A 57,671-nucleotide genomic window follows, 5' to 3' on the forward strand; every position below is an offset into this window, starting at 1 on the left:
GAACCGAGAGTCTTAACCTTACAACTCGGAGTTGTTTTGGGTTACGCGAAGAGATGATTAAAATTTAGATAAACAGTTTGTTCCGGATTGAGCGATTGGTGTAGTTGTGAGTAATGCACACCGATTGAGAAAGAGAAGACAGGATATGTCTGGCGGTAATAGCGCGGTGGTCCCACCTGACCCCATGCCGAACTCAGAAGTGAAACGCCGTAGTGCCGATGGTAGTGTGGGTATTACCCATGTGAGAGTAGGGTGCCGCCAGACTTTTAAATAGATGAGCCCAGCAGTGATGCTGGGCTTTTTTGCTTTTGGGATTTTTATTTAGAGAAATAACGAAGCAGTAAGCTATGATGATTAATATTATGATAAATATTGATTAGTGTGAAAAATACACAGAAAAGGCGTATTTATTCTATTAGTACTATTTTTTTATTTATTTATTGCTTTATGTATGAAACAATTTAGCTATATAAAAATAAATTTTTGAGGTAGTCAGTGATTGACAATGATGGCTACCGTCCAAATGTAGGAATAGTTATTTGTAACAGGTATGGTCAGGTACTTTGGGCTCGTCGTTATGGGCAAAATTCTTGGCAATTTCCTCAGGGCGGAATAAAACAAAACGAAACGCCTGAGCAGGCAATGTTTCGCGAATTAAACGAAGAAGTAGGTTTATCATCAAAAGATGTAAAAATTTTATCTGTTACTAATGGTTGGTTACGATACAAATTACCGAAAAGAATGATTCGTTGGGAAAATCAACCTGTTTGTATTGGGCAAAAACAAAAGTGGTTCTTATTAGAATTAATATCTGATGTATCTGTAATTAATCTTAATATGTCGTCAACTCCTGAGTTTGATGATTGGAAGTGGGTTAACTATTGGTATCCTATTCGGCAAGTTATTTCTTTTAAAAGAGATGTATATAGGAAAGCAATGAAGGAGTTCTCTTGTATTGTTTTTTCAATTCAAATTGAAATAGATGTACCTATTACCAATATTCCTAAAAAGAAACGATTTAATTTCTTTGCTCATAAACGTAAAAATAAAAAGCGTATAAAAAAATGAATCAATATTTGCAATTTCCTCAAATCGATCCAATAGCTTTTTCTATTGGCCCTATATCGCTCCATTGGTATGGTGCAATGTATTTATTTGGTGTACTTGGAGCCCTTTATTTGGCTAAATGCCGGGCAAATAAACCAAATAGCAAGTGGACATTACAACAGGTTGAAAATTTGTTATTTTGGGGATTTTTAGGCCTTTTTATTGGAGGTAGGTTAGGTTATGTTTTCTTCTATAATTTTGATTCATTTATAAAAGATCCTGTAATTTTATTTAAAGTTTGGGAAGGTGGCATGTCTTTCCATGGAGGCTTGATTGGCTCTATTTTTGTTATTGCTATTTTTGCCAAAAAGACAAAGAAAACTTTTATGCAAGTAGGTGATTTTGTTGCTCCACTCGTTCCAATTGGCTTAATGTTTGGACGACTTGGTAATTTTATTAATGGAGAACTTTGGGGAAGAGTAACTAATTTGCCTATTGGTATGCTATTTCCAACATCATCACATGCCGATTTTATGTTTGTTCAATCTCATCCTGAATGGTTTTCACTTTACTCTCAGCTTAATGGTATTTTGCCACGACATCCTTCACAGCTTTATGAAATGATGTTTGAAGGAATTGTACTATTCATTATTTTGAATATTTTTATCCGAAAACCAAGACCTACTGGCTCAGTATCTGGATTATTTTTGCTTTGTTATGGTTTATTTAGATTTGTTATAGAGTTTTTTAGACAACCAGATGAACAGTTAGGTTTATTTTTAAATGTTATTAGTATGGGGCAAATATTATGTCTGCCAATGATTATTGGTGGTATTTTAATTATTTTGTTTGCGTATAGATTTAATAATAAGGCGAAAATACGATGAAACAATATTTAGCGTTAATGCAAAAAATTTTAGATGAAGGCGTGCCTAAGTCAGATAGAACGGGTACTGGAACGCTATCTATTTTTGGGCATCAAATGAGATTTAATTTACAAGAAGGTTTTCCTCTTGTCACAACTAAAAAATGTCATTTACGTTCAATTATCCATGAGTTACTTTGGTTTCTAAAAGGCGATACTAATATCCAGTATTTAAAAGATAACAAAGTAACAATTTGGGATGAATGGGCTGATGCCAACGGTGACTTAGGGCCTATTTATGGGAAACAATGGCGTACATGGGGGACTACCGATGGTCGTCAAATAGATCAAATTTCACAATTAATTGATCAAATTAAAAATGATCCTGATTCTAGACGTATGATTGTTTCTGCTTGGAATGTTGGAGAATTAGAACAAATGGCATTAGCACCATGTCATGCTTTTTTCCAATTTTATGTTGCAAACGGTAAACTTTCTTGTCAGCTTTATCAGCGTTCTTGTGACGTGTTTTTAGGGCTACCATTTAATATCGCCAGCTATTCATTGTTAGTTCATATGGTTGCACAACAATGTGAACTGGATGTAGGTGATTTTGTGTGGACTGGTGGTGATACACACCTTTATTCTAATCATATAGAACAAGCCCATTTGCAATTAAGTCGTGCACCAAGAGTTTTACCAAAATTAACTATTAAACGTAAACCTCTAACAATTTTTGATTATAGGTTTGAGGATTTTGAAATTGTTGGTTATGATCCCCATCCCGCAATCAAGGCGCCTGTTGCTGTTTGATTTTTTGTCAAAAAGTTTCAGAAAAATATTTGTCTCAGCATAAAAATAGGTAATTTTGAAAATTGAACATAGCTAATAGTTTTAATTATTAACGATGACTTAACTTAATATAATTTGATAACAAATATTACAACTGAATAATGATATGACGCCTTAAGCTTTGTTTATTTTTATGCTCCCGAAAAACAAGATATAGTATATAATAAATAACTGTATTATTAATAATATTTGATCTTAATATGAGTCAAAATCAAGAAATTCGCCCTATTTTTACTAAAAATTTATTATATCCCCGTTATTGGTTAACGTGGCTTGGTATTGGTGTTTTATATTTAATTGTTTTATTGCCATACCCAATTATTTATCAATTGGGAAGAGGGTTAGGATTACTCTCGATGAAGTTAATTGGTAAACGTAAAGAGACAGCGAGACAAAATCTTAAACTCTGTTTCCCTGAAAAAACACAACAAGAACGTGATCAGATGTTACGTGAGAATTTTATTTCTACTGGGTTAGCTATTTTTGAAACTGGTATGGCTTGGTTTTGGTCCGATAAACGTTTAGCGCGTCATACATCTATTATTGGTGATAATTACATAACAAAGGCGCAACAGTCAGGTCAAGGTGTTTTACTTATCGGTATCCATTTTTTAACATTAGAATTAGGCGCACGTATTTTGGGAATGAGTCATCCTGGTGTGGGGGTGTATAGACCGAATGATAATCCTGTTATGGATTATATTCAACTTAAAGGTCGTTTAAAATCAAACAAATATATGTTGGAACGTCATAACACAAAAGGTATGATTCGAGCATTAAAAAATGGTGAATTGCTTTGGTATGCCCCCGATCATGATTATGGTCCTAAAAATAGTGTTTTTGCTCCACTATTTTCAGTCGAAAAAGCTGCGACAACAGTAGGTACGCGTATATTAGTTAAGTTAGGTCATCCTGCTATTATCCCATTTACACCTAAACGGGAAAAAAGTGGCCGCTATATTGTTTATATTTCTCCTAGAGTTGAAGGGTTTCCTGTAGAAGATGATGTTTTAGCGGCAACGTTCATGAATAAAATCATTGAACAAGAAATTTTAAAAGCACCTGAACAATATATGTGGTTACATCGTCGATTCAAAACTCGCCCGAAAGGAGATGCCCCTTTATATTCTGATAGTGTGCAATCTGATTAATACGGTTTTTTATAATATCAGTTAAAAGAGCAAAAAATTACAATATGCAAAAACTAAATAAAATTATTTTATATTGTCGTCCTGGATTTGAAAAAGAGTGTGCGGCGGAAATTACAGATAGAGCTGCGAAAAAAGAAATATATGGTTTTGCTAAAGTAAAAGAACACAGCAGTTATGTTATTTTTGAATGTTATCAAGATGATGATGCTCAATTACTAATAAAGGATTTGTCTTTTCGGACACTTATTTTTGCACGACAAATGTTTGTTTCTGGTGACTTATTAGTTAATTTACCAACAAATGATCGTATATCTCCTATTACTAATGCATTATCTGGATGTATAGATAAAGCGGGTGATTTACGAGTTGAAGTTGCTGATACTAATGAAGGTAAAGCACTTTCAGGTTTCTGTCGTAAATTTACGGTTCCTCTTCGTCAGGCATTACGAAATAAACGTATTTTATTGAAAATTGAAAATCCTTCTCGTCCTGTTATTCATTTATTTTTTATCAATAATAATAGTTGTTATGTTGGTTATTCATTTAGCCAAAATAATTCCCCTTTTTATATGGGAATTCCACGACTAAAATTCCCTTCTGATGCTCCGAGTCGCTCTACGTTAAAATTAGAAGAAGCTTTTCATATCTTTATCCCTTATGAAGAGTGGGATGAGCGATTAAAAGGCGGGTTGAATGCTGTTGATTTAGGAGCTTGTCCAGGGGGATGGACTTATCAACTTGTAAAAAGAAGTATGATGGTTTATGCCATTGATAATGGATCGATGAATGAAAAATTAATGGAAACCGGTCAAGTCAAACATTATAGAGAAGATGGTTTTAAATTTATTCCTAAAAAGCATAATATTTATTGGTTAGTTTGTGATATGGTTGAAAAACCAACTAAAGTTACCGAATTAATAGCTAAATGGCTAATTAATGGTTGGTGTAGAGAGACTATTTTTAATCTTAAATTACCAATGAAAAAGCGTTATGAAGAAGTAAAACAAAGTTTACAATTACTAAGCAACGAATTAAATAATAAGAAAATTAATGTACAAATTCAGGCTAAACAGCTTTATCATGATCGAGAAGAAGTCACCGTTCATGTACAACGAATTTGGGGATAAAAACTTATAAGGGAATAGGTATGAATCTGAAACGCTCCTTTTGTGTTGTGTTAATAATGTCATTATTTGTATTTTTAGTGGGATGTAGTCTTAAATCAAACAAGTCCTTTGTCTTTGATGATCATCAAAACTCTAACTATTATTTGTCACAAGCGGATAATAGCACTGGTTCCATTAAAGTTAATTGGCAACTATTAGCTATTCGCGCTTTAATAAAAGAAAATAAATTTTCGCAAGCAAACGTATTATTATCAAATTTGCCTCTTAATCTTGATGCTGAACAACAGATAGAGAAGTTATTATCAGAGGGAGAAATTGCTGTAAAAAAGAGAAAAAAGTTTGACCTTAATCAATTTGCTCTCGAAAAATTTACTAATTCACAGTTATACCGTTATTACACTATAAAATTAAGGCTAGATATAAATAGTAAAGATATTAATGCCCAAGCTCATGATTATCTTCAATTAGAAAAATATGTATCAGAAGCTCAAAAAAGACAATTATTAAACAATATATGGGATTTTTTCCATAAATTGAAATCTGATAAACTTGGTAAAGTTTTTGTTGATGAAAATGACATAGTATTACGAGGTTGGGTTGAATTAGCTTATATTTATCAAAATAATACTAAAACACTAGCTTCACAAGATGAAGATACTCCAGAAACAATTGCTGCAAAATCTGAAAATCAAAAAAAATTATTGAATCAAGCTATCAACAGTTGGGCTACGCAATATCCAGATCACCCAGCTAACGATATTATTTCCATATTAACTGGTGGAAAAACACTTTCTGTTGATGCTAATGCAAAAAATGTTGCTTTATTATTACCATTAAACGGTTCTTCTCGTATATTTGGTGAAACTATTCGCCAAGGTTACATCAATGCTATAAATTTTTTCCCACAAGAACCCCAACAAAATGTGATTGTATTGGATACAACCAGTGCGCCTATAGATACTTTAATTCAACAAGCACAGGAACAGAATGTTGACTTAATTGTAGGACCTTTATTAAAAAATGAAGTTGCAAAAATAAAAGAACTAGCGCCACCTATTCCTGTTTTAGCCTTAAATAAGATTGATAACACGGCTGCTTCTGCTAATAAAATGTGTTTTTTTGCTTTATCTCCTGAGGATGAAGCAAAAGATGCTGCAGACCATATTTATTCTCAAAATAAAGTAAAACCACTACTATTAGTCCCCCAAACAGATTTGGGAAGACGAGTTGCACAAAGTTTTGCTGCACAGTGGTCACAATTATCGGCAAATAATTCACAAGCTTATGTACAATATTTTGGCAATACTACAACGTTAAGCGCCAATATGAATCGGAATGTAGGTATTAGCCTTACAGGAAATCCTATTTTGAATAATGAAGGCTTATCAGAGGGAATGTTATCTACTGGGTTTGATGCTATTTATGTTTACTCTTCATATGATGAATTGACATTGATAAAACCAATGCTTGATATGGGCGCAAATAAAACTATTGGCAATTCATCAACTATCATTCTTTATTCAAGTTCAAAAAGTCATGTTGCTAATGCTTCTAAAGATTTTAACTATGATATGAATAAAACTGAATATGCAGAAATTCCTATGATTGTGAATCAAAAGGATAATGTAAATACAAATATACCGAGTAATGTTCAAAAAGATTATTCATTAATGCGTCTATATGCAATGGGAATTGACGCATGGAGACTTGCTAATCGGTTTAACCAGCTTAATTCATATCAACCTAATTTTTTAGATGGAATGACTGGTAAACTATCCTCAACAGAACAATGTGAAGTGACTCGCTCACTCTCTTGGCAACAATATATCTATGGTGATGCTAAATCAGATTCTAAGAGCGAATAAAAAACAAATTGGTGAGCATTATGAAAATATTGCTTGCCAATATCTACTAAAGCAAGGTCTCAAACTTCTTGCTCATAATAGCCAATTTCGCTTTGGTGAGCTTGATTTAATTATGTTAGATAATGATTGTATTGTTTTTATTGAAGTACGTTATCGAAAAAATGCGAATTTTGGTGATGCCGAAATGACCGTAACATTAAATAAACAAAATAAGATAAAACAGGCTGCTCAGCTATGGATGATAGAGCAAAATTTAAACATTGAAGATACAGAGTTTAGATTTGATGTTTTTGCTATTACAGGTAAAAGGCAAAAGTGGATTATCAATGCATTTTAATTTTTAGGTGAAAACGTGCAAGATTTAATTAAAAACTATTTTACTGAAAGTATTCAGACTCAAATCGTGATGGCAGAATCACTTGGTTATTCTATCGAAAAGGCCGCAAATATCATTGTCGAGAGTTTGCTTAATGGCAATAAGATTGTGAGTTGTGGTAATGGCTCATCGGCGGCCAATGTACAAAGCTTTACTTCACGTTTAATCACTAGTATTAACATCGAAAGACCAAGTATTCCAGCAATAGCTTTAGTATCGGACAATGTTTTATTAAGTGCGATAGCCAATCATGAAGAAGTTTATGCTCGTCAAATTCAAGCATTAGGACAACAAAGCGATGTTTTAATTATAGCTACGTGTCAAGGAAATAGTCGCTCGATCATTCGAGCCGTCCAAGAAGCAGTAATTAAAGATATGAAAATTGTTGCATTAACAGCTTTTGATGGTGGTGAAGTAATTGGTTTATTAGGTCAAAATGATATTGAAATTAGAATCCCATCTTATAAAAAAGTGATGGCTTATGAAATGCATGCCATGATTTTAAATTGTCTATGCCAATTAATTGAAAATACATTGTTTATCCATAATGAATAAGTTGAAATAAAAGTAGTTTAGTTCTGCATTAATAGCTATTTTATGCTACAATTATGAACTGTTTGATGATTTAAATTAATAAGAGAACATGGTGTTATGACCGAACTAGCCAAAGAAATAACTCCCGTTAATATTGAAGATGAACTAAAGTCTTCATATCTTGATTATGCAATGTCAGTCATTGTAGGTCGAGCATTACCTGATGTGCGAGATGGTTTAAAGCCTGTGCATAGGCGTGTTTTATTTGCAATGCATGAAGCAGGGTATGATTGGAATAAACCTTATCGAAAATCGGCACGTGTTGTTGGGGATGTAATTGGTAAATACCATCCGCATGGTGATTCTGCTGTTTATGACACAATTGTGCGTATGGCTCAACCATTTTCATTGCGTTATATGCTAGTTGATGGGCAAGGTAATTTTGGCTCTGTTGATGGTGACTCGGCAGCCGCAATGCGGTATACCGAAATTCGGATGCAAAAATTTGCAGGAGCATTGCTTACAGATCTTGATAAACAAACTGTTGACTTTTCGCCAAACTATGATGGATCTGAAATGATTCCTGATGTGTTACCAACGCGAATTCCTAACTTATTGATCAATGGTTCATCTGGAATTGCTGTTGGTATGGCAACTAACATTCCTCCTCATAATCTATCTGAAGTTATTAATGGTTGTTTGGCCTTCATTGCAGATGAAAATATCTCGATTGATGGTTTAATGGAATATATTCACGGTCCAGATTTTCCAACAGCAGCATTAATCAATGGTAGAAAGGGCATCGAAAATGCTTATCGCACTGGTCGTGGTATTATCTATATTCGATCTAGAGCAACAATTGAAGTTGACGATCATAGTGGTCGTGAAACGATTATCGTTAACGAAATTCCATATCAAGTTAATAAGAAAAAATTAATCGAAAAAATTGCTGAATTAGTTAAAGATAAAAAAGTGGAAGGTATTTCAGCATTACGTGATGAATCTGATAAAGATGGTATGCGTATTGTTATTGAAATAAAACGCGATGCGGTTGGTGAAGTTGTTTTAAATAACCTTTTTTCTTTAACTCAATTACAAGTTTCATTTGGCATTAATATGGTGGCTTTGCATAAAGGTCAACCTAAACTGTTAAATTTGCGTGAGATGATTGAAGCATTTGTTCTTCATCGCCGTGAAGTAGTAACTCGTCGAACTATTTATGAACTACGCAAAGCACGCGAACGTGCTCATGTATTAGAAGGTTTGGCAATTGCACTAGCTAATATCGATCCTATCATTGAACTAATTCGTGCTGCAGCAACGCCTAGTGAAGCAAAAACTAAATTATTGAGTCAAGCTTGGCAACTTGGGAATGTTGCAGCTATGTTAGAAAAAGCAGGTAATGATGCAGCTAGACCAGAAGATTTAGCGCCAGAGTTTGGTATTCATGATGGACATTATTATTTATCAGAAGCACAAGCTCAAGCGATTTTAGATCTTCGCTTACACCGCTTAACGGGCCTTGAACATGAAAAAATTCTTGATGAATACAAAGAGTTGTTAGTTCAAATTGGTGAGTTATTGCATATTTTGGCAAGTTCAGAGCGTTTAATGGAAGTGATTCGTGAAGAGCTTGAGGCTGTTCGAGACCAATTCCAAGATGCTAGACGAACAGAAATTACCGCAAGCAGTGCAGATATTAATATTGAAGACCTTATTGCTCAAGAAGATGTGGTGGTTACTCTTTCTCATCAAGGTTATGTAAAATATCAGCCTCTTTCTGATTACGAAGCTCAACGTCGTGGTGGCAAAGGTAAATCTGCAACTAAAATTAAAGAAGAAGATTTTGTTGAAAAATTATTAGTGGCTAATACTCACGATACGATTCTTTGTTTTTCAAGCCGGGGTCGATTATATTGGATGAAAGTTTATCAATTACCTGAAGCTAGTCGTGGCTCTCGTGGTCGTCCAATAATAAATTTATTACCACTAGAAGAAAACGAACGTATTACTGCAATTTTACCAGTTCGAGAATTTGATGATGAACATTGTGTATTTATGGCAACAGCACAAGGTACAGTTAAGAAAACATCTTTAATTGAATTTAGTCGTCCACGAAGTGGTGGCATTATTGCGATTAATTTGCGTGATGATGATGAATTAATTGGCGTTGACTTAACCAGTAATGATCCTTCCGCTATGACTGATGATGAAGAAATGAATGATGATATCGTCATCGAAGACATTGATGTTGAAGATGCTGAAGTTGCGCAATGTTCAACGACTGAAGATATTATGTTATTCTCAGCAAATGGTAAAGTTGTTCGATTCCCAGCTAATAAAGTTCGTTGCATGGGACGAACTGCTGCGGGTGTTCGAGGTATAAGGCTTGATAGTGATGACAAAGTGGTATCTCTGATAGTACCTCGTGGAAACGGTGCAATATTAACAGCAACCCAAAATGGTTATGGTAAACGTACACAGCAAGAATTATATCCAACAAAATCACGAGCAACTAAAGGTGTTATTTCTATTAAAGTAAGTGAGCGTAATGGTGCTGTGGTTGGTGCGGTTCAGGTTGATGAAACGGATCAAATCATGTTAATTACAGATGCAGGAACGCTTGTTCGCACTCGAGTTTCAGAAGTAAGTATTGTCGGTCGTAATACTCAAGGCGTTATGCTTATTCGTACAGCAGAAACAGAAAAGGTTGTGGGATTACAGCGAATAGCTGAAACAGAGGATGATAGTGAATCCGATTTATTACCTCATAGTGAAGAGCGGAGTGATTTAGAACAAGGATCCGAAGAATAATTTTTAATTATAAAAAAGGATTAGTGATATTAACTAATCCTTTTTTATTTAGAATAACCTCGAAAAGGAATAGTATTAGATGGCATTTTTTACAAAAAAAATTTTAACAAATCTTGCATGGCAGATTTTAATTGCTTTGGTTTTAGGTGTTGCGATGGGAGCTTATTTATTTGAGCTTTCTGTTCCATCTCATCCATTACATTCTTATTATCAATTTTCGATAGTTAATATTTTTCAGCCTGCAGGCGATATTTTTATTCGTTTAATTAAAATGATTGTATTACCTATCATACTCAGTACATTAACGTTAGGTATTGCAGGTATTGGCGGTTCGAAAAGATTGGGAACTTTAGGTTTTAAAACAATACTTTATTTTGAGATTATTACCACTATTGCTATTTTATTAGGCCTTTGCTGGGGAAATATTTTTTCACCAGGATCGGGTATTGATTCATCTACACTTGCAACAACTGATGTGAGTAAATATGCAAAAGCAGCAGAAGAATTAAGCGGAAAACCACATGGTTTGATTGTTATGATTCTCGATATGATTCCTGCAAATATTTTTAAAGCTATGACGGATGGTGCTGTTTTACCAGTTATCTTTTTCTGTGTCTTTTTTGGTTTAGGATTAATGTCTTTACCTGACAAACAGCGTGAACCGTTTCTTTTCTTTTTAAAAGTAATTTCAGATACCATGTTTAAAGTAACCAATATGATAATGCGTTATGCACCAATTGGTGTATTTGCACTTATCACTGTAACTGTTGCTAAATATGGTTTTGAATCTTTATTGCCTTTATTTAAATTAATTTTGACTGTATATTCGGCAATGATCATTTTCACGTTAGTGGTACTTGGTCTGGTTTGCAAACTTTGTCGCTTCAATATTTTTACATTGCTAAGAATCTTAAAAGAGGAGCTAGTCATTGCATTTTCAACGGCAAGTTCAGAAACAGCGCTACCGAAGATTATTGAAAAGATGGAAGCTTATGGTGCTCCAAAATCAATAACTAGCTTTGTGATTCCAACGGGATATTCATTTAATCTTGATGGTTCGACACTTTATCAAAGTATAACTGTTATCTTTTTAGCTCAACTTTTTAAAATTGATCTCACAATTTTGGATCAAATTATTATTGTTATTACATTGATGATTGCTTCTAAAGGTATCGCAGGTGTTCCTGGTGCATCGATTTTAGTTCTATCGGCAACACTTGGTAGTGTTGGCATTCCTCTTGAAGGTATTGGTTATATTATGGGGGTTGAACGAATTTTAGATATGGGAAGAACTGTAGTTAATGTAGTAGGTAATGCATTAGCTGCAATAGTTATTGCTCGTTGGGAACATGTTTTTGATGATAATAAAGCAAGAGCTTATGAACAGCAATATTTAAAATAAAATCATTATTTGTTTACTAAAGCTTCAGCTAAAAACTGAAGCTTTTTTATTGCTTAAATAGTTATTGTGGCAAGCAATTAATAATATTCATATTAAAAAAACATAAAAAAACCCAGCATAGCTGGGCTTTTTTATTTATTTAAAACTATTTGATTTTAGCTTCTTTATAAACTACATGCTGACGAACTACAGGATCGTATTTTTTGATCTCCATTTTTTCAGGCATAGTTCTTTTGTTTTTGCTAGTGGTATAAAAATGACCTGTACCAGCAGAAGAAACTAATCTAATTTTTTCGCGTACACCTTTTGCCATGATATGGTTTCCTTATTAGTACTTTTCACCACGGGCACGAAGTTCAGCTAAAACTGCATCAATACCCTTTTTATCGATAGTACGCATACCTTTAGCAGATACACGTAGTTTTACAAAACGCTTTTCACTCTCAATCCAGAAACGGTGAGTTTGAAGGTTTGGTAGAAAACGACGTTTAGTAGCATTCATCGCATGAGAACGATTATTTCCTACTAAAGGACCTTTTCCTGTTACTTGGCATACTCGTGACATGTCAATAATTCTCCGAAATTTCTATGCTTAAGCCCTGGGCGTAATATGTTAATGGAATTAACCTCGTCAGGCTTTTAGTTTACTGCAGTTCTATCTGAGAAGCAGTTTACCTCTCACATTACACCCACAATAATGAGGTAGCGAAGTATACGCTGTTATACGAAAATTCTCAAGCATTATCTTATTTAAGCATAAAATAATTTTATTGCTCAAATGAATATTAACAAATAGATAACATTTATTTTATTTTGTTATTATTAAAACAATTACTTTCTAATTTAAATTATTTTGATTAAATACAAAAACGGTTTAATTTTATAATAAATATGTTTTAATACTAAATTATAGATTTTACCTATTAAATTTCATTTTTTAATTTTCATGGAGGTTATATGAGCCAATTTACGCCATACAGTATATACGGCATTATCGGTTATCCTTTAGGACATAGTATGAGCCCTCTCATTCATACTACTTCATTCCAAGACTATGGCATTCCTGCTGTTTTAGTTCCTTTTGCTACACCTCCACAAGAGATTGCAACTCTATTTAAATCGGTAAGATTATTAAATATTCGAGGTTTATGTGTCACTATTCCGCATAAGCAAACGATTATTCCTTATTTAGATGAAGTGACAGAGCATGTAAAAAAAGCGGGAGCTGCTAATTTAGTGTATTGGCGTGGTGATAAGCTCTGTGGTGACAATACAGATATTGTTGGATTTATGGAACCACTTAAAAACAAAAAACTACCTGCAGAATATAACAAAGTGTTATTACTTGGTGCAGGCGGTGCTGCACGTGCAGCCGTTGTTGGCTTACAGGATCTTGGTTATACCAATATTACAGTAACTGATATTGTGGATGAGTCAGCTCAAATACTAGCTAATGAATTCAACTTAAAAATAATTAAATGGGAAGACCGCAGTGAGGTTGAAGCTCAAATCATAATTAACTCAACACCACTAGGCATGACGGGGAAATTTGAAGATCAAACTCCTTACGACCAAGCTTGGTTTAAAGGAAAAGGAGTAGCTTATGATATCGTTTATACTCCATACAATACACGTTTTAGACAAGAAGCAGAGCAAGCAGGTTGGGAATCTATTTCTGGACGTGAAATGTTTATAGGTCAAGCCAATGCTCAATTTAAAATTTGGACTGGAAAGGATCTTTCTGAGCGTGCAAAACAGGCTGTAATTGATGCTTTAACTAAAAAATAATTACCACAATGGCAACAACTGTGGCTAGTTAAATTAGAATTAGTTATTTTCGGTTATTTGGATAATTTATTTTGTGATTATTAAATTTGAGTTTTATTCAATTGAACTAAAAAACTAACAATATTAACTGAATAACCAATGAGAATTACAATAAGGAATATTTATGACTAACTTAGAATTACAAGCGTACCGTCGTTTTTTCATGTTAAAAGTATCAGAAGCCAGTAAATATATTGGAAAAACAGATATTGATACTTGGCATGATTGGGAAAACGGTACTAAATCTATTCCGGAGTTTGTTGCAACAGCAATGCAAGAGCTAAAAAAGCTTCGAATCGAAAAGATAAATATTATCATCAATAGTATCAATGATCGTGTTGGTAGCAATACTATTCGTTATTTTATGACATACGAAGAATTCAAAAAGGTAAATACTGATCTTGATATTATTCAGTGGCGATTACATCAATCGATTGCGACAGAGCTTTATTTTCGTGGTTTAGAAAAGCTCTGCTAATTGACATTACCAACAAAGTTTTAATTTTACTGTTATTTAGGATTTTCTATAATTTAATGTAAATAAATATTTACGATAATATTTTTATATGTTTTATTACATTTTTATAAAAAATTTTATTTTTCAACAAATTAAATAATGTATGAAAAATATATTGCAAAAAAAAGAACAAATCACTAGCATGGTTAACATATTCTGTAAATCAGAAAGGACACCTCTAATATGAATAAAACAATTTTTTTGGTTGGTGCAAGGGCTGCAGGTAAAACAACGATGGGAAAAATGTTAGCTAATAAGTTATCGTTTTCTTTTATTGATACTGACAAGCACTTACTTGAAACAACTCAAAAAACAGTAGCCGAAATTGTTGAAAAAGAAGGTTGGGAAGGATTTAGGGCAAGAGAAAGCCAAGTGCTTGTTGACACAACTAAACCCAATTGTGTTATTGCAACTGGTGGCGGAATGGTATTAGCTGAGCATAACCGTAAATTTATGAAACAAAATGGTACAGTTATCTTTTTATCGGCACCTGTTGCGACCTTAGCGGCACGTTTAATGAAAGACCCTAATGTTGCTCAACGACCCTCACTAACAGGCTTGTCAATTATTGATGAGATGGAAAAAGTATTGGCTGAAAGACTACCTTTGTATCATGATGCTGCTCACCATGTAGTCAATGTTGACCAAGATGAAAGTCTGATTCTTTCTCAAATTCTTGAAATAATTTAAGTTTAATTTAATTTTTTTATAAAACGCCACTGAAAAAGTGGTATTTTTTGACACTAGAAAACAATTTAATATTGTTACTTATATTTTTAATAAAACAAAGTATTATGTTTTACATATGGAGTAAGACAAATGGATAATCGAAAGGTCAATCGTTATAGGATTGTTGGTTCTATTTATGCAAACTATATTATTCAAAGTATTGCGTTAATTGTAATTATGCAATTTTCTTTGGCACTTACAAAGCAATTAAATACCGATATAATAGGGCTTGGTTATGTAGCATCGGGTATCGGAATAGGTAAAATATGTTTAATGTTTTTTGGCGGAGTTTTATCGGATAAATTCGGGAGAAAGTTATTTATTTATCTAGGTATGACCTGTTATGCAATTTTCTTTGTGGGTATGACCTTTTGTACTGATATTAATATTGCCTTCTGTCTAGCAATTGCTGTTGGGGCTGGTAACTCTTTTTTAGATACAGGGTCAATGCCAGCTTTGACTGAGTGCTTTCCTAGCTCTGCAAGTTCAGCAAGCGTGCTTATCAAAGCTTCTATCTCTATCGGTACACTAATACTTCCTTTTATTGTTGCTTTCTTTTATACAAACGAGATATGGTATGGTTGGGCATTTCTTGGCTTCACTGCTTATTTAGCCATTAATGGTTTACTATTATTACCACAAAAATTCCCTTATAAAGATACGGTAATTAGAGGTAATAAAAGTTTTGGTAACTATTTCAAAGATAAACCTCGATTTGAATTAGAAGGAATTTTACTGATTATTATGGGGTTTACCACAACAGCAACATTTGTCATTATTTTACAGTGGCTCCCTATGATAGCGATGACAGGCGCTAGTATGAGTATGAGTTACGCTGGAAAATTGATTAGTTACTATAGTGCCGCATCGATCATATCGGTATTTATTACAGCCTTTGTTGTTAAACATCTCTTAAAGCCAATAATTTGTATCATCATATTTCCTGCTTTTTCTGCACTAGTGTTAATTATTTTTTATTTCAATATATCGCCCATAATGTGTTTTGTTGCGGCAGTTGGAATGGGGTTTTTTGCAGCAGGTGGAGTATTACAATTAACATTAGTTGTCATGCAACAAATGTTTCCAACTCGCAAAGGACTTGCAGTTGGTTGCATGTATACATTAAGTGGATTATCCTTTTTTGTGATTCCACAGATTGTACCTAAACTAGCAATCATAGATGTTAGTTACGCTATTTTATTTGATTTTTTTATTGCTTTATCAAGTGTCATTTTAGGTTCAATTGTTTTTTACCGTTTTAAAAAGGTAATTGATTTAACAAAAATATAATAACGCTTTAATATTAAAGAGTATGTTAAAAAACATGCTCTTTTTTTATTATGTTTTCTAACTTTTTTAAACCAATTATTTTAATTAAATTGTTATCACTATTAAGTTTTTGCTATTAACAAATATTGGATATTAAGATTATTGATATTTTAAAAAAAGCTTGCCATAAAGCTTAAAATGAATAAAAATACGAAATTAATGAATTAATATTCAACTCAAGGTGTTTGTGAAAATGAAAGAGCGTACAACTGAGTTAGTTGATGGTTTAAGACATTCTGTTCCTTATATTAATGCACATCACGGTAAAATATTTGTAATTTTACTTACGGGTGCTGTTTTAAAAAGTAATAATTATTCAAATATTATTAGTGATATCGGTTTACTGTATAGTCTTGGCATTAAACTTGTTATTGTCAATGGCGCTCGTAATCAAATCGACGAGTCTTTAAAAAATCATAATATTACTCCTAGGTACCATAAAAGCACTCGTATTACTGATGCAACAACACTTGATATAATTAAACAAGTGACAGGATCATTACAGCTTAATATTACTGCAAGTTTATCAATGTGCTTAAATAACACCCCATTACAAGGTGCTCATATTAGTGTAGTCAGCGGTAATTTTGTTATAGCACAACCTTTAGGGGTTGATGATGGTATTGATTACTGTCATACAGGAAAAATCCGCCGTATAAACAATGAAGCAATAGCAGAGCAGCTAGATCGTGGTTCGATTGTATTATTAGGCCCTGTTGGTGTTTCTGTAACTGGTGAAAGTTTTAATTTAATATCAGAAGATGTTGCCGCTGAAGTTGCTATTCGCTTAAAAGCCGATAAATTAATTGGCTTTTGTGCTGAACAGGGGGTTTTAGATGAACATGGTTGTGTTATTACCGATCTTTATCCGGTAGATGCTGATAATTATGTAAAACAAAAAGAGCAACAAGGTAAACATTTATCTAGTGAAGTACGTTTTTTACGTGCAGCATCAAAAGTATGCCGCTACGGTGTAAGGCGAAGTCATTTAGTAAGTTATTTAGTTGATGGTTCGTTATTACAAGAACTCTTTTCACGAGATGGTATTGGTACGCAAGTAGCAATGGAACATTCTGAACAAATTCGTTCTGCGACGATTAACGACATCGGGGGAATTTTAGAACTTATTCGCCCACTTGAAGAACAAGGTATTTTAGTAAAACGCTCGCGCGAACAATTAGAAATAGAAATTGATAAATTTACCATTATTGAACGTGATAACATGACAATCGGTTGTGCCGCTCTTTACCCTTATTCAGAAGAACAAATGGGTGAAATAGCCTGCGTAGCTATTCATCCTGAATATCGCAACTCATCTCGAGGTGATGTGCTTATTGACAAATTAACTGAAAGAGCAAAAGCACTCGGGCTTAAAAAAATATTTGTTTTAACAACACGAAGTATTCATTGGTTTAGAGAAAAAGGCTTTAATCCCGCTGAAGTCAAAGACTTACCAATTAAAAAAAAGCAACTTTACAATTATCAACGGAATTCAAAAATTTTAATGCTTGATAGTCTTTGATTTAAATTTAAGTCAGGCTAGTTAATATTAAATTTCTAAAAAAATAGTAATTAATATTTTACCGCAGAGCTTAAAATTTGCATTGTAAATGCTTTTTTTAAATAAAACCCTCGAGGACGAGTTAAAATAATCTGACCGTTTTCACCAATTGCCTCAGTAAGCGCTTTCCCATTTGCCGCTTTAGGCCTAATTTGTAAATAAGTACCGTAGCGTGCAGTAATTTTCTCAACTTGTCCAAGAGTTATCATATCCATCAATTCTTGCCAATCTTGCTTAAGTTGTTGCTCTTGTTCTGGGGTTGGTGTCCATAATATAGGATTTCCCACCTTTCTTTCTATTAAAGGAATCGTCCTTTGTCCTTCAATGGGTATCCAAAGGACTTTTGATAGTTTATATTTAACGTGGCTTGTTTCCCAAATAACGCCATGATTAGCCATTAATGGTGTAACACTCACAAAAGTAGTTTCTAATGGCTTACCTTGCTTATCAACAGGAATGGTTTTTAATTCAATTCCCAAACTAGCAAAATCACGTTCCGCCTTACTACCCGCATTCGCACCTAAAAAAGTTTCGATAAGATTACCTACCCAACCTTTTTGTTTGCTTAAATCAGCGGGAATAGGAATATTCAAATATTGTGCTATTTCACCAAAAGTATAGCCTGCCACTAATTGGGCACGATGTAATAATTCTTGTTCACTATTAGGTAAAAATAGATGCATGAGAAAACGAATTAACTTACTTGTTAAAAAAACAGCCAATTATATTGACTGTAAATCGTAAAATAAAGCGTTATTAACTTAACTTTTCAACCCAGCTTGCATAGTTATTAATAATAGCGGCTAAAAACGCTTTACTTTTGGCTGTAATATTACCGCTCTCATCAAAAGAAGCATTTACATTACCAATATAAGCTTCAGGTTGTTGTAGTGTTGGCATATCTAAGAAGACTAAAGACTGTCGTAATTGATGATTAGCACCAAAGCCACCAATTGCACCTTGTGAAACAGAAACAACTGCTGCTGGTTTTTTTGACCAAATACTCTTACCGTAAGGTCGAGAACCGACATCTAATGCATTTTTTATGACTGCAGGTAACCCTCGATTATATTCTGGTGTAACAAAAATAACACCCTGACAATCAGCTATTTCTTTGCGAAAACGAGTATAAGAAAGTGGAGGGGAATCGGTATCAATATCTTCATTATATAAAGGTAAATCCCCAATTTGAATTATTTGTAATGAAAGTGATGGTGGTGCGATTTTTTGAAAAACTTTTGCTACTTTTAAGTTAAAAGAATCTTTACGTAAACTTCCAACCAATACTGCAATTTTTTTACTCATCTTCAATCCTCACTTATATTTAAACTATAAGAGGCACTTATGTGCCCCTTATGGGTAATTATTAATATTTTATTAGAAAATATTAATGACCAGATGAGTCCATTCTGCGTCCAGTTTCAAATAAGAACCAAGCACGTCTTTCTGTTTGATCAATCCATTCTTCGATTAAACTTGCAGTTGCTGTATCGTTATATTTATCACAAATATCATGTGCAACACGCATACGTTCTGTTAATTTCACATTATCTTGACAGAGTTCTGCAAGCATATCTGATGGTTCGACAAAATCTGCATCATTATCAGAAATACTTTGTAATTTAGCAATATGACCAATTGAACGTAATGTTGTACCGCCTAATTTACGCACACGTTCAGCAATTGGATCTGTCATAGCAAATAGCTCTTCACCATGATCATCTAGCATTAAATGGTAATCACGGAAGTGAGGACCACTTACATGCCAATGAAAGTTTTTAGTTTTTAAATATAAAGCAAATACATCAGCCAACACAGAATTCATTGCGCCAGAAATGTCTTTTGATGCTTTTTGACCTAAGTCAGTAGGGAATAAAATTGCTGCTTGTTGTAGTCTTTTAGTAGAGGTAGTACTTTTAGCCATAATATATTCTCCTTAAATAGAATAACGATGTAATTATGTATACAAATTACGCCAACTAAATAGTAAAGTCCAATAAAAATAGATGATTATTGACTATTGTTGCTATTTTAGTAACCTATGGATTTAAGTTTCTGTTTTTATTGTTAATTTGTTATTTTTTTATTTGTTATATAATTAAAAAATTATCTCAAAAAATGGATTAATGCAAAAAAGGATTGAATTAAAAATAGCCAATAAATAATATAAAAATATTGCTGCTGAAACGCAACTTAGGAAAAACCAAAAAATTATTTTGATGTTAAAACATAATAGCTCTTGTTTGGATATGGGTTAAATATTATAAAAATAATATTAACCCATCTAACTAGCTTAAATTTTCGACTAAAAATAGCTGAATTTTTCGAAATTTATTTAAAATAACAATCTTGCTCGGATTGTTCCTTGTACATTTTTCAGCTTAACTAATAACTCTTCAGCTTTACTTTGCTCAACTCTATCAATATCAATCACAACATAACCAATTTTGGCATCGGTTTGCAAATACTGTGCTGAAATATTCAATCCTTGCTCGGCAAATAGCGTATTAATTGCTGTTAACACACCGGGTTGATTATGGTGAATATTAATAAAACGGCTTGAGCCTTTAGCTGGAATAGGTAAAGAAGCCTCAGGAAAGTTAACGGCTGAAAGCGTTGCGCCAGTATCCGAATATTTAGCGAGTTTGGTGGCAACTTCAATACCGATATTTTCTTGTGCTTCACTAGTAGAACCACCAATGTGTGGTGTAATAATGACGTTATCAAATTGACATAATGGCGATTCAAATGGATCGTTATTACTAGCAGGTTCAGTTGGAAAAACATCAATAGCAGCCCCGCTAAGTTTATTTGCGTTTAGTGCATTGGTTAATGCATCGAGATCAATGACTTTACCACGCGAAGCATTAATCAAAATTGCGCCTGACTTCATAGCCTCGATTTCGTTATTACTGATCATTTTGATGGTAGTTGCGTTTTCTGGCACATGCATAGAAACAATATCACTTATCGCTAGTAATTCTTTCATTGTTGAAATTTGTTTAGCATTACCTAAAGGTAGTTTTGTTTCAATATCGTAAAAATAAACATTCATCCCTAATGATTCAGCTAAAATACTCAATTGACTACCAATATGTCCATAACCAATGATACCTAAATTTTTACCACGAGCCTCGTGCGAACCGGTGGCAATCTTATTCCATTTACCTTGGTGTGCTTTAGCGTTTGCTTCGGGAACTCGGCGCAATAGCAAAATAGCTTCAGCTAAAACAAGTTCAGCAACGGATCGTGTATTTGAAAATGGTGCATTAAATACAGGAATACCTTTTACAGTGGCAGCATCAAGATCGACTTGATTCGTACCAATACAAAAACAACCGATACCGGCAAGTTTGGGCGCTGAGTCAATAATATCTTTAGTTAATTGAGTTCTTGAGCGGATACCAATAAAACGGACATCTTTTAAGGCTTGTTTTAGTTCTTCGGACGATAGGGCACTTTTTTGATATTCAATATTAGTAAAACCGGCTGATTTTAATATATCTATTGCGCTAGGATGAACGCCCTCAAGTAACAAAAACTTGTTTTCATCTTTGGTTAAAGTCTGAATAACCATTATTTCCTCTCTTTCCTTTTTCCTTCAAAATGCAAATGGATAATTACTTGTTATACAACATGACAAGTTGATTCTAATGATCTATTTTTAGCTCTTTTACACCAGTGCTACAGCCAACTAGTGCAATATCAGCCCCTTTATTAGCAAATAAGCCAACAGTGACCACACCAGCAATACTATTAATTCGATTTTCTAATTCCATTGGCTTTGAAATAACCAGATCATGAACATCCAAAATCACATTACCATTATCAGTAACGACGCCTTGACGATATATTGGTTTACCTCCCAATTTAAATAATTCGCGAGCAACATAAGATCGCGCCATTGGGATTACTTCAACAGGCAATGGAAATGAGCCTAAAACATCAACCACTTTTGATTCATCGACAATACAAATAAATTGCTTAGCAATAGCAGAAACAATTTTTTCACGCGTTAAAGCTGCACCACCACCTTTAATCATTTGTAAATGATGATTTATCTCATCTGCACCATCGACATAAACATCTAAACAATCGACCTCATTACAATCTAATACATTAATACCATAGCTTTTTAACTTTTGAGTTGATGCTTCTGAGCTTGAAACAGTACCTTTGATTTGATCTTTAATTGTTGCTAACGCATCAATAAAATGAGATGCCGTTGAACCTGTTCCCACACCGACATAAGAATCGGGTTTGATAAATTTTAATGCTGACCAACCTACGGCCTTTTTCAATTCGTCTTGAGTCATAGTATCACCCTAATTTAAGGATAATTTTCTAAAAAAATAAAATTTTGAAAGAAAAATTATTGAAGATATGGCATAGTACCCAATTAAAAAGTAAAAATCATCAGGATTTTAAGAAAATATATCAACTTTTTGATATGTGTGAAACTTATTGCGATATCAAACTAGCTTGAATATTCAAGCAATGATCAAATCATTAGTAAAGAGATTATGAAGCGTCCAGATTATAGAGCATTACAAGCGTTAGATGCAGTGATAAAAGAGCGAGGATTTGAGCGAGCAGCAGATAAACTGTGTATTACACAGCCTGCGGTATCGCAACGCATTAAGCAATTAGAAAGCTTTTTTGGTCAGCAATTGTTGGTAAGAACCATACCACCGAAAGCAACTAAGCAAGGCGAACATCTGCTAGGGTTATTGCATCAAGTTGAGTTATTAGAACAACAATGGCTGGGTGATAACGACCAAAACACCACACCATTATCATTATCTATTGCGATAAACGCTGATTCTTTAGCAACTTGGCTTTTACCTGCATTAAAACCAGTTTTAGATAAAAATATCTTACGATTTGATATACAAGTCAAAGATGAAGAACATACATTAGAACTATTGCGCTTAGGTACTGTCGTTGCGGCAATTAGCATTCAGGCCAATCCTTTACCGGGGTGTTTATCTGATTTATTAGGTGCATTAGACTACATTTTTGTTGCTTCGCCTGATTTTGCTAAAAAATACTTTCCAAATGGTGTTACTCGATCCTCATTATTAAAAGCCCCAGCGGTTGCATTTGATCATTTAGATGACATGCATCAGGCCTTTTTGCAAGAAAACTTCAACCTCACTCCTGGTAGTGTCATTTGCCATATTACCAGTTCGTCAGAAGCCTTTGTACAACTAGCTAAACAAGGTTCCGCTTGCTGTATGTTACCTAAATTACAGGTTGAACAAGAATTAAAAAGTGGCGAACTCATTAATTTAACCGAAGGGCTATATCAAAGGCGAATGCTATATTGGCACCGTTTTGCGCCAGAAAGTAGTGTGATGCAAAATATCTCTGAGACTTTGATTCAGTATGCTAAAAATACATTATCACAACCTCAAGATTAAGATCACAAGTAATAGATAAATTAGGTGATTTGTTTACTTAAACGCATACTTTTCTAAACTTTTTGACAAACCAACATCTTTATTTAAAGAGCTGAAGATATGAGCCAATTAAAAAATGATCGCTATTTACGCGCTTTGCAATGTCTACCTGTTGACTACACTCCGATCTGGATGATGCGCCAAGCTGGCCGTTATTTACCTGAATATCGTCAATTAAGAGCAAAAGCGGGCGATTTTATGACATTATGTCAAACCCCAGAACTTGCTTGTGAAGCAACTTTACAACCTATAGCGCGATATGAACTTGATGCGGCTATTATTTTTTCGGATATTTTAACTATTCCTGATGCTATGGGGCTTGGTTTACATTTTGAAGCAGGTGAAGGCCCTAAGTTTACACAATCGATCACTTGCATGTCCGATATTGAGCAATTACCGACACCTGATCCTGAGCAATCACTTCGCTATGTGATGGACGCAATTCGTTTAACCCGAAAAGAACTCAATGGCAAAGTACCATTAATTGGATTTTCAGGTAGCCCATGGACATTAGCCACCTATATGATCGAAGGGGGAAGCAGTAAAGCATTTACTAAAATAAAAAAAATGCTTTACAGTCATCCTAAAGCGTTACATCGATTACTGGAAAAGCTCGCAGACAGCGTAGCATTGTACTTAAATGCTCAAATCGAAGCTGGAGCACAATCCATTATGATTTTTGATACTTGGGGCGGCGTATTAAGCCATCAAAGTTATCAAACATTTTCACTGCATTATATGCAATTAATCTTATCAAAATTAAAACGTGGTCAAAAAACTCAAGATATCACTTCATATGTACCTGTTACGTTTTTTACAAAAGGCGGGGGATTATGGTTAGATAGCATTGTCAATACGGGTTGTGATGCAATCGGTGTTGATTGGACAGTTAATTTAAGTACCATCACACAAAAAGGGCACATTGCCGTACAAGGCAACTTAGATCCATCGGTTTTATATGCAGACAAACTAACAATAGAATCTAATGTAGAGGGCGTTCTTAATGAATTTGGTGCTTATAATGGACATATCTTTAATCTAGGTCACGGTATCCATCAAGACATTCCTGTCGAACATGTACAATATTTAATTGAAGCAGTGCATCAACAGTCAAAAAGGTTTCATCATGATTAAAAATCCCGTTCAATTAAGAATAGAAAAACTACCGCAATGGCAACAACGTTTATTTATGGCTTGTTTATGTGAACGAATGTACCCTAATTTTGTTTTTTATTACCAGCAACAACAAAATGACGAAGCGCCAAAAAGTTACAAAAAAATACTAGATTTAGTTTGGGAATCACTACTGGTTGAAGATGCCAAAATCAATTTTGATTTACAGCTTGAAAAATTAGAAGCGATTATTCCTACAGTAACTGACGACAGCCCTTACATGGTCTACCCAGCTATTGATGCCTGTCATGCGCTTAGCGAGGTTTTACACTCTTATTTAAGTGGTGAAATTGCTGAACATAGTGCCAAAGTAAGCAGCCTATCTGCCACCACAGTTGCCGAATTTGAAATGACCAAAACTAATGTTGCGCTAACGGAAGATGAACAACAAACCTTACCTAGTGTAATTGATGAATTTGATTTACAGTGGGAACTGTTTCGATTATTGCGTGATGAAAACAACGAACAGAGTGAATTAATAAAAGGTTTAAAAGATGAAATCAGGTCTGTTAGAACAAGCAATATTGGTGTTTTTTTAAGCGATTAAGTCATTTCAAGTGTAATTTTTTTAGTTTTTATTAAATTTTTCTTTAACATTAAGCAAATATAGACTACATTTAACAGCAATGTAATCTAAACATTGTTTACAGTAGCGAAGTTAGAATTTTAGATTCTTACTTCGTGTATAATGTTAACTTTAACAATAAAATAATATGTAAGGATATACCCATGAATAAAACAGAACTTGTTGACGCTATTGCTAGCAAAGCTGATATTACTAAAGTTGCCGCTAAAACAGCGTTAGAAGCTACCTTAGCTGCTATTACTGAATCATTAAAAGCTGGTGAACCAGTTCAATTAGTTGGTTTTGGTACATTCAAAGTTAATGATCGTAAAGCACGTACTGGTCGTAACCCAAAAACAGGTAAAGAAATCAAAATTGCAGCAAGCAAAGTACCTGCATTCGTATCAGGTAAAAGCTTAAAAGAAGCAATTAAATAAGTCGATTATTTTTTATCGATAATTTTATCGATAAAACATTTTAAGGGCATAAGACAACGTCTTATGCCTTTTTCATTGTACATAAATTATGTGCGCTGTAAAAATAAACATCTACCTAGTTATCATATTGATTTACTAACCCATTGGCTATATTCAAGTTTGATTACCATTAACTATTTTTAAGTTGTTATTTGAATTAATGTAGCTTGTAATATATTGGCTAAATCTTGAGGGGAAATTTCGATTTCTAAGCCTCTTTTACCGCCAGACACAAACATAGTGTTGTACTGAGTGGCACTTAAATCAATAAGTGTTGGAAGCGTTTGTTTTTGACCTAAAGGACTGATGCCTCCAACTAAATATCCCGTTACTTTTTGTGCTAAATTCGGATCTGCCAGATCGATTTTTTTACAGTTTAAGGCTTTTGCTGCTTTTTTAAGGTCTAAATGGCTATCAACGGGCAACACGCAAACACCTAGGGTTTTAGGGTTACCATTCAAACTTACAACCAACGTTTTAAAAACCTGAGCGGCAGTCACATTTAAGCTAGGATCAAGCTTATCGACAGCTTCTTGCCCATAGCGGGTTTGGTTTGGATCGTGCTTATACTGATGGATATTAAATTTGATTTTTAACTTTTTAAGTAAATTAATTGCGGGTGTCATAATTGTTATCCTAGTAGTTTTTATTGGAACAAATATAATACACAGCGAATAGATATAGCAAGTTAGTTCCCCTCACCAATCAAAATTGGTGAGGATAATAATAACTAAACGATCAAACTATTAGTTTCTTGCTGATCATCTTTTGTTGGAAGGTTTGAATTAGCAGGGTTAGTTGCTAGCGAATAAAGACGATAGAAAAAGCCTGTCAGGAAGATATCAAAAAAGAAAGAACAGAACGAAAGAATAGCTTCAAATACTATATTTTTTTCATCGCTTATTAAAGACAATTTAGCAATAATTATAAAAAATACGATATGAATTAACATGATAAAAAAAGAAGGAACCCATTGAGTTTTTGTTAACTGAAAACTTAACGAAAACGACTCAAAGAAACTTTTTTGTTTAGACTCAGCCAATGATCCCAAAAAGAAGTTAGTAAAAATGAATAAAAGTATGGAAGGAAAAATTAGCGCTAAAATAATTAATACAATAATCAAACTTTGGGGGAATATAAAACTTAAACTAATAAAGATTAACAATAAAAACAATATGATAAAAGTTAATGACAAAGTCATAATAAGATAAAAAGCGATGATTTTTAATATAACTCCTAATGCTTTAGATAGTAATAGTTTGGGGTTAAGTTTATCACTCACATAAAGATTATGAATTGTTGCAATACTAATTGACTTTAGAACGATAGATAGTGCAAGCGTCATAATTATAAGTAACACATAGCTATTGATAATTTCTGATAAATCTAATTGCTTGTATACCTCTGGTTGGTAAAGGTCGTAAGTTATAGCTGTGCTAATTAGTGTTACTAATAAACTTACAAACGTAATTGATTTAATACGATTACGAACAAAATTAAGTGTTTGCCTAAAAACTAAAGAAAAAGGGATTTTTTTTTGCATTTCTATATAAGTTCCTTATGAGTGGTAACAAATTTAGTTACCACGGTTTATAATATAAATAACAAGACTTCTAAACTAGGCTTGTAATAATGAAATATCTGCTACTTTTAAAAATAGATTTTGTAGTTTTTCTAAAAGTGCTAATCGATTCACCTTAATTTGTTCATCATCGACCATCACCATTACCGACTCAAAAAAAGCATCGACAGGAGCTTTAAGTGCAGACAGCTCAATTAACGCATCTTGATAACGTCCATGACTAAAATAAGGCGCTAGCTTATCGGCTAATACCGCGACTTGCTTAGCTAATTCACCTTCTGCACCTTCTTCTAATAAAGCGACATTGATTTTTTCAGGAATTGCGATATTTGCTTTAGATAGAATATTTGACACTCGCTTATTGGCTTCAGCCAAAGAAGCGGCTTCAGGCAGTGTTCTAAAGTGAGTAACCGCCTTAACACGTGCATCAAAATCAGCAGGCTTGGTTGGATTCAACGCTAAAACAGCCTGAATGGTATCAATGGCAAAACCTTGCTCTTGGTACCAAGCACGGAAACGACCTTGCATAAAATTAACAATATCATCAACCACATTCTTATTGGTCAACTTATCGCCATATAATGACGCCGCATAACTTGCCAGTTCAACAAGATCTAACGGTAGTGCCTTTTCAACAATAATACGCAAAACACCAATTGCGGCACGACGCAAAGCAAAAGGATCTTTATCGCCTTTAGGATGTTGACCAATACCAAAAATACCCGCTAAAGTATCGAGTTTTTCAGCGATAGACACCGCACATGATACTGCGGTACTAGGTAACTCATCACCAGCAAAACGCGGCTTATATTGTTCTTCAATTGCGATGGCAACTTCACTGCTTTCACCATCTTTTAAAGCCAAATAACGCCCCATAATACCTTGAGTTTCAGGGAACTCAAAAACGGTATTGGTTACTAAATCACATTTAGTCAACTTACCTGCTCGTTTTGCTTGCTCAACATTGGCTGCTATTTTTTCAGCAATAAAACCAGACAACGCCTCAATACGAAGAGACTTATCTTTAACCGTACCTAATTGTTGTTGGAATAAAACCGTATCAAGGCGAGGCAAACGATCTTCTAAACGTTGTTTCAAATCGGTCTTATAGAAAAACTCAGCATCAGCAAGACGAGGGCGAACCACCTTTTCATTACCTGAAATCACCACTTGCGGATCTTTCGACTCAATATTGGCAACAAAAATAAAATTAGGTAACAATTTGCCTTGATGATCATAAACAGGAAAATACTTCTGATCGCCTTTCATTGTATACACCAACGACTCAGCAGGCACAGCCAAAAAGCGTTCTTCAAATTTAGCGGTTAACACCACTGGCCACTCAACCAATGAAGATACTTCCTCAAGCAGGCTATCGGTCAAGTCGGCTTTACCATTTAATTTTGCCGCAGCATCTTCGGCTTGCTGTTTAATGATTGTCTTACGCTTATCATAATCAGCCACCACCTTACCACGTTGCTCTAAAATTTCAGGATATTGATCAGCATTATCAATCGTAAATTCTTGCTCACCCATAAAACGATGGCCACGAATAATACGGTTTGACTCAATATCTAAAATCGTACCAGCAACAAGCGCATCGCCATAAAGCATCGTTACCGTATGACAAGGACGAATAAACTCAACCTGACGTGCCGCCCAGCGCATAGGTTTTGGAATTGGCAACTTACTCAATGCAGTTTTAACCATATCACACAACAAATTAACCACAGGCTGACCTTTTTGATTTTGAGTATAAGACAGCCACTCGCCTTTATCGGTTTGTATACGCTCGGCTTGATCAACAGTAATACCACAACCCCTCGCCCAACCTTCAGCGGCTTTAGTGGCATTACCATTGGCATCGAAAGCGGCACTAACCGCAGGACCACGTTTTACAATTTGACTATCGGGCTGGGTATCGCTCAAATTTAACACCTTCAACGCTAAACGACGTGGCGAAGCATACCAAAGCACCTCGCCGTGTTCTAAATTAGCATTATCAAGCTGATCAATAAAATTAGCCGCAAAGCTTTCAGCTAAAGTGCGGAGTGATTTTGGTGGTAACTCTTCGGTACCGATTTCCACTAAAAATGTTTTTTGCATAATCTTCTCATTCCTACTTTGATGCACTGTCGTTAGCGCGTGAATTTTGACACATAGGGAACCCAAGTGCTTCACGAGATGCATAATATGCCTCGGCCACCATTTTTGTTAACGTCCTAATACGCAAAATATAACGTTGACGCTCCGTAACCGAAATCGCCTTACGAGCATCAAGCAAATTAAAACAGTGGGCGGCTTTCAAAATACGTTCATAAGCAGGTAACGGAAGTGGTTTTTCTAACTCAAGTAAAAACTTAGCTTCTTTTTCGTGTTGCTCAAAACAATAAAATAAAAACTCAACATTAGCATATTCAAAATTATACGTTGACTGCTCAACCTCGTTTTGATGGAACACATCACCATAGGTTGTCTTACCGAATGCACCATCGCTCCAGACTAAATCATAAACACTATCCACGCCTTGAATATACATAGCTAAACGCTCAAGCCCGTAAGTGATTTCGCCGGTGACAGGCTTACATTCAAGCCCACCAACTTGTTGAAAGTAAGTAAACTGGGTCACTTCCATCCCATTTAACCAAACTTCCCAACCAAGCCCCCATGCACCAAGGGTTGGGTTTTCCCAATTGTCCTCAACAAAACGGATATCGTTAACGGTAGGATCAAGCCCTAATTCTTTTAACGAACCTAAATAGAGTTCTTGGATATTATCAGGCGAAGGTTTTAAGATAACTTGAAATTGATAATAATGTTGTAACCTGTTTGGGTTTTCGCCATAACGACCATCGGTAGGGCGGCGTGATGGTTGAACATAAGCGGCATTAATCGGCTCAGGCCCTAGCGCTCGTAAACATGTCATAGGATGTGAAGTCCCCGCACCGACTTCCATATCTAAAGGCTGAATCACACTGCAACCCTGATTAGCCCAATAATCTTGTAACGTAAGAATTAACCCCTGAAAGGTTTTGACATTAAACTTTTGCATGATGTTATCTTTATGGTTGAATTGGTTTTTCGATAATTTAAACAGTGCTATATATTATACTTTTTATCAATACTTGTGAAATGTCTAATTGTTTTGAGTCTAAATATGTTGGTTGAGTTTATAGATGGATGTGTTTTTGCAAAAAAACATCAAGAAAAAACTTTAATAAAATCAATGCCTTTCCTGACCGATTTTTTAACGGAAAATCAAGCCTTTTTTGTTTTTGTGAATAGAATAAATTGGGGGCGGTGGTTTCGGACGCTTTGACCTTTGGGTGAACAAAACAGCTATCGTGCTTACGTCCGAGTCAGAGAATTAAAGTGAATTCCTTTAGCAATCCCACGCTTTGGCTACAGAATGTGGCCTACGGCTACGCTACTCGTATCATCCTGATACTCGCCTCTACGAGGCCATCTTCGCTGTGCTCAGATGTTCAAATTTGTTCCAGACAAATTTGTTCTCCGCCGTCGCTCGGTCTTAACGCACCGTTTGTGGAAGCGTTCCCGACGCACCACAAACTCGCCAAACATCCCTGTTTGGCGTGCTAACCTCGCTCTGTTGTCGGTACATTCTGACGCCGTAACAAGACAACAACATAACCTTAGGTGTTTTTTGTGCGTTGTTTTTGTGTTAAAAAGCAACGCAAAAACCCCAAAAAATCGGTCAGGAAAGGTATTGATTTTATTGAAGTTTTTTTGAGGTGGTTTTTATTAAAAAAGTGATTAAAAACCGCTACCTAAAACAGCGACTAAAAACGACCACTCAAGCACCCATAAAAAATGCCACTTTCCCCAAAAAAACAAAGCAACCCCTCCTTACGCCCTAACAAATCTTTACAATAAATTAACAAAAAAAGTGGCAGATTATTCGCCATCAAGCTATAATTTTTAGGCTTATTCAAGCAGGGAATCGCTCAAAAATAAAGCGAATGGATAGAAAAATCGAGAAAAAACAAGAAATTACTTGACAAGGAATAAAAAATGCATTACCATGGTTGGCATCTGGCATCTGGCATCTGGCCTGCCAAACCTATGCCCTAAATCTTATTGATTCGCACAGTGGTCAAAATAGAGCGCCACAGTTATTTTCATCACCGAAGTCATTTCGCGTAGCGAAATCGACGCCGTCATCGATGCCGTCATCGGCAAAATCTTCGGCAAAATTATCGCCGATATCCAAGTGGTTATTCAAACCGCCGTTACTATTTAAATCACCATTGTTATCAAAATCGGCATTATTCTTTGCGCCATTGTTGTTATTGTCATATACGCAGGATGTACAGGCGTTATCGGCACAGACATCAAGGGTAATAGAGGGTAGCGCGCCATATTTAACGTTTGATGGTGGACAGACAAAGGCAATGGATACAGATACCCTTTTGGCAATCGAGTTGCCAGATGGAAGGGTTATCACGCCATCGACCAACACATCGAGTCGGACAAATCCGATAATGTTACCGGATGGTGATTTTACTTTTGGTGATATACACACAGTGGTACCATTGTCCGTTCCATGGTCATATGAAAGGTATACAATAGGTATAAATGATTTGGTTAACCAAGGGAAGTGGGGTGATGATGATGGTGATGGACAGGGAGTTAATGGAGTAACAGCATCGGGGAGTGTATCGGTAGAGTTTGCAGAGATAACTGGTGAAAGATGGGGTTATGGATTTAGATTAACTAGATGTCGTGATGTTCCTTATACGGTAACCTTAAGTAGTACAGGGGGGAGTTTAACTACACGATATGGTTTACCGAATAGGAGTACGTTCAGTGGAGGCAGAGTGACGTATTATCTCATGCCGCCACGGCCTGAAATTTGTTCGGTCAGGCCGAATTTGTACATGGGAGGCACTGGAGCTACTAATGTTAATGGATTCAGCGACGAACCCCGCTATGCAGGTCCTGCTAGCATATGGTCTCCTACTAAGGGCTTTTTAACCGTGTTTACAAGTCCATCATCTTACGACAGGAACTTTCCAACGACTGGAGCAGATGGTTTGTATTTTGATTTGGATATAGTTGGATTAGATGCAAGTCAGTTAAGTTGGACAGTTAACACAAGTGGTAGTCTAAGCGCAACGGTGAGTTGGACAAGGCCGCGTACAGATTCACAGACAGACCAATGGGGAGCTACTGTCCAAAATGATGCTTGGATTAGGGATAAATCCAAATATGTAACACGGGTAACGTTGCATGGTCCAAGGGCAAGTAGTAGTCAAATAAGCTCTGGTAATCCAAGTCGACTTACACGTCCATCTTTGCCACAGACTTTCGAGTTGGTGGGTAGGGATAGAAGTGGTAATGAGGTTCGTTATGGATTTGTGTTAAAGCAGTGGTTCGTCAATCGGGGTAATGAAGAGGAACGTTATAATGACCAGTTAGCATGGTGTAATAGTTTGGGTTATCGGATGCCACGGGTAAGGGATTTAACCAATTCAAACTATAACAATTTAGGCGCAGCCCCTAGCTCATCTGGTAGCTATTACCAGCGTAACATAGGTGCAGGCTTTTTCACGGAGTGGGGCTTCATGTTCGGCTACGTTGATGCGGGCTTCCTCTCCAACGGCTCCTACTGGACGAGTGACGCAACAGGTAGCAAACAGTTATATGTCTACTCGAGCAACGGCACTGCCAGCAGCATCCCTGGTACCTACAGGCGTTTTGCTGTTTGCCCTACTCCTTAGCTTTTAGCGTTTAGTTCTTAATCCTTAGGGCGCGGAAGGGGGTTACGGTGCCTGAGAGGACAATATAAAAAAGAATAAAGCCCCCGCGTAAGTTGGGGCGTTTCCCTTAGGGTTGCGCCGTTGTGGCAAAGCCACAATAGCGCTGCCCCCCGCCGACGCTGAAAGCGTCGATGGCAGTTTTAGTGGATTACGATGTGGCGGTTTAAAGCGGTGGTCTATTTTAGTTTGGCAAGGTTTCGGGCGTTTAGGTTTTTGCTAAAAAAATACCAATAAAAACTTCAATAAAATCAATGCTTTTTCTGACCGATTTTTTAACGGAAAATCAAGCCTTTTTTGTTTTTGTGAATAGAATAAATTGGGGGCGGTGGTTTCGGACGTTTTGACTTTTTGCGAATAAAATAGCTATCGTGCTCACGTCCGAGCAAAGGGAATTTAAAGCGAATTCCCTTTGCAATCCCACGCTTTGGCTACAGAATGTGGCCTTCGGCTACGCTACTCGTATCATCCTGATACTCGCCTCTACGAGGCCACCTTCGCTATGCTCAGGTGTTCAAATTTGTTCCAGACAAATTTGTCCGACGCCGAAACAAGACAACAACATAACCTTAGGTCTTTTTTGTGAGTTGTTTTTGTATTAAAAAGCAATGCAAAAATCCCAAAAAAGTGGTCAGGAAAGGTATTGATTTTATTAAAGTTTTTATTTAACTCTTTTCAAGCAAAATCAACCACTTGCATAATTAGCATTAAACACCCACAACTAACAAACCCGCAAAACCAATAAAAGCACACTCAGGATAACAGCATTTAACGGCAAAAAATCAGTCAGGAAAGGTACTGATTTTATTAAAGTTTTTATAAGGCATTTTTATCAAACAAAAACAACCTCAAAAAACAGTTAAGGTTATGTTGTTGTCTTATTCCGGCGTCAGAATGTGCCGACAACAGAGCGAGGTTAGCACGCCAAACAGGACGTTTGGCGAGTTTGTGGCGCGCTTGGAGCGCTTCCACAAACGGTGCGTTAAGACCGAGCGACGGCGTCGGGTAGCCGAAGGCCACATTCTGCAGCCAAAGCGTGGGTTGTCAGGGAATTCGCTTTAATTCCCTGACTCGGACGTGGTCACTGTAGCCATTTTGTTCACCAAAGGTCAAAACGTCCGAAACCACCACACCCAATTTATTCTATTCACCAAAACAAAAAAAACTATTTTCCCACTAAAAAATCAGTCAGAAAAGGTATTGATTTTATTCAAGTTTTTTGTACGATTTTTTTGCCAAAAAATCCCTAATGTCTTGTTGTGATTTGAGTGTTCTTATATTTTGTAAGAGTTCCGACGCCTCGGCATAGTGCTGTTTTAAGTAAGCCAGCCACTGCTTAATGCGTGCGGAGTGATACAAAGGTTTAACATCATCAATCGATGAAGCTGCATAGCGGATTAATATCGCCATTACTTGTTGCCAATTTAATGCGGGTTGTTTAGTTCGAATCATGTTGGCTAAATTGGGAATGGTTAAAATGCCTCGCCCTAGCATAATGTCGTTAGTTTGGCTTTGGTTTATGCAATTTTTTGCATCTTCAATAGTAAAAATTTCGCCATTGGCAATAACGGGAATGTTTAATTGCTGTTTGATTTGGCCAATTGTTTGCCAGTCTATTTTTTCGGCTTTGTAGCCGTCTTCTTTGGTTCTGCCGTGAATCACGATTTCATTGGCGCCTGCATGTTCAATTGCGCTTGCAATGTCGTGACAATGCGCTTTGTTATTCCAGCCTAAGCGAATTTTGACCGATAATTGGTGTGATTTTCCGATTGCTTGCCTGACTTGGCTGACAATATTAAATATCTGTTCGGGATACTGTAATAAATAAGCACCACCGTGATTGCCGACCACCGTTTTGGCTGGGCAACCAAAATTGATGTCGATACCGTAAGAGCCTAATTCAATGGCTTTAATGGCGTTTTCTGCCATCCATTCGGGTGATTGTCCTAAAATTTGGACACGAACAGGTGTGCCTGATTGGGTTTTCCCATTATGGTAAAGTTCAGGGCATAGGCGGTAAAAAGTTCGATTAGATAATTTGTGATGTGTCACTCTAACAAATTCAGTCACACAATAATCAAATGAGTTAATTTCGGTTAATAGTTGCCTTACTTGATAATCAAGTACGCCTTCCATGGGCGCTAAAATAATTCGATTAATTTTCATTGAGAAACCTGATTGGTATTACCATTGCTACAAACACGGCAGTTAGGTTGTTTGGTTATTTTGATTTGGTTAAATTCCATTGTCATTGTGTCAATCATTAATAGACGTCCAATTAGGGGCTTTCCATATTGAGTGAGCACTTTTATGGCTTCTAAGGCTTGCATTGAGCCAAACATGCCAACCAGTGGCGCCATGACACCTGTTTCAACGCAAGTAAGCTGATCTTTGCCAAATAAGTGGCTTAGACAATGATAACAAGGCTCATTAGGTTGGTAAGTAAATACGCTTAGTAACCCTTCCATTCGAATAGCCGCTCCAGAAACTAGCGGTTTTTTTACTTGAAAACAGCAACGGTTAATTTGTTCTCGGGTTGCTAAGTTATCGGTACAGTCGATGATAATGTCATGCTGTTTGATAAGCGATATCAGGGCGTTGTCGTCAAGTTGTTTATTTATTGTGTCAATCACTAGGTTGGCATTGATATTGATTAAGGCTTGTTTTGCAACGTCGACTTTGTATTGGTTAATGGCATTTTCAGTATATAAAATTTGTCGATTTAAGTTAGATTTTGATATCGTGTCAAAATCTACTAACGTTAATTTGCCTACCCCCGAAGCGGCTAAATAAAGCGATGCCCCACAGCCAAGTCCACCTAAACCAATGATCAGTGCTGAACTGTTTTTTAATATTTGTTGTTTATCAATATCGAAATTACGCAATGTAATTTGTCTATCATAACGAAACAATTCTTGATCAGTGAGCTGTTGCATATGGTGTGATGAGTGTTGTGAATATAAGTCGCATTATAACAGCTTGGCACGACAATATGCCAAGCTGTTAAGATTATTTGTCAAAACCTGATAAGAATTTTAAATATTCTTCTTTGGTCATGAGTGGAGTGTAGTTTGACATCAGTGTTTGTGCTGATTGTGCGTCATCATAAAGTAAGTCGATAATTGTGCAGGCCATCATTTGTGCTGGGCGGATGTAAGCCATTTCTTCATCAAATACGGTGTAGTCTTTACCATGTAAAACACCACGAACCGAACCAATCCATGGGTGGCTAACGGGCATAATGTGCGATAAATCGCCCGTATCGGTACTGCCTGTCATGTGGGGCGCAACCCAAACATTATCAGCACCAATAAGATCTTGTGCATTGCTTTGTAAAAAGTCATTCAGTGTTGGGTTGTTTTGTAAAGGTAAATAACCCGGTAGGTCTTTAATTTCACACGTTGCCCCAACCGCCATTGCGCCTGCTTTTAGTGCTTGGTTTATTCGTTCGTTCGCGTCGATCATGGCAGGTACATTGCCTGCGCGCACATAGCTTTCCATTCTGACATCGCTTGGAATTACATTAACTAAATCACCGCCTTGGGTTATAATTGGGTGGAATCTAATGTAGTCTTTTTCTTGAAATGTTTCGCGAATGGCGTGTACGCCCATCATTCCCATCATTGCAGCATTTAAGGCGTTGACACCTGCGTGTGGTGCAGCCGCCGCGTGTGATGCTTCGCCTTTGTATTTAATTAATTTACCGATAAAACCATTGCTGGTTGTTGATATTTCAATAAAGCCATTTTGGCGGTCATTAGGAACACTGGTTAAATGTATTTGTAGTGCCATATCAACATCATCAAATTCACCGCGCGAAATCAATTCTGGCTTGCCACCAATATAGTTGATTTTGCCTTCTTCGATTAGGCGATTACGATAAGTGATTTCAACATATTCTTCTGCAGGTACCGCAAATGGCACAACATCGCCCGCTAAAAATTGCATCGCTCCTGAGTCAATTAGCCCCATTGTTACTGCCATCATGTTGGCAATTTGTGCGTTGTGACCACAACAGTGCGCAGCGCCCGATGTTTCGTCAGCAGCAGGGTGATCGGCACAAATAATGGCATCAAGTTCGCCGATAACAGCAATACTGTATTTACTGCCTTTTCCCCCTTTTAAGCGACCTTTAACCCCTGTTAATGCTAATTTGTTTTTAAAGGGAACACCCAGTTTTTCAAACGTTTCTTCGACTTTTTTGGCTGTTTTGTGTTCTTTATAACCCAGTTCAGGTTCTGCCCAAATTGATTCGGCAATTGCTTTGATATCGGCTTTGCGGTTTGCAATGGCGTTACAAACCTTTTTTTTAAGTTCTTCTTTTGTCATGATAAATCCTAATCTGAATTAGATCACACCTTCCCAATGCAAGGTGATTTGTGCAATGATTGCGGCAAAAATAAAAGTGCCTGAAAATACGGCTAATGATACAGGAATGATTCGCCATGAGATGTTTTTAAATAGTGCTAAATCTTTACCAATAGCTAGTCCTGCATAAGCTAGCACTGGAGTACAAACCGCCAATAAAGACACTTGATCAGTAATTGAAACAACTTGTTCATGATAAGGAAATATTGGCGATGAAGCCACTGCGGCTACGACTGATACCCATAAAATAACTGGAAATTTGTTTAATAATGGAACTTTGCCAACAAAATATCCGACTATTGATATCGCAACTAAGATTGATAATGCTTGTAATGACAGCATAAAATCAACTTTGTAACCTACAGTATTGCCAGCAGCCATAATAATGGCAACTAAGATCAGTAAAAATATTGTTTCTAACGTTTTCATTATAACGCTCCTTTTTTGTTACGTCGTAAGCGGGCAAATAGGTTATATAAGAAAGAGGCGAAAGGTAACGAAAATAGTGTATAAATATAAATGCCAACAATACTTGACATTAAGTTTGCGGTTGTTGCATAGGCTTTGATTTCACTAGCTATTTCTGGATAAAGGTCACTGATTGGTGCGAGTGATGCGGCCATCATACTGCCACTTCCAACTCCTGCACCCATAGCCAACGCATAAGGATGGAGGATATCTAATTTTGCCATTACACTAGCAAGTATGCTCATCCAAATAGCACCATAAAGTGTGCCACAAACATACATCGCCATAACGCCTCGGCCTTCTGCTGAATCTAATCCATATTTGTCGGCAACAATGGCGATATTGGGTTCACGCGCGACAGAATAAGTTGCACCCACTGCTTCGCGTTTCATGCCTAGTAGCATGGCTAGTGGTAAACCTAATAAAATCGTACCCGCAAAATGACCTAGTTCTTGAAAAATTAGTGCTAATTTTGCGTCTTTTAAAATCATGTCAATTTTAGGACCAACAGCAACCCCAAGTTTTGCGATAAGTAACATTAATGTCACTATCATGATGGCGCTGGCATTATTCATATTTTTTAGTTTTAATATTTTTAGTTTGGGAAGGCTAATTATTCCGCCAATAATCATGGCATATAACATTGGGTACACGGCAATAGTCCAGATAGATTGCCTACCGATGAACTCACATATTAAAACAACGACTAATGCTAGTAAATGTACTTTATAGTCTCGTAAAACATCCATTCTTACTCCTTAATTTATTTTTAAAATTTTTAAATTATTGTTGCCCCTAAGGTATTTTTAAAATGATTTAATGCCCATTGATGGCCGATTGGATCAAAACTAGCAACAGCATTTTGATGAATGAATATTTTATATCCTAAATTATAGGCATCTACCGCTGTATGCAATATGCAAATATCAGTACACACACCCGTTAAATGGACGTGTTTGATGTCTCTTTCACGTAGCCGCAAATCAAGGTCTGTTCCACAAAATGCTGAGTAGTGGCGTTTATTGATCCAATAAACATGATCAGTATCTTTATATTGTTGATAAAGTTTATTTAAACGACCAAATAGTTGTTGTCCTAAAGTGCCGATAATATTATGAGGAGGAAAGAGCGAATCTTCAGGATGAAATTTATCAGAAGGATCATGGGCATCGATAGCAAAAACGACAAAATCATCATTTTTTATAAATGATTCTGTTATGTTTAACATTTCTGTTTCAATTTTTTGACCAACCAGACCTGTTGTTAACGTTCCGTTATCAGCAACAAAATCATTCGTATAATCAATTGAAATTAAAGCCTTCATATCAAATATGATTAATTTATTAAATAATGTTAAAGCTTATTAATAAATACTTGATATGACAAGTTATTTTCAATGAGTAATTTGATTCTATGTTTTTATATAATTGAGGTGTAATTAGTATCTTTTTGAATTTAATCTATTTTATAAAAACTTTCATAAAGTAAATTTATTTTCAAAAACTAACTATAAATAAATTAAATGATAATTATTTTAAATCATGGTCTTTATACCCTGATAAATTGCTCTATAATAATTATCATTTTGTTAATAGTTTACAGGATATTTTAATGAGAACAATTTATTGCGGACAACTCAATGCAAGTCATATTAATCAAGAAGTTAATCTATGTGGCTGGGTTAATAAACGTCGAGACTTAGGTGGTATGATTTTTATTGATATGCGTGATCGTGAAGGTATTGTACAAGTTTTTTTCGATCCTGATTATCAACAAGCATATCAACTTGCTGGTGAACTTCGTAATGAATTTTGTATCCAAATTAAAGGTAAAGTAAGAGCCCGTCCCGAAGGTCAAATCAATAAAGATATGGCCACAGGCGAGGTTGAAGTGTTGGCGACAGAATTAACGATATTTAATCGTAGCGATGTTTTACCACTTGATTTCAATCAAAACAATAGCGAAGAACAGCGTCTAAAATATCGTTATATCGATTTACGTCGCCCTGAGATGTCAGCTATTTTTAAAACTCGAGCTAAAATTACTGCATTTGTGCGTTCGTTTATGAACGAACATGGCTTTTTAGATATTGAAACCCCTATGTTAACCAAAGCAACGCCTGAAGGCGCTCGAGATTACTTAGTTCCAAGCCGAATTCACAAGGGCGAGTTTTATGCCCTTCCACAATCACCACAGTTATTTAAGCAATTGTTAATGATGTCAGGTTTTGACCGTTATTATCAAATTGTGAAATGTTTTCGTGATGAAGATTTGCGAGCCGATCGTCAACCTGAATTTACTCAAATTGATGTCGAAACGTCATTTATGACAGCCGAGCAAGTGCGCGAGGTTATGGAACAGATGATTCGTGAACTTTGGTTACATGTTAAAAATGTGGATTTAGGTAAGTTTCCTATTATGACTTTTGCCGAAGCGATGCGTCGTTATGGTAGTGATAAACCAGATTTGCGTAATCCGCTCGAAATTATTGATGTAGCTGATTTAGTTAAAGATGTTGATTTTAAAGTGTTTTCAACACCAGCAAATGATCCGAAAGGACGTGTAGCATTACTTTGCGTTCCAAATGGTGCTCAATTAACGCGTAAACAGTTGGATGAATATACGCAGTTTATTTCCGTGTATGGTGCTAAAGGTATGGCATGGATTAAAGTAAACGAACGTAGTAAAGGGTTAGAGGGTGTTCAAAGTCCTGTTGCAAAATTCTTTAATGAGTCGCAAATGGAAGCGTTGCTTGATCGTGCTAATGCAAAAGATGGCGATATTTTATTATTTGGCGCAGATAGCTATAAAGTTGTTAGTGATGCGTTAGGTGCATTACGTTTAAAAGTTGGTAAAGATTTAGGCTTAACTGACGAAAGTAAATGGGCAGTACTTTGGGTTGTCGATTTCCCTATGTTTGAAGAAACTGACGAAGGGCTAAGTGCTATGCACCATCCATTTACTTCGCCAAAAGACTTTACGCCAGAAGAGCTTATCAATAATCCTGAAAATGCAGTTGCAAATGCCTATGATATGGTGATTAATGGTTATGAAGTTGGTGGTGGTTCTGTCCGTATTCACCGTAGCGAAATGCAACAAGCTGTCTTTTCTATTTTAGGGATTAATGAACACGAACAACGTGAAAAGTTTGGTTTTTTACTTGATGCATTAAAATATGGTACGCCACCACATGCAGGACTGGCATTCGGTTTAGATAGATTAACAATGCTGTTAACCGGTACTGATAATATTCGTGATGTGATTGCATTTCCGAAAACAACAGCCGCAACGTGTTTACTTACTGATGCACCAAGTCCAGCCAATGTCGCTGCATTAACTGAACTTGGTATTGAAGTGAGTAAAAAGCAGTAATATTTAATGAAAAAATTCAAAAATCCTGAATCTGTTCTGGTAGTAATCTACTGCCAGACAACAAAGCGTTGTCTTATGTTACAGCGGCAAGATGACCCTAATTTTTGGCAATCAGTGACAGGTAGTATGGAAGCTGACGAGTTACCAAAAGAAACAGCGATTCGTGAAGTTTTTGAAGAAACGGGTATTAATATTATTGAACAAAACCTTGAGTTAATTGATGCAAAACGTACCATTGAGTTTGACATTTTTCCACAATTTAGACATAAATATGCGCCAGAAGTTAAGGTAAATAAAGAACATTGGTTTTATCTGCCACTTATTAATGAGATAACGCCTATACTTACTGAACATTTAGCTTATCAGTGGCTAACGATTGATGATGCTGCCAAGCTTACTTTATCACCCAATAATAGTGAGGCTATTGGTAAAATCTATAATTTGATTAAATCTAATTAAGAGGCTGAAAATGAAATTGAGTCTATCTGCGGTTGTGTTGTCTTGTTTATGTTGTTTTGTTTTAACCAGTCATGCTGAAATAAATATAAAAAAATGCCAACCTAATCAAAATGACTATATTATTTTTGATGAATACGATTCAAATATAGCTGAAAAAATAATTGATTTTAAATTACATAATCAACCAGAAAAGCGGGAAAGCAGTATCATTAAGATATTTGCTAATGAAAATAACGATGATCGAAACGATTGGATAGCTTCTTTTTTATTTGATGATCAATCTGAGCAATATCTCTTTTATCAAGTTGATCAGGATAACTTTGTTGAGGTTGACAAAAAACAATTTGAGGCTTTATTACCGAAAATCGTTGAGTGTAATTTAAATAAGCAAGTACCTATATATAGCGAAAATTTTGATGAAGATTAGTTAAATTCAAAGATATGTTAATAGTAAAGTAAAAAATATTTTTGGATAGGTTAACTGAGAATGAGTCAGTAACAGGGAGTAATGTTAGATGAATTTTTCAAATTTTAGAGATTTTTTAGATTATCTTGAGCAGCAAGGTGAATTAAAAAGAATTTCTTTCCCTGTTAATCCTTATCTTGAAATGACAGAAATTGCGGATCGTGTTTTACGTAATGAAGGTCCGGCTTTATTATTTGAGAATCCAATTGGTTATGATATGCCTGTTTTATGCAATTTGTTTGGTACAGCTAAACGTGTTGCGATGGGAATGGGACGTGAGGATACTTCTGCTTTACGTGAAATTGGTGAGTTATTGGCATTTTTGCGTGAACCTGAACCCCCAAAAGGTATAAAACAATTTTTTAATGTATTACCTAAATATAAACAAGTCTTAAATATGCCGGTTAAACATCGTTCATCAGCACCCTGCCAAGAGATGATTTTTAAAGATGATGAAGTGGATTTGACTCGTTTACCTATTATGCATTGCTGGCCCGATGATGTAGCACCACTGTTATCTTGGGGGCTAACAATAACCAAAGGTCCTTATAAAGAACGGCAAAATTTAGGTATTTATCGTTTGCAGTGTTTAGGGAAAAATAAATTAATCATGCGTTGGCTTTCTCATCGTGGTGGTGCACTTGATTTTGCCGAATGGCAACAGGTTCATCCTAATGAAAGATTTCCTGTTAGTGTTGCTATTGGCGCTGATCCCGCAACTATTTTAGGTGCAGTGACACCAGTGCCTGATACGTTACCTGAATATGCTTTTTCTGGGTTATTAAGAGGTAGCCGAACAGAAGTGGTTAAATCGTTATCCAATGATTTAGAGGTTCCAGCTAGTGCAGAAATAGTTCTTGAGGGTTACATTGATCCTAATGAATTGGCATCAGAAGGTCCATATGGTGATCACACGGGTTATTATAATGAAATTGAACAATTTCCTGTATTTACTGTGACGCACTTAACTCGTCGTAAAGATGCGATTTATCATTCTACTTATACCGGTAGGCCACCAGATGAGCCTGCAGTTATGGGGCTTGCTTTAAATGAAGTGTTTATCCCCATTTTACAAAAACAATTTCCTGAAATTGTGGATTTTTATTTGCCACCTGAAGGGTGTTCATATCGTATTGCGATTGTTACAATTAAAAAACAGTACCCTGGTCATGCTAAACGAGTCATGATGGGGGTTTGGTCTTATTTACGGCAATTTATGTATACCAAATTTGTCATTGTTTGTGATGATGATATTAATGCGCGTGATTGGAAGGATGTGATGTGGGCTATTTCAACTCGTATGGATCCTCATCGAGACACTACATTTATTGATAATACTCCAATAGATTATTTGGATTTTGCTTCACCTATTTCGGGATTAGGATCTAAAATGGGGCTAGATGCTACCAATAAATGGGCTGGTGAAACTAATCGAGAATGGGGAAAATTAATTAAAAAAGATCCAAAAATCGTTGCTCGTATTGATGAGATTTGGGATAGGTTAGGTCTGTAGTGTATTTTTTATTTAAGTAAAATAACAAAATTTGATATAAAAATGTAATTTCAAAAGGATAAGCATTAAACAAAGCTATTCCCTTTTGTTGCATTTATGTATAATTATTATTAATGTCATTATAATTAAACAAATATGAAAAAAATCCAAATTCTATTAGTATTATTGTTATCCATTTCTTATAGCGCAATGGGAGCAGATTATAAGACGCAATCAAATGATACTCAATTAAAGTTGCAAGAGACAGAGTCATTGCTCCCTTCTTTACGTTTGTCTGCAGAAAAAGGAAACGCGGAAGCACAGTATTCATTAGGAAGTATCTATAAACAAGGTGTAGGTGTTGAAGCGAGTGATATTCGTGCCTTTTTTTGGTACAAAAAGGCCGCTGAGCAAGGGTTAGCTAAAGCACAAAATAACTTAGCATTTATGTATCAAAGTGGTCTAGGGACTAAACGTGATTTAGATGCGGCATTTAAATATTTTAAATTAGCCGCAGATCAAAATTATGCATTGGCTAAATATAATCTGGCTTTAATGTATAAAGAAGGGGAAGGTGTCGAAAAAAACACATCAACTGCAGTTGATTACTTTTCACAAGCTGGTGATGCTGGTATTTATGACGCTTATCTAAACCTTGGTATTATGTATTTTTTTGGTGATGGCGTAACGAAAGATCGTATGACTGCCGCTGATTGGTTTAGTAAAGCCGCTAAGGATAATATTTCCGAAGCACAATACTATTTAGGGCTAATGTCTGAAAATGGCGACGGCTTAACCCAAGATTATGTGGCTGCTAACTATTTTTATACACAGGCGGCCGAACATGGACATGTGCTAGCTATGTATAATTTAGCTATTATGTATGCAACAGGCACGGGTTCTAAACCCGACAATACGCAAGCGGCATATTGGTTTACCAAGGCTGCCGAAGCAGGCAATGCTGATGCCCAATACAACATTGGCGTAATGTATGATGTAGGTGGCGGTGTTGATAAAGACGAGAAAAAAGCCGTTGAATGGTATTTAAAAGCAGCAGATCAAGGCAGTGTTGATGCTCAGTATAATTTAGGTATTAAATATCTAGAAGGCGAGGGAGTTGATAAAGATCAGGAACGCGCCATCTATTGGTTTACTAAAGCTAGTGAGCAAGGTGACCAAGACGCTAAAGCTTATTTAGATAATTTATTACCTAAAAAATAAAAAAGGCTAGCGCCTTTTTTATTTTTTAACCCGAGTTTCGCATACCTGCCGCAATCCCTGAAATAGTAATCATAAGCCCTTGCTCTACTATAACATTTTGATGTTCACAGTGTGTGCGTGAACGACTCAATAACTCTGCTTGTAGCAGATTTAATGGTTCAATATAAGTATTACGCAAAGCCACTGATTCTGCAATCCAAGGTAGATCAGCCATTAAACTGATATCATCTGTAATGGTTAGTACTGTATTGATATCCTGAGTCAATAAATTCCTTAATTCTTCTCCTAATGGCCATAAGGCTTGATCGACTAAACGCTGTTCGTAATATTCGTGTATATTTGGTGCCGCTTTGGCGTAAACCATTTCAAGCATACCTAAACGAGCATTAAAGAAAGGCCAATTATGATACATTTCTTTAAGAAGATCTTTTTTACCTTTTTCAATAACTGCTCTAAGAGCGTTACCCGCACCAAGCCAAGATGGCACCATTAAACGGTTTTGTGTCCAAGCAAAAATCCATGGAATAGCACGTAAACTTTCTATCCCTCCACCTGTTCGACGTTTTTGCGGTCTTGAACCTAGTGGTAACCTACCTAATTCAGCCTCAGGAGTTACTGCTCTAAAATAATCAACAAATTCAGTTCGTTCACGTACATAACTACGATAACAGTTGCATGAAATTTCAGACATTTCGTCCATGATATCGCGCCATGCTTGCTTAGGTGCAGGTGGTGGCAATAAATTAGCTTGTAAAATTGCTGATGTATAAAGCATTAAACTACTGAGAGCAACTTCAGGTAGACCAAGTTTAAAACGAATCATTTCGCCTTGCTCGGTAACTCTAAGTCCACCTTTTAATGAACCTGGTGGTTGTGAAAGTAGCGCAGCATGAGCAGGTGCTCCTCCGCGACCAATTGAGCCTCCTCGTCCATGGAATAGCACCAAATTAGTATTATATTTTTCAAATAAGTTAACTAGTTCTTCTTGTGAGCGATACTGTGCCCAAGATGCCGCAAGTGTACCGGCATCTTTAGCCGAATCAGAATAGCCTATCATCACCATCTGTTTGCCGCGAATTTTATCGCGATACCAAGGAATCTCCAGTAACTTTTGCATAACCAATTTAGCATTGTTTAAGTCTTCTAATGTTTCAAATAATGGTGCAACTGGAATATTTTTTTGGCAATCAACGATTTTCAATAATAAGTAAACGGCTAAAACATCAGAAGGCGCTTTAGCCATTGATATTACATAAGAAGCGATTGATTCTTCTCCTGCTTTTTTGATAACGCGACAAGTATCTAAAACTTCTTGAACCATTTCAGTTGGTTGCCAGTTATATGGGAGTAATGGCCGATTAGACTGTAATTCAGTTAATAAAAAGGTTTGTTTTTCTTCTTCTGACCATTGGGCATAGCTACCTAAATTAAGTTCTTTGGTTAATGCGTCTAAGGCTTCTGTGTGGACTGAACTGTCTTGACGGATATCTAATCTAACCAATTGTAAGCCGAAACTTTTTATACGTCGTAATGTGTCAAGTAATGGTCCATGGGCTATGGTTGACATGCCATTATCAATTAATGATTCATAACAGATATAAAGTGGTGTCCATAGTTGTTGATTTTTAATTAAAATATCACTAGGCGGTAATACTCGTTCATTATTTAGCAATGCTTCAATATAATTGTGAGTTTTAATTAAGCGTGCTCGTAATTGTTTCATTACTGCGCGATAAGGTTCAGAAACGGTCTTATTACTTTCATCTAATAGTTCAATAACCGATTCGTTGCATTCTGTCATCGAAAGTTCACGAACAAGTATTTGAATATCAGCTAAAAATAATTCAATAGCTTTTAATCTAGCTTGTAGCATTACTTTTTCTGTGACTTTTGCTGTTACATTAGGGTTTCCATCACGATCTCCGCCCATCCATGAGGTGAATTTGACTGGCACATGATCAACCGATAATTGTTCATCAAAAGCATCAACTAACTGGTCATTGAGTTCTCGCAAAAATAGGGGCACACCTTCCCATAAGCTATCTTCAATGACTGAAAATCCCCATTTTGCTTCATCAATTGGCGTTGGGCGTTTTTTTCGGATTTCATCGGTATACCATGCCTGACAAACTAGCTGTTTTAAGCGACGCATGATCCGTTCTATTTCATAGTCGGCTAAATCATTATGATCGAGTTGGGATAAACAACTGTTAATAGCCGTATAAGTATTGATCATTGTTCGGCGATTGATTTCTGTTGGATGAGCTGTCAATACTAATTCAATGGATAGTTCGTTAATTGCGTTTGTAATCGTTTCTTTGGAAAAGTTAAGGTTTTTTAGTGTACTGAATAATTCAGTCATTTTTTTAGGACTACTAGATGCTTCACCATGGGGCGAAATACCATAATACTCAGCAGCCGTATTAACTAAATTCAAAAACTGATTAAATGCGCGTGCAACATGCAATAAATCATCATCATTGAGATTTTCAATTAAATTGAGTAGTTCATGATGTGCTTGTGTATTTCCTTTTTGAGCCAACTTCGATAATTTTCTTATTTTTTCAACTAAATCAAAGGTCTCATTACCAGTGGCACGTTTGATTGCATTGCCTAATAAAGTACCTAGCATATTGACATTACTTCGCATTGAGGAGTATTGGTTATTCATGATTTTCTCATCTTAGATTTTATTATCCCTAAGTACTTAAGCTGTATGGCTCAAATGACAACTTAACAAAATAGGTATAATCATTAGTTAATTTGATTAGGTTATATACTTTATAACAATGTTGCTTTGAATTTAAATAATAAAATTTTATGGTTTTTATTTTTTTTAGTTGTTTTAATTATATTGACCACGAAAGATCGACAAATAAAAAGCGCTATTTAATTTTGTTGTGGTCATCGGAATCCCACTTAAAAAGTCTATTTTCAATGAATACGGTGTGGCAAACTGTATCTTGATATGATTTGGGTATATACTAACGCCATATATCAATACATATTGGATTATTTAATGATCGCTGTTTTTTATATCGCATCGATTATTGCTGTCGTTGCCAGTGTAAAAGTGATTAGTAGCTTACGGATAGATAAAGCAATTTTATATCTTGTTATTTCACTTTTTGCTTCATCCTTCATATTTATTCAACTTGGCGCCTATTTTTCTGCCATTTTGTATATCCTGTTATTTATTGGAGGATCGGTAACGCTTTTTTTACTTGTTGCCTCAGTTTTGAAAATTAGCGTTGATAATGTAGAAAATAATAAACACGGTATTAGTCCTAAAATTTGGTTAGGACCATTAATCTTAGCTTTCATTTTACTCGTTGTGCTTATTTATGGTGTAGTAAATACTAATTATTCAGAACTAAAAGAATCCCATGACTTAATACATGAAATGTCTATATTTGCATATATTTTGATGGCTGAATTAGCCGTATTTTTATTATTTGGTGCAGCCGTCATTGCTTATCATTTTATGCATCGGCTTATGTCGGAGAAATAATATGATTCCACTTGCGTATTGCCTTATTTTTGCTTCTGTTTTATTTGTTATCGGACTATTAGGCGTCATGATTCGGCGTGACTTTTATTTTTTATTGCTAAGCCTTATTATTATGAATAATGGGGCAATAGTTGCATTGTTTGCAGCAAGTTGTTATTGGCAACAATCTGATGGACAAATTCTTGCTATATTTGCGGTAATTACAACCTTAGCTGAAGTTTGTGTCGGGCTTGCGTTAATGATGAAACTATTTTACCGTCGAAAAATTTTTAATATTGATTCATTGAGCGAAATGAAAGGATGAATTTACTTTATTTAACTATTATTGTTCCCTTGCTCTCTTTTCTAATATTAGTTTGCCTTGGGAGGCACATACGAACTCTTGATGTAATGATTATAAGTATTAGCACCGTATTAATCATTGCATTAATTACTTTATTTTCATGTATTGATTTTACTTCAAATACAGTACCTGATATGACGTTAGTTTATACCAGAACGTTGTGGAATTGGTTTTCTGTAGGTGATTTTACGGTACCTATTTCTTTAACGTTGGATGGGTTATCGCTAACTTTTTTAGTTTTAATCTCATTTTTTGGTCTTTTGATTTACTCCTTTGCGGCTTGTTATTTGACATCAAGCAAAGATATTTATAATTTTTATGCTTACAGTAATTTATTAATTGCCAGTATATTAACTATCGTATTAGTTGATAATCTGTTTGTTATGTTAATTGGTTGGGAAGGCGTGAGTATAAGTACTTACTTACTTATTGGTATCTATTATAAACAAGCTCGAAATGGTTATGCAGCAGTAAAGGCATTTATCCTTATGCATTTAACTGATATCTTTTTAATTATTGGCATATTTTTACTGTATCAAACTGTTGAAACATTAAGTATCCATGATGTTTTGAATCAGGCGCATGAAAACTTAGCTGTGGATTCAGATATTATATTTTGGATAACTTTAATGCTATTCCTTGGTGCCATGAGTAAGTCAGCACTATTTCCTATGCATTCATGGTTTGTTCAAACAACGTTAGCTCCAATGCCTGCAGTAGCTTTATTACAATCTTCAACGGTGATTTTAGCTGGAGTGTATTTAGTTTTAAGGCTAAGTAACTTATTTATGATGTCGAGTGATGTACTTGCTATTATATCGATAATTTCATCGTTGACTATCTTATTTGCTAGTACTATTGCCTTAGTGCAATATGATATTAAAAGAATTATTACCTATATCAATTTATCGCAAATTAGCTATCTATTTTATGCCTTTTCAACGCAGAGTTGGAATTTGTCTCTTAGTTGCTTAATTAATTATGCTGTAACAAGTACATTATTAATTTTATCTTCATCAATTTTAATTAAAAAATGTCAAGGTGAACGTGATATAAGTAAACTTGGTGGATTAATTAAATCGTTTCCAATGCTGTATGCGGTGTTTTTGTTTATTATGTTATCTCTTAGTGCTATGCCTTGGATTTCATCGTCATTTTATATCAAGGGAGACATTATATTGGGCTTAATGGCTCAAGATAAATTAATATCTGGAACCATTGGTTTATTAGGTATTTTACTTTCTAGTTTGAATATTTGGCGTTTAATTTCAATGGTCTTTTATCACAAACAAAAACAGCATCATTTTGCAGTAACTAAATGGATAAGCTACTGTCCAATTTTTATACTATTGGTATTCCCTACTGCTTTATTTATTTATTTTCCATTACCCGTTCAAGGCATAGTGCCAATAGCTGAGTTAAACACAGATGGACAATTGTCTTTCCAGATACTGTTAGCTGCGGTAACAGGGTTAAGTGTTTTGATTGCTTATGTTTTATATGTGCGTCCAAATAACGAAGTAAAAGAAGTGTTAAATACACCAATGATTAAATTCTTTTTGCGATTATGTAATAGCGATTGGCGCTATGATTATGCATTGCATACGCTATTTGTTAAACCTTATATCTATTTAGCTAACTTGTTAAAAAAAGATCCGTTAGCTTTATGGGATGGTTGGGTTATGTGGAGCATTAGGAAAGTAAACGCATTTATCGTTGACCTAGAAAATGGACAAATTCGGTGGTATATGCTGTCAATGGTTATAGGTAGTATTATCATATTAATGTTACTGATTTTTATTTAAAAAGGTGTAATCATTCATGTTGTTATGGCTTGTTTTTTTACCTGTAATAGGCGGATTCATTGGTTGGTTATGCCATGTATGTTTTCAAAGAGGCGTTGTTTCCGCCAATGTACAAATGCGTTGGTCAAAATTACCAATAATTATAGCGCTTATTACAATTTGCGTTACATTATTGATGGTAACTGTATTTTGGATAGATGCGGTGAAAGTGTCGAATCAAGGTACAAACTGGGTACAGGAAGTAAACCTAGAATGGATACCTTTACTCGGTATTCATTTTCATCTTGTTTTAGATGGACTATCTATAGTTGTTATCACTTCGACCCTATTTATTGTACTATTGACGATTGTCTATTCTAGTAAAGAAAGTCTAAATAATCTTGGCTTATTTTATTTATGTTTATTGTTTATGACATCAGCTATTATGATGCTGTTTGTTGTCACTGACTTATTTCTTATGTTTTTATTTTGGGAAGCTGTGGCAATTCCTATCTATTTTTTAATTTCTTTATGGGGACGACGAGATTCAAGCTCACAATTACGTTTTAATGGTACTAGCAAATTTTTGATCTATACCCAACTAAGCAGTCTAATCATGCTAATCTCAATTGTTTCATTAGCCTTGATCAACTGGAACTTAACCGGGCATTGGACGTTTGATTATCAGGTATTAATCAAAACTCCAATTTCAAGTTATACTGAATTTTTACTTATGTTAGGATTTTTGACCGCTTTTATTGTGCGTATTCCTTTTGTTCCTTTTCATAGCTGGTTTATTGAAACTCATATTGAATCTTCAACCACAGGCTCAATGATGGTTAGTGGATTATTACTAAATACAGCTTCGTTTGGTTTATTGCGATTTGTTATACCATTATTTCCTAATGCTTCGGTCACGATTATGCCGCTGATGTTAGTTTTTGCTTTAATTACAGTTGTTTATGCGGCCTTACTTGCATTTAATCAAACCGATATTAAAAAACTTATTGCTTATATTCATATCGCATTGATGGGGTTTGTTACGGCAATTATTTATAGTGGTTCTGTGATTGCTTATCAAGGGGTGGTTATACAAATGATAGCCGTCAATTTAGCCATCGTTGGTATGTTTATAATTAGTGGATTATTAGTTGAAAGTTATTCCACCAGAAATATAAACCAATTTGTTGGGCTTAAAGAGCGAGTACCTTACCTATCTTCGTTTACTTTATATTTTATTTTGGCTGTATTAGGTATTCCAGGTACGGCGAATTTTGTCGGTAATTATATGATGCTACTTGGTAGCTATAACACCTTCTCTTTTTATACAATTTTGTTAGTAATTGGCTTATTATTGGTATCTATTTCATTTATTGTTCGCATGCAGCCAATTTTTTATGGTTCTGTTGATAAAGTACCTACAGCAAAGCATCTACTTAGTAAAAAGGATGTTTTATTATTATCAAGCGTTTTAATTGTCCTTATATTTATAGGCTTGTATCCTCAAGTGGTCTTAGACATGTCTTATTCTGTTGTGAATCAAACACAACAATATATAGCCACAGAGCGAGTGGGAGAATAATTACTTATGATAGCTTTGTCACCGATTTTTGTATTAAGTTTTGCCATCATTGCTTTATTATTCTCATTATTTATTTTTAAAATAAATACCAAATGTTGCACCATTTTAACCGTATGCGGATTATCCTGTGCTTTGATGTGTTCTGTAATAGTTGGTTATAAAATTTCGTTTAGTACTCAAGTTATTACTGATATCAGCAGTGATAATATGCAAATATCGGTACCTGCTTCAGAGCCTATTAAGGAACCTAATTCATCAAGTGAAGAAACAATTGCAATTGATACAGTACCAAATGAAGAGAGTGGATCAGCGAATGGAAATGAGAACATAAATATTAACGACAATATCGATAATAACAATAATTCTAATAATAGCAATACGGATATTAATACTGACACAGCTACAAATGTTGAAACTAATGCTAATTCTCGCATTGATGATAATTCAACAAATGAGTGGAAAGCACATCATATCACTGCGCTTTTTACCTGTGATGGCTATGGGTTACTTTATACCAGTTTGATTTTAATGATATCTATTGCGGTTGCATGTTTTGCTTATCGTTGGTTTAAGCAAGAGCAAAAACATCATGGGTTATTTTATTTAATTTTACTTTTTATGACATTAGGTGGTGTAACACTCGTATACTCAAGCCATTTAATTGCATTTTTTATTGGTATTGAACTGTTATCGATCCCATTTGTAGGATTAATTGGTTACCAATATACGCAAACACATTCATTAGAGGCGGCTGTTAAATACATGATATTATCGGCTGTTGCGAGTGTGTTTTTATTGATGGGGATAGCCTTTTATTATGCAACAACTGGGGAACTAACTTTTAGTGGATTAAGTTATCAGCTTTCAACGATGTCTTACCCAAGCACATTATTACTGATAGGTGTTTGCTTAATGCTAGTGGGTATTGGTTTTAAATTGTCACTCGTCCCATTTCAACTTTGGTTACCGGATGTTTATCAAGGTGCGCCAACAGTTGTTGCTTTGTTATTATCAACAGTCGGAAAAGTTGCCGTTTTTTGTGCTATAGCAAGACTGTTTTTATTGGCACCTATTGTTAACAATGAAACCATCCGAATTATTTTAGTAATGATGGCTTTTTGTTCTATTTTATGGGGTAATTTGTTGGCACTAATGCAAAGTAACTTAAAGCGATTACTTGCTTATTCATCAATAGCGCATTTTGGTTATTTATTAACAGCACTTATTGCAGTGCAATATCAAGTACTTGCATTAGAAACTATTGGTGTTTACCTAATTGGATATATTTTAGCTAATATCTGTATTTTAGGCGCGATCAGTTTAGATTCTCATTCTGATGAGCTTCAAGATCATGAAAATGAAATCGACCTATCAGGGCTATTTTGGCGAAGACCAATTCTGGCATTATCAATGGGAGTAGGTTTTTTATCTTTAGCTGGTGTCCCATTAACTGCGGGATTCATTGGGCGATTTTTACTGGTGTTATTAGGCGTAACGGCTGAATTATGGTGGTTAGTAGCTGCTATTGTTATTGGTAGCTCATTGGGGCTTTACTTTTATGCCCGCCTAATTATCAATCTTTATATCAGACCAATCAGCCGTGATGATCAAGCGACCAGTGGATCTTCAATTAAATTAAAATGGGCTAATATTAGAATTAGTGAATTGATTATTGTGCTATGTGCTTTATTAACATTGCTTTGTGGAGTTTATCCTAAATGGTTGTTTAACTTAGTTAGTGTTGCGCAATATTTAACTACATAATTAATATTTATTCACCATTATTATGCCGTTAACGAATAGATATTAATCAAAATACTAAAACACTTTACTTTATGTTAAACACGATTTTTTATGAAACTTTTTGATAAGAAATAGTTAATAATAGATTTATTTATTGTGTTATAATTCCGAACTTTAATATTTTATTTAAATCAAGAGGACCTATATGGACTTTTTAATTTCTAATGCTTATGCCGCAGATGGTAGCCAACCTGGTGGTGATTATTTTCTTCCGATTATGTTAGTTGTGTTTGGTCTATTTTTCTATTTTATGATTATGCGCCCACAACAAAAACGCGCCAAAGCACATCGTGATTTAATGGCGTCAATCTCAAAAGGTGATGAAGTATTGACCAGTGGTGGAATTATTGGTCGCGTGTCAAAAGTTAACGACAACGGTTACATCGCATTAGAATTAAATGATACAACTGAAATTGTGATCAAACGTGACTTTATCACATCAGTTTTACCAAAAGGAACAATGAAATCACTATAATAGAGATTTATCTATTATGTTCATTGTGTTAATTACCTAATCCTACAAGAGAATATGTCGTGTTAAATCGCTATCCTTTGTGGAAATACATTATGTTGGTCGTTGTCATTTGCCTCGGCCTTCTGTATGCACTTCCAAATATTTATGGTGAAGATCCCGCTATACAAATTTCAGGCTCAAATACTGCTGAAATCAATGTTGCTACACAAGATAAAGTCAAAAAAGCTTTGATAGATAATGATATCAAAATTAAATCAATGGTTTATGAAAATAAATCGATTTTAATCCGTGTTAGTGATAACGATACACAGCTTAAAGCTAAAGAGCTTATATCTGAAGCGTTAGGTGAAGAGTATATTGTTGCATTAAATTTAGCGCCAGCAACACCCAAATGGCTTACAATGCTAGGTGCTGAACCGATGAAACTAGGGCTTGATTTGCGTGGTGGTGTTCATTTCTTAATGGAAGTTGATATGGCAACTGCATTAAGTAAACTTACAGAACAATCTATTGAAAACATAAAAGCTGAATTTACGACTAGCAAATTAAATTACAAAACAATCAATAAAGACCGTGATGAGAAAATTGTAATACAATTTGATAATACCGAAGATCGTAATAAAGCTATCACCAAGATCAATAGTTTACAAGATTTCAAAGTTATTTCTCAAAGTGACAACAGTATCATCATCAATATCAGCGAAAGACGTTTACAACAAGCTAAAAATGATGCTGTACAACAAAACACCACCATTTTACGCAATCGTGTTAACCAACTAGGTGTTGCCGAACCGATTGTACAACGCCAAGGCGCGGATCGGATAGTGGTAGAATTACCGGGCATACAAGACACCGCGTTAGCCAAGCGTATTTTGGGTGCGACAGCGACACTTGAGTTTAGACAAGTTAACGAAGATAGCACTCCTGATCTACCTGCTATCCTAAAAGGTGATATGCGCATTCCGTATGGTTCCGAAATCAAATATATGGAAAGCGGTCGCCCAGTGTTACTTTATAAACGAATTGTACTAACAGGGGATCATATTACTGATTCATCATTTCGCACAAGCCAATATGGTCAACCTGAAGTTGCTATTACACTTGATGGTTCAGGCGGTAAAAAAATGTTGAATTTTACCCAAAAGAATCTTAATAAAGCGATGGCAACCTTATTTGTTGAATACAAAGACACAGGGAAACGTGATGAAAATGGCAAACCAATTCTTGAAAAACAAGAGCGTGTTATCAACGTAGCAACAATTCAAGGTATTTTTAGTGACCGTTTCCAAGTAACGGGTATTGGCAGTATTGATGAAGCCAAAAATTTATCGTTATTATTACGAGCAGGAGCTCTAATTGCGCCAATTCAAATTATTGAAGAGCGCACTGTTGGACCATCAATGGGGCAAGAAAACATAACCCAAGGTCTCGAATCTTGTGTATGGGGCTTGGCGGTTTCAGTGATCTTTATGTTAGTGATGTATCGCCTATTTGGTCTATTTGCAAGCCTTGCATTGGTTGCTAATTTAATTTTAATTGTTGGTGCCATGTCCTTACTTCCTGGCGCAACGCTCAGTATGCCGGGTATTGCGGGTATTGTATTAACCGTTGGTATGGCTGTTGATGCCAATGTGCTAATCAATGAACGGATAAAAGAAGAGCTCAGTAATGGACGAGGAGTACAGCATGCGATTAATGAAGGGTATTCAGGAGCGTGGAGTAGTATTTTTGACGCCAACCTAACCACATTAATTACAGCAGTTATTCTTTATGCTGTTGGTACAGGCTCAATTAAAGGCTTTGCCATTACATTAGGTATCGGTATCGTAACATCAATGTTTACATCGATTGTTGGTACTCGTGCATTAGCCAATCTTATTTATGGCGGACGCCGTGTTAATAAGTTATCAATTTAGAGGTTTATTGTGAGTATTAATAAAAAAGAAAATCATGATGTTAGAGAATTAAATCATGGTCGCAGAGTCCTCGACTTTTTAAAATTTGGCTTTATTGCTTTTGTCATTTCAATGCTATTAGTGGTAGCTTCTTTTGTGATTATTTTTGTTAAAGGATTTAATCTAGGACAAGATTTCACGGGTGGCACCACAGTAGAGCTTACCGTAACAAAAGTGGTTAATCTTGATGATCTTCGTAATAGCTTACGCAATGCTGGTTATCATGAACCGATAGTACAATATTACGGTAGCAGTAAGGATATCATTATTAGGTTACCTTCGGCCAAGCAAGAAGATGGTAGTACCTCATCGGTGATTGATAATGCATTAGGTGCGAAAATTTCTAACTTAATACATAAAGATATTGATACGGATGCTCAAATTAAGCGTATTGAGTTTGTCGGTCCAACAGTGGGTGCAGAACTTGCGCAAGATGGTATATTGGCAATTTGTGCCGCATTAGTGTGTATTTTAATCTATATTGCCTTCCGTTTTGAATGGCGGTTTGGTACCGGTGCCGTAGTTGCTTTAGCGCATGATGTCATCATTACAGCAGGTTACTTATCACTATTTGAGCGCGAATTAGACTTAACGATCATCGCTGCAATGTTATCGATTATTGGTTATTCACTTAACGATACTATTGTTGTCTTCGACCGAATTCGTGAGAATTTTAGAAAGATTCGACGTGCAGAGCCTTACGATGTTATCAACATCTCGTTAACCCAAACATTGCACCGAACGCTAATGACATCAGGTACAACACTTGTTGTTGTCATTATCCTGTATATCTTTGGCGGTTCAATGTTAAAAGGCTTTTCTGAAACATTAGGTGTAGGTATTGTACTTGGTACAATCTCATCAATTTATGTGGCTGCGTATATGTCACTTAAATTGGGCGTAAAACGTGAACACTTTATGCCACCTAAAATTGAAGCAGAAGGCGCAGATCAACCTTCAATATTGCGTTAATTATATTAACTCTGCCATTGATTGGCAGAGTTTTATTAGCCTGTTTTTCAAACAAATAACATCAAATCGATTGACACTTATTATTTAGTTGCATATTATTAGCCACAGTTTTATCCCTTTCTATTTGGGGCCATAGCTCAGCTGGGAGAGCGCAACGCTGGCAGCGTTGAGGTCAGGGGTTCGATCCCCCTTGGCTCCACCAATTCAATATCCGGTAAGATTCTTTTAACTAACTCAAAAACAATGCAAAACCTCCAAAAAATTGGTCAGGAAAGGTATTGATTTTATTGAAGTTTTTTTCTTGCTTTTCAACAAGCTAATCCTGCATTTTATAAACTTTACCGACTTTCGTCGTATGTTATAAGTGAG

General features: G+C 35.5%; 51 protein-coding genes, 1 tRNA gene and 1 rRNA gene. 35 read left to right on the plus strand and 18 right to left on the minus strand.

Features of this window, described 5'->3' with window-relative positions; translation table 11 throughout:
* Window positions 1-148 precede the first annotated feature (148 nt).
* The 11 genes from rrf (at window position 149) to gltP (ending at window position 12,033) form a co-directional block, all read left to right on the plus strand.
* Window positions 149-264: ribosomal RNA gene (rrf, locus tag GQ596_RS04365) — 5S ribosomal RNA — on the plus strand.
* A gap of 231 nt (window positions 265-495) precedes the next feature.
* Complete coding sequence (gene rppH, locus GQ596_RS04370; protein ID WP_160400471.1) at window positions 496-1,068, plus strand: RNA pyrophosphohydrolase; 573 nt, start codon at window positions 496-498, stop codon at window positions 1,066-1,068.
* Complete coding sequence (gene lgt, locus GQ596_RS04375; protein ID WP_160400472.1) at window positions 1,065-1,934, plus strand: prolipoprotein diacylglyceryl transferase; 870 nt, start codon at window positions 1,065-1,067, stop codon at window positions 1,932-1,934. Before rppH ends, lgt begins: the two co-directional genes overlap by 4 nt.
* Window positions 1,931-2,725 (plus strand): thymidylate synthase, encoded by a 795-nt coding sequence (gene thyA / locus GQ596_RS04380; RefSeq protein WP_160400473.1) that lies wholly within the window; start codon window positions 1,931-1,933, stop codon window positions 2,723-2,725. The genes lgt and thyA overlap by 4 nt, the downstream gene beginning before the upstream one ends.
* Window positions 2,726-2,964: 239 nt before the next feature.
* Complete coding sequence (gene lpxL / locus GQ596_RS04385) at window positions 2,965-3,915, plus strand: LpxL/LpxP family Kdo(2)-lipid IV(A) lauroyl/palmitoleoyl acyltransferase (protein ID WP_160400474.1); 951 nt, start codon at window positions 2,965-2,967, stop codon at window positions 3,913-3,915.
* 44 nt (window positions 3,916-3,959) lie between these two features.
* Window positions 3,960-5,042 carry a 23S rRNA (cytidine(2498)-2'-O)-methyltransferase RlmM gene (rlmM, locus tag GQ596_RS04390; protein ID WP_160400475.1) on the plus strand — a complete coding sequence of 361 codons (1,083 nt, stop codon included), beginning with the start codon at window positions 3,960-3,962 and terminating at the stop codon, window positions 5,040-5,042.
* A 56-nt stretch (window positions 5,043-5,098) separates the two neighbouring features.
* Window positions 5,099-6,907, plus strand: a complete 1,809-nt coding sequence (locus GQ596_RS04395) for a penicillin-binding protein activator (protein ID WP_160400476.1) — start codon at window positions 5,099-5,101, stop codon at window positions 6,905-6,907.
* Window positions 6,879-7,244, plus strand: coding sequence for a YraN family protein (locus GQ596_RS04400; protein ID WP_160400477.1), 366 nt, complete (start codon window positions 6,879-6,881; stop codon window positions 7,242-7,244). The genes GQ596_RS04395 and GQ596_RS04400 overlap by 29 nt, the downstream gene beginning before the upstream one ends.
* A 15-nt stretch (window positions 7,245-7,259) precedes the next feature.
* Window positions 7,260-7,838, plus strand: a complete 579-nt coding sequence (locus GQ596_RS04405) for an SIS domain-containing protein (RefSeq protein ID WP_160400478.1) — start codon at window positions 7,260-7,262, stop codon at window positions 7,836-7,838.
* 96 nt (window positions 7,839-7,934) lie between these two features.
* The gene (gene gyrA, locus GQ596_RS04410; RefSeq protein WP_160400479.1) at window positions 7,935-10,631 is read left to right on the plus strand and encodes a DNA topoisomerase (ATP-hydrolyzing) subunit A; all 2,697 of its coding nucleotides are present in this window, start codon (window positions 7,935-7,937) and stop codon (window positions 10,629-10,631) included.
* A 79-nt stretch (window positions 10,632-10,710) separates the two neighbouring features.
* Window positions 10,711-12,033 carry a glutamate/aspartate:proton symporter GltP gene (gene gltP, locus GQ596_RS04415; RefSeq protein WP_160400480.1) on the plus strand — a complete coding sequence of 441 codons (1,323 nt, stop codon included), beginning with the start codon at window positions 10,711-10,713 and terminating at the stop codon, window positions 12,031-12,033.
* A gap of 145 nt (window positions 12,034-12,178) precedes the next feature.
* On the opposite strand, the gene rpmG is transcribed toward gltP, so the two are convergent.
* Together rpmG and rpmB are read right to left on the minus strand one after the other, a co-directional pair.
* Entirely contained in the window at window positions 12,179-12,346 is a 168-nt protein-coding gene (gene rpmG, locus GQ596_RS04420; RefSeq protein WP_034884348.1) for a 50S ribosomal protein L33, read from the minus strand.
* A 15-nt stretch (window positions 12,347-12,361) separates the two neighbouring features.
* Window positions 12,362-12,598 (minus strand): 50S ribosomal protein L28, encoded by a 237-nt coding sequence (gene rpmB, locus GQ596_RS04425; protein WP_034884345.1) that lies wholly within the window; start codon window positions 12,596-12,598, stop codon window positions 12,362-12,364.
* A gap of 392 nt (window positions 12,599-12,990) precedes the next feature.
* Here rpmB and aroE point away from each other — a divergent pair, with 392 nt between their 5' ends.
* The 5 genes from aroE to argA all read left to right on the plus strand — a co-directional run bounded on the left by aroE (window position 12,991) and on the right by argA (window position 17,957).
* Window positions 12,991-13,821: a shikimate dehydrogenase gene (gene aroE / locus GQ596_RS04430; protein ID WP_160400481.1), complete on the plus strand. Its 831-nt coding sequence runs from the start codon at window positions 12,991-12,993 to the stop codon at window positions 13,819-13,821.
* A 163-nt stretch (window positions 13,822-13,984) separates the two neighbouring features.
* Complete coding sequence (locus GQ596_RS04435; RefSeq protein WP_160400482.1) at window positions 13,985-14,338, plus strand: DUF1870 family protein; 354 nt, start codon at window positions 13,985-13,987, stop codon at window positions 14,336-14,338.
* A gap of 222 nt (window positions 14,339-14,560) precedes the next feature.
* On the plus strand, window positions 14,561-15,067 hold the full coding sequence (gene aroL / locus GQ596_RS04440) for a shikimate kinase AroL (protein WP_160400483.1): 507 nt from the start codon (window positions 14,561-14,563) through the stop codon (window positions 15,065-15,067).
* Between the two features lie 129 nt (window positions 15,068-15,196).
* Window positions 15,197-16,396, plus strand: coding sequence for an MFS transporter (locus GQ596_RS04445; protein ID WP_160400484.1), 1,200 nt, complete (start codon window positions 15,197-15,199; stop codon window positions 16,394-16,396).
* A gap of 232 nt (window positions 16,397-16,628) precedes the next feature.
* Entirely contained in the window at window positions 16,629-17,957 is a 1,329-nt protein-coding gene (gene argA / locus GQ596_RS04450) for an amino-acid N-acetyltransferase (RefSeq protein WP_160400485.1), read from the plus strand.
* A gap of 50 nt (window positions 17,958-18,007) precedes the next feature.
* On the opposite strand, the gene mutH is transcribed toward argA, so the two are convergent.
* The 5 genes from mutH to rpiA form a co-directional block, all read right to left on the minus strand.
* Entirely contained in the window at window positions 18,008-18,679 is a 672-nt protein-coding gene (gene mutH / locus GQ596_RS04455) for a DNA mismatch repair endonuclease MutH (RefSeq protein ID WP_160400486.1), read from the minus strand.
* A gap of 73 nt (window positions 18,680-18,752) precedes the next feature.
* Window positions 18,753-19,301, minus strand: a complete 549-nt coding sequence (locus tag GQ596_RS04460; protein WP_160400487.1) for an NADPH-dependent FMN reductase — start codon at window positions 19,299-19,301, stop codon at window positions 18,753-18,755.
* An 82-nt stretch (window positions 19,302-19,383) separates the two neighbouring features.
* Window positions 19,384-19,920 carry a Dps family protein gene (locus GQ596_RS04465; RefSeq protein ID WP_160400488.1) on the minus strand — a complete coding sequence of 179 codons (537 nt, stop codon included), beginning with the start codon at window positions 19,918-19,920 and terminating at the stop codon, window positions 19,384-19,386.
* Window positions 19,921-20,331: 411 nt separating this feature from the next.
* A complete protein-coding gene (gene serA / locus GQ596_RS04470) occupies window positions 20,332-21,573 on the minus strand; it encodes a phosphoglycerate dehydrogenase (protein WP_160400489.1) in 1,242 nt (413 codons plus the stop codon).
* A gap of 73 nt (window positions 21,574-21,646) precedes the next feature.
* Window positions 21,647-22,312, minus strand: a complete 666-nt coding sequence (gene rpiA / locus GQ596_RS04475) for a ribose-5-phosphate isomerase RpiA (RefSeq protein WP_160400490.1) — start codon at window positions 22,310-22,312, stop codon at window positions 21,647-21,649.
* A 207-nt stretch (window positions 22,313-22,519) separates the two neighbouring features.
* On the opposite strand from rpiA, the gene GQ596_RS04480 reads away from it, so the two are divergent.
* From GQ596_RS04480 to GQ596_RS04495, 4 genes are all read left to right on the plus strand, one after another.
* Window positions 22,520-23,419: a LysR family transcriptional regulator ArgP gene (locus GQ596_RS04480; RefSeq protein WP_160400491.1), complete on the plus strand. Its 900-nt coding sequence runs from the start codon at window positions 22,520-22,522 to the stop codon at window positions 23,417-23,419.
* A gap of 99 nt (window positions 23,420-23,518) precedes the next feature.
* Window positions 23,519-24,592 (plus strand): uroporphyrinogen decarboxylase, encoded by a 1,074-nt coding sequence (gene hemE / locus GQ596_RS04485; protein ID WP_160400492.1) that lies wholly within the window; start codon window positions 23,519-23,521, stop codon window positions 24,590-24,592.
* Entirely contained in the window at window positions 24,585-25,178 is a 594-nt protein-coding gene (locus GQ596_RS04490; RefSeq protein WP_160400493.1) for a YjaG family protein, read from the plus strand. The genes hemE and GQ596_RS04490 overlap by 8 nt, the downstream gene beginning before the upstream one ends.
* 182 nt (window positions 25,179-25,360) lie before the next feature.
* Window positions 25,361-25,633, plus strand: coding sequence for an HU family DNA-binding protein (locus GQ596_RS04495; RefSeq protein WP_110434661.1), 273 nt, complete (start codon window positions 25,361-25,363; stop codon window positions 25,631-25,633).
* A gap of 179 nt (window positions 25,634-25,812) precedes the next feature.
* On the opposite strand, the gene ybaK is transcribed toward GQ596_RS04495, so the two are convergent.
* The 4 genes from ybaK to glyQ form a co-directional block, all read right to left on the minus strand.
* On the minus strand, window positions 25,813-26,298 hold the full coding sequence (gene ybaK / locus GQ596_RS04500; RefSeq protein ID WP_160400494.1) for a Cys-tRNA(Pro) deacylase: 486 nt from the start codon (window positions 26,296-26,298) through the stop codon (window positions 25,813-25,815).
* Window positions 26,299-26,402: 104 nt separating this feature from the next.
* Entirely contained in the window at window positions 26,403-27,215 is an 813-nt protein-coding gene (locus GQ596_RS04505) for a hypothetical protein (RefSeq protein WP_160400495.1), read from the minus strand.
* A gap of 75 nt (window positions 27,216-27,290) precedes the next feature.
* Entirely contained in the window at window positions 27,291-29,363 is a 2,073-nt protein-coding gene (gene glyS, locus GQ596_RS04510) for a glycine--tRNA ligase subunit beta (protein ID WP_160400630.1), read from the minus strand.
* Window positions 29,364-29,373: 10 nt separating this feature from the next.
* A complete protein-coding gene (glyQ, locus tag GQ596_RS04515) occupies window positions 29,374-30,306 on the minus strand; it encodes a glycine--tRNA ligase subunit alpha (protein WP_160400496.1) in 933 nt (310 codons plus the stop codon).
* Between the two features lie 994 nt (window positions 30,307-31,300).
* Here glyQ and GQ596_RS04520 point away from each other — a divergent pair.
* Window positions 31,301-32,995 (plus strand): hypothetical protein, encoded by a 1,695-nt coding sequence (locus tag GQ596_RS04520; RefSeq protein WP_160400497.1) that lies wholly within the window; start codon window positions 31,301-31,303, stop codon window positions 32,993-32,995.
* A gap of 1,242 nt (window positions 32,996-34,237) precedes the next feature.
* Here GQ596_RS04520 and dusC read toward each other — a convergent pair.
* The 6 genes from dusC to GQ596_RS04550 all read right to left on the minus strand — a co-directional run bounded on the left by dusC (window position 34,238) and on the right by GQ596_RS04550 (window position 39,191).
* Window positions 34,238-35,197, minus strand: a complete 960-nt coding sequence (gene dusC / locus GQ596_RS04525) for a tRNA dihydrouridine(16) synthase DusC (RefSeq protein WP_160400498.1) — start codon at window positions 35,195-35,197, stop codon at window positions 34,238-34,240.
* The gene (locus GQ596_RS04530) at window positions 35,194-35,967 is read right to left on the minus strand and encodes a molybdopterin-synthase adenylyltransferase MoeB (protein WP_160400499.1); all 774 of its coding nucleotides are present in this window, start codon (window positions 35,965-35,967) and stop codon (window positions 35,194-35,196) included. Before GQ596_RS04530 ends, dusC begins: the two co-directional genes overlap by 4 nt.
* 73 nt (window positions 35,968-36,040) lie before the next feature.
* On the minus strand, window positions 36,041-37,360 hold the full coding sequence (locus GQ596_RS04535; protein ID WP_160400500.1) for an amidohydrolase: 1,320 nt from the start codon (window positions 37,358-37,360) through the stop codon (window positions 36,041-36,043).
* Window positions 37,361-37,378: 18 nt separating this feature from the next.
* Window positions 37,379-37,828, minus strand: a complete 450-nt coding sequence (locus tag GQ596_RS04540) for a hypothetical protein (protein WP_065626618.1) — start codon at window positions 37,826-37,828, stop codon at window positions 37,379-37,381.
* Window positions 37,828-38,616: a DUF3100 domain-containing protein gene (locus GQ596_RS04545; protein WP_160400501.1), complete on the minus strand. Its 789-nt coding sequence runs from the start codon at window positions 38,614-38,616 to the stop codon at window positions 37,828-37,830. The genes GQ596_RS04540 and GQ596_RS04545 overlap by 1 nt, the downstream gene beginning before the upstream one ends.
* 29 nt (window positions 38,617-38,645) lie before the next feature.
* Window positions 38,646-39,191, minus strand: coding sequence for a cysteine hydrolase family protein (locus tag GQ596_RS04550; protein ID WP_160400502.1), 546 nt, complete (start codon window positions 39,189-39,191; stop codon window positions 38,646-38,648).
* A 287-nt stretch (window positions 39,192-39,478) separates the two neighbouring features.
* On the opposite strand from GQ596_RS04550, the gene aspS reads away from it, so the two are divergent.
* From aspS to GQ596_RS04575, 5 genes are all read left to right on the plus strand, one after another.
* On the plus strand, window positions 39,479-41,239 hold the full coding sequence (gene aspS, locus GQ596_RS04555) for an aspartate--tRNA ligase (protein ID WP_160400503.1): 1,761 nt from the start codon (window positions 39,479-39,481) through the stop codon (window positions 41,237-41,239).
* Window positions 41,240-41,245: 6 nt separating this feature from the next.
* Complete coding sequence (nudB, locus tag GQ596_RS04560; RefSeq protein WP_160400504.1) at window positions 41,246-41,698, plus strand: dihydroneopterin triphosphate diphosphatase; 453 nt, start codon at window positions 41,246-41,248, stop codon at window positions 41,696-41,698.
* A 10-nt stretch (window positions 41,699-41,708) separates the two neighbouring features.
* On the plus strand, window positions 41,709-42,125 hold the full coding sequence (locus tag GQ596_RS04565) for a hypothetical protein (protein ID WP_160400505.1): 417 nt from the start codon (window positions 41,709-41,711) through the stop codon (window positions 42,123-42,125).
* 88 nt (window positions 42,126-42,213) lie between these two features.
* Entirely contained in the window at window positions 42,214-43,677 is a 1,464-nt protein-coding gene (gene ubiD, locus GQ596_RS04570; RefSeq protein ID WP_160400506.1) for a 4-hydroxy-3-polyprenylbenzoate decarboxylase, read from the plus strand.
* Window positions 43,678-43,812: 135 nt separating this feature from the next.
* Window positions 43,813-44,877 (plus strand): SEL1-like repeat protein, encoded by a 1,065-nt coding sequence (locus tag GQ596_RS04575; protein ID WP_160400507.1) that lies wholly within the window; start codon window positions 43,813-43,815, stop codon window positions 44,875-44,877.
* 25 nt (window positions 44,878-44,902) lie between these two features.
* On the opposite strand, the gene ppc is transcribed toward GQ596_RS04575, so the two are convergent.
* A complete protein-coding gene (ppc, locus tag GQ596_RS04580) occupies window positions 44,903-47,548 on the minus strand; it encodes a phosphoenolpyruvate carboxylase (protein WP_160400508.1) in 2,646 nt (881 codons plus the stop codon).
* Window positions 47,549-47,896: 348 nt separating this feature from the next.
* Here ppc and GQ596_RS04585 point away from each other — a divergent pair, with 348 nt between their 5' ends.
* From GQ596_RS04585 to GQ596_RS04625, 9 genes are all read left to right on the plus strand, one after another.
* The gene (locus GQ596_RS04585) at window positions 47,897-48,388 is read left to right on the plus strand and encodes an NADH-quinone oxidoreductase subunit J (protein ID WP_160400509.1); all 492 of its coding nucleotides are present in this window, start codon (window positions 47,897-47,899) and stop codon (window positions 48,386-48,388) included.
* A gap of 1 nt (window position 48,389) precedes the next feature.
* Window positions 48,390-48,692, plus strand: a complete 303-nt coding sequence (gene nuoK, locus GQ596_RS04590; RefSeq protein ID WP_160400510.1) for an NADH-quinone oxidoreductase subunit NuoK — start codon at window positions 48,390-48,392, stop codon at window positions 48,690-48,692.
* Window positions 48,689-50,536 carry an NADH-quinone oxidoreductase subunit L gene (locus GQ596_RS04595; RefSeq protein WP_160400511.1) on the plus strand — a complete coding sequence of 616 codons (1,848 nt, stop codon included), beginning with the start codon at window positions 48,689-48,691 and terminating at the stop codon, window positions 50,534-50,536. The genes nuoK and GQ596_RS04595 overlap by 4 nt, the downstream gene beginning before the upstream one ends.
* 16 nt (window positions 50,537-50,552) lie before the next feature.
* Window positions 50,553-52,097, plus strand: a complete 1,545-nt coding sequence (locus GQ596_RS04600; protein WP_160400512.1) for a NuoM family protein — start codon at window positions 50,553-50,555, stop codon at window positions 52,095-52,097.
* A 6-nt stretch (window positions 52,098-52,103) separates the two neighbouring features.
* On the plus strand, window positions 52,104-53,861 hold the full coding sequence (locus GQ596_RS04605; protein ID WP_160400513.1) for an NADH-quinone oxidoreductase subunit N: 1,758 nt from the start codon (window positions 52,104-52,106) through the stop codon (window positions 53,859-53,861).
* Window positions 53,862-54,045: 184 nt separating this feature from the next.
* Entirely contained in the window at window positions 54,046-54,375 is a 330-nt protein-coding gene (gene yajC, locus GQ596_RS04610; protein ID WP_160400514.1) for a preprotein translocase subunit YajC, read from the plus strand.
* A gap of 59 nt (window positions 54,376-54,434) precedes the next feature.
* A complete protein-coding gene (gene secD, locus GQ596_RS04615; RefSeq protein WP_160400515.1) occupies window positions 54,435-56,291 on the plus strand; it encodes a protein translocase subunit SecD in 1,857 nt (618 codons plus the stop codon).
* A 15-nt stretch (window positions 56,292-56,306) separates the two neighbouring features.
* Window positions 56,307-57,302 (plus strand): protein translocase subunit SecF, encoded by a 996-nt coding sequence (gene secF, locus GQ596_RS04620; protein ID WP_160400631.1) that lies wholly within the window; start codon window positions 56,307-56,309, stop codon window positions 57,300-57,302.
* A 126-nt stretch (window positions 57,303-57,428) separates the two neighbouring features.
* Window positions 57,429-57,504, plus strand: a tRNA-Ala gene (locus GQ596_RS04625).
* Window positions 57,505-57,671 lie beyond the last annotated feature (167 nt).

The sequence above is a fragment of the Gilliamella sp. Pra-s60 genome, from assembly GCF_009795755.1.
Taxonomy (GTDB): Bacteria; Pseudomonadota; Gammaproteobacteria; order Enterobacterales; family Orbaceae; genus Gilliamella.

Bases quoted from the DNA above. Each gene is read 5' to 3' on its own strand.
- serA (WP_160400489.1), bottom strand. From the start codon at position 21,573: ATGGTTATTCAGACTTTAACCAAAGATGAAAACAAGTTTTTGTTACTT.
- GQ596_RS04550 (WP_160400502.1), bottom strand. From the start codon at position 39,191: ATGAAGGCTTTAATTTCAATTGATTATACGAATGATTTTGTTGCTGAT.
- glyQ (WP_160400496.1), bottom strand. From the start codon at position 30,306: ATGCAAAAGTTTAATGTCAAAACCTTTCAGGGGTTAATTCTTACGTTA.
- GQ596_RS04535 (WP_160400500.1), bottom strand. From the start codon at position 37,360: ATGACAAAAGAAGAACTTAAAAAAAAGGTTTGTAACGCCATTGCAAAC.
- gltP (WP_160400480.1), top strand. From the start codon at position 10,711: ATGGCATTTTTTACAAAAAAAATTTTAACAAATCTTGCATGGCAGATT.
- GQ596_RS04595 (WP_160400511.1), top strand. From the start codon at position 48,689: ATGAATTTACTTTATTTAACTATTATTGTTCCCTTGCTCTCTTTTCTA.
- gyrA (WP_160400479.1), top strand. From the start codon at position 7,935: ATGACCGAACTAGCCAAAGAAATAACTCCCGTTAATATTGAAGATGAA.
- GQ596_RS04575 (WP_160400507.1), top strand. From the start codon at position 43,813: ATGAAAAAAATCCAAATTCTATTAGTATTATTGTTATCCATTTCTTAT.
- hemE (WP_160400492.1), top strand. From the start codon at position 23,519: ATGAGCCAATTAAAAAATGATCGCTATTTACGCGCTTTGCAATGTCTA.
- GQ596_RS04445 (WP_160400484.1), top strand. From the start codon at position 15,197: ATGGATAATCGAAAGGTCAATCGTTATAGGATTGTTGGTTCTATTTAT.
- rpmG (WP_034884348.1), bottom strand. From the start codon at position 12,346: ATGGCAAAAGGTGTACGCGAAAAAATTAGATTAGTTTCTTCTGCTGGT.
- lpxL (WP_160400474.1), top strand. From the start codon at position 2,965: ATGAGTCAAAATCAAGAAATTCGCCCTATTTTTACTAAAAATTTATTA.
- GQ596_RS04565 (WP_160400505.1), top strand. From the start codon at position 41,709: ATGAAATTGAGTCTATCTGCGGTTGTGTTGTCTTGTTTATGTTGTTTT.
- nuoK (WP_160400510.1), top strand. From the start codon at position 48,390: ATGATTCCACTTGCGTATTGCCTTATTTTTGCTTCTGTTTTATTTGTT.
- GQ596_RS04400 (WP_160400477.1), top strand. From the start codon at position 6,879: ATGCTAAATCAGATTCTAAGAGCGAATAAAAAACAAATTGGTGAGCAT.
- GQ596_RS04465 (WP_160400488.1), bottom strand. From the start codon at position 19,920: ATGGCTAAAAGTACTACCTCTACTAAAAGACTACAACAAGCAGCAATT.
- GQ596_RS04585 (WP_160400509.1), top strand. From the start codon at position 47,897: ATGATCGCTGTTTTTTATATCGCATCGATTATTGCTGTCGTTGCCAGT.
- GQ596_RS04480 (WP_160400491.1), top strand. From the start codon at position 22,520: ATGAAGCGTCCAGATTATAGAGCATTACAAGCGTTAGATGCAGTGATA.
- GQ596_RS04495 (WP_110434661.1), top strand. From the start codon at position 25,361: ATGAATAAAACAGAACTTGTTGACGCTATTGCTAGCAAAGCTGATATT.
- rlmM (WP_160400475.1), top strand. From the start codon at position 3,960: ATGCAAAAACTAAATAAAATTATTTTATATTGTCGTCCTGGATTTGAA.
- rpiA (WP_160400490.1), bottom strand. From the start codon at position 22,312: ATGACTCAAGACGAATTGAAAAAGGCCGTAGGTTGGTCAGCATTAAAA.
- GQ596_RS04460 (WP_160400487.1), bottom strand. From the start codon at position 19,301: ATGAGTAAAAAAATTGCAGTATTGGTTGGAAGTTTACGTAAAGATTCT.
- ppc (WP_160400508.1), bottom strand. From the start codon at position 47,548: ATGAATAACCAATACTCCTCAATGCGAAGTAATGTCAATATGCTAGGT.
- GQ596_RS04435 (WP_160400482.1), top strand. From the start codon at position 13,985: ATGACTAACTTAGAATTACAAGCGTACCGTCGTTTTTTCATGTTAAAA.
- nudB (WP_160400504.1), top strand. From the start codon at position 41,246: ATGAAAAAATTCAAAAATCCTGAATCTGTTCTGGTAGTAATCTACTGC.
- aspS (WP_160400503.1), top strand. From the start codon at position 39,479: ATGAGAACAATTTATTGCGGACAACTCAATGCAAGTCATATTAATCAA.
- GQ596_RS04600 (WP_160400512.1), top strand. From the start codon at position 50,553: ATGTTGTTATGGCTTGTTTTTTTACCTGTAATAGGCGGATTCATTGGT.
- argA (WP_160400485.1), top strand. From the start codon at position 16,629: ATGAAAGAGCGTACAACTGAGTTAGTTGATGGTTTAAGACATTCTGTT.
- rpmB (WP_034884345.1), bottom strand. From the start codon at position 12,598: ATGTCACGAGTATGCCAAGTAACAGGAAAAGGTCCTTTAGTAGGAAAT.
- GQ596_RS04530 (WP_160400499.1), bottom strand. From the start codon at position 35,967: ATGCAACAGCTCACTGATCAAGAATTGTTTCGTTATGATAGACAAATT.
- yajC (WP_160400514.1), top strand. From the start codon at position 54,046: ATGGACTTTTTAATTTCTAATGCTTATGCCGCAGATGGTAGCCAACCT.
- aroL (WP_160400483.1), top strand. From the start codon at position 14,561: ATGAATAAAACAATTTTTTTGGTTGGTGCAAGGGCTGCAGGTAAAACA.
- GQ596_RS04490 (WP_160400493.1), top strand. From the start codon at position 24,585: ATGATTAAAAATCCCGTTCAATTAAGAATAGAAAAACTACCGCAATGG.
- ubiD (WP_160400506.1), top strand. From the start codon at position 42,214: ATGAATTTTTCAAATTTTAGAGATTTTTTAGATTATCTTGAGCAGCAA.
- ybaK (WP_160400494.1), bottom strand. From the start codon at position 26,298: ATGACACCCGCAATTAATTTACTTAAAAAGTTAAAAATCAAATTTAAT.
- aroE (WP_160400481.1), top strand. From the start codon at position 12,991: ATGAGCCAATTTACGCCATACAGTATATACGGCATTATCGGTTATCCT.
- GQ596_RS04395 (WP_160400476.1), top strand. From the start codon at position 5,099: ATGTCATTATTTGTATTTTTAGTGGGATGTAGTCTTAAATCAAACAAG.
- lgt (WP_160400472.1), top strand. From the start codon at position 1,065: ATGAATCAATATTTGCAATTTCCTCAAATCGATCCAATAGCTTTTTCT.
- dusC (WP_160400498.1), bottom strand. From the start codon at position 35,197: ATGAAAATTAATCGAATTATTTTAGCGCCCATGGAAGGCGTACTTGAT.
- GQ596_RS04505 (WP_160400495.1), bottom strand. From the start codon at position 27,215: ATGCAAAAAAAAATCCCTTTTTCTTTAGTTTTTAGGCAAACACTTAAT.
- thyA (WP_160400473.1), top strand. From the start codon at position 1,931: ATGAAACAATATTTAGCGTTAATGCAAAAAATTTTAGATGAAGGCGTG.
- GQ596_RS04605 (WP_160400513.1), top strand. From the start codon at position 52,104: ATGATAGCTTTGTCACCGATTTTTGTATTAAGTTTTGCCATCATTGCT.
- mutH (WP_160400486.1), bottom strand. From the start codon at position 18,679: ATGCATCTATTTTTACCTAATAGTGAACAAGAATTATTACATCGTGCC.
- GQ596_RS04545 (WP_160400501.1), bottom strand. From the start codon at position 38,616: ATGGATGTTTTACGAGACTATAAAGTACATTTACTAGCATTAGTCGTT.
- GQ596_RS04540 (WP_065626618.1), bottom strand. From the start codon at position 37,828: ATGAAAACGTTAGAAACAATATTTTTACTGATCTTAGTTGCCATTATT.